The organism is Chryseobacterium sp. HNCC26DJ241 (assembly GCF_057180505.1).
In genome coordinates, this window is sequence record NZ_JBXUGL010000006.1 from 57,672 (window position 1) to 104,116 (window position 46,445).

Genomic DNA, 46,445 nt, shown 5'->3' on the forward strand with positions numbered 1-46,445 from the left:
TGCATTATAAGCAGAAAGTTTTCCAACATCAGTTCCTGAATATTCATTGAATGTACCAAGATAACCAGGATTAGCGGCAGATTTTCCTCCTAATGCTTCTTTGTCTTTACCTTCGGAAAAATATTTCTGAGCAGCTAAATAACTTTTTGTAGCTTCTTCATTTTTAGGATTTACCACATATTGCTGATATGCAAAATATCCTAAAATACCTAATACAAGAACCGCAAAAACGCCTATTAGTGTTTTTGAATGCTTTTCAATAAAACGTTCCGTATTAAGGGCAGACTGATCCAAGTCTTTGAAAACTTCTACCGTTTCTTTTCCTTCTAATTCTTTATTTTGATTTTTTGCCATAGCGTTTAAAATTGAAGTGCAAATTTAATTGTTTCCTAATGATTTACAAAATTCTAAATACCGAAACTTAAGAATATTGCCGAATTATTCTAATATTTCAGAATATTGTACACTTCTGCACCGAATTTCTGAAGCCTTTCTTCACCATCCAGAAACTTCAATCCTATCAGAAAACTGAATTGAGAGACAATTCCGCCTTGCTTTTCAATTAGTTTTGCAGCAGCTTCCGTAGTTCCTCCGGTTGCAAGAAGATCATCGTGGATCAGAACTCTTTGTCCTTCTTTCAATTGTCCTTCTTTCATTTCTATTTCGGAAGTTCCGTATTCAAGATCGTATTTCTGACCAATAAACGGAGGAGGTAATTTTCCTTTTTTCCGTACCAAAATAAAAGGAACTTCCAAAGCAACAGCTATCGCAATTCCAAAAAGAAATCCACGACTTTCAATTCCGCAAACGGCATCTATTTTTCCTCTGCTGAAGTTTGCAAGATCTTCAATCACTTCTTCATACAATTTCGGATATAGAAAAATTGGAGAAATATCTTTGAATTGAATTCCAGCTTGTGGAAAATCCGGAATGTTTTGAATGGTTTCTTCCAGTTTTTTTATAAGTTCGGGTGATGCCATTTTGTGGGTTACTTCTTGGTTATGGATTGTTTAGTTTATTTTGTAACTTGAAATTTTCCACTCTCCATTTACATTTTTCAGTCCGAAATTTACAACAAGAGATGTCGTTTTTCCATTTTTATCAGTTACATCATAAGTTGCCGAAACCGTTGCAGTATTGTCGTTATTATTTTTTGTAGTAATATTTTTAACGTTCAGATTCTTTACAGCTCCAAACCCGGAAGTAGGATTGGAGAAATTTTCGTATGAACCCCAATTCGGATTTGCAGAAGTTTCATAAGCTGCTTTTAAGTTTTGAGCGCTAAGATTATTTAAAAATTTTGATACCGTTGCTTTAGGATCTTTTTTTACTACAGGAGTTGTCGTTTCTGTAGTATTCGGATCTGTAGCCTGATCTTGTGGCTGATTTTCTTCTGTATTTTCTGTTGCAGTCTCTGTTGAGGTATTTTGTTCCTGTTGTACAACTGGAGCAACCATTGCTTTTGGATTTACGACAAATCCTATTTTTGACATTTTATATGTTTTAGCAGTAGTTTTTACCGAAACGGTAATATCAATTTTATTATCAACAACTTTATTTGCAGGAAGTGAAGAGAATTTAAGATTAAATCCTTTGAAATTATTATCCTGCATTAGATTTTTATTGGTAAGTAATTTTACGCCGTTGCTGGATATTTGAAGGGTTGTTTCCAAACCTGCTCCTTCAAAAACAATAGGTTTTCCGGTTCTGTCCAACAAACGAGGAATAATCTGTATGGCTTTTACACCTGAAATACTGTCTACGGAAGTATTTTTCGTGATGATATTTAAAGAATTAGCTTTTACATCATTTGGATCAGCTTCTGTTGCTGTTTCGTCTCCAAAAATATTCATTTCTCCCAGAGATGGCGGTCCATTACTGCTCCAGTCTATGCCATTTTTTTGAGCGACCTGATTGGCCAATGCAAAAATTTCCGGAACTTTTTTCCCATTTAGAAGTTGTCCCAATGCTTTCAATTCATTAGCATCACCCTCTGCTTCTACACCAAATGTCTTGAGGATATATAAGGCTTCGTTAAATTTTATTTGCTTAATAGTCGTCAAGCTCGATGCCATATCGTTAATACTTGACTGAAAGGTTTTGGTATTGGTTGCATCTACTTGATCCTTTTTACAAGAAATGACAAGAAATAATAAAAGGATAAATAAAGAAAGTGTTTTTTTCATTTGTGGAGGTTTTTCACAAAATTAATAAAATCTATTATTTTTTTTGAATATAAATTTAACTAAAAAACCGATTGAAATGCTTCAACCGGTTTATATTGTTTTTCCAAATTATTTTAGAAAGGATATTCATAAATTTTGGATTCGTGTACAAATGGATTTCCTTCAGGAATAAGTTTAAGTTTAGTAAGAGCTGTATTTATAACGAATACAAATAAACCGGCTACAAATAAAACTGATCCAAAGAAAAGAAGGAACAAATCTAAAGATTTCCAGTATGGGCCTACTGTTCCCGGCATTACCATATTGAAGTAATCTAAAATGTGCCCACAAATTACAACTATTGCCATTGTACAAACTACAGTATAATTTCTCTTAATACTTGAGCTTACCATTACCAATAACGGAACTAAGAAATTCACAATTAGCATTGGTAAGAAAGTAGGAGCGTAATATTGGAATCTTCCAAAGAAATAGTTTACTTCTTCCGGAATGTTTGCATACCAATACAACATAAATTGAGCAAACCATGTATACGTCCAAAGCATAGAAGTTGCAAAAAGGAATTTTCCTAAATCATGCAAGTGATTATCATTAAATTGAGGAAGGAATCCATTTTTTTTCAGATAAACACTAAAAAGAATGATTACTGCAATTCCACTTGTCAGACAACTCACCATAGAATACCAAATATACATGGTAGAATACCAGTGAGGATCAATAGACATCAACCAATCCCAAGCCCAAGACGCAGAACAGAATCCGAAAAATACAATATATCCGACAGCCCATCTGTAAAGCATTTGATAATCTCTTGGAGATTTTGTTTCATCTACTTTTTTAGATTGTGATTTTAGTTTCCATGCAAAGAAAGAAGCACCAATAATGTAAATAAATGTTCTAACTAAATAGAAAGGAATATTTAAGAATTTTTTCTTTTCATAAAGAATGACATCAAAATGTGGAGAACCTTCTTTTGTGAGTTCCGGATCCATCCAATGGAAAAGATGTCCGTTATGAGTAGCATTCAGTAAAACAATAATCAGAACAATTGCACCACCTACAGGAATATAAGAAGCAATAGCTTCCATTACTCTTGTTACGATAATAGACCAACCTGCATGAGCAGCATGCTGAATAGAGTAGAAAAATAAAACAACACAACTTACTCCAAAAAAGAATACTGCTACAGAATGAATTGCAGCTAAAGGACGATTATGAACCTGAGTAGTAGCATGCTCCAAATGTGCTGCATGATCTTGAGGTCCCACCAATTCGCTAGAATGTGAAGGAGCAGTGTGTCCATTGGAGTGAGCTGCTTCCATCAAATGTTCAATTTTTGCTGAATCAATACCATGATTGATGAAATATCCTGCAGCAAAAAGCACCAGTCCTAAAACGATGAGTATAATTGAAGTTAATTTTAATTTAGGTGAAAAAGTATACATTTTTTCTTCTTTTAATTATTTAGTAGCTGTTGAATCTGTTTTTGCTGCACCAGCAGTTGTAGCAGCAGGAACGCTTCCTCCTTTAAAGGCACTCATTACATACATGGCAACACGCCATCTATCTCCCGGTTTCAACTGACCTGCATAAGAACCCATTGCATTTCTACCATAGCTTAGTACATAGTGTACAGAACCTACAGTAATTTGTCTATCCTTATAATTTGGAACACCGGAATATGCACCGCTTTTTACAATTGGACCTTGTCCGTCCCCACCAGTTCCATGACAAGCAGAACATGTATGATCGAATAAAATTTTACCCCTTTCAATATCTTTATCCTTATTTTTAGGATCAAGAGGAGAAACAGTTATTGATTTTGAAGTTTCATATCCTGCATTGTACTGATCTGGAGATAATGCTTTATCATAATTTGTTTCAACAACACCATCAGCATTTTGAGAAATAGTTCCCTCTACAGGAGAAAGACCTGTAGCTCCATCGTTTTTAGTAAAAAGAGGAATCTCATTATCGTGATCAGAGTAAGGATCATCAGCTTTCATCAATGGATCGTAAGCAACCGGAAAATACATATCCGGAAAATATACCAAAGGCGGATTATCTTTTGGTCCACATGAATTAAGCAAAATCGTTGTTAAACCTAAGACTGCTGTTATTTTTAATATATTCTTTTTCATGTTAAGCATCTTTTACGGTTATTTCTTCAACACCAGTATCAATCAATATCTGCTTTACAGTTTCCACGTCTTCCGTTACAAACTCCATCATGAATTTATCATCCGTAGTTCTTGGATCCGGATTTTGTGCAGGACAACCAGGATACATTTTGTTTCTCGCCAAAAAAGTAAGAGACATCATGTGTGCAGCACAGAAAACCATAAGCTCAAACATTGGTACTACGAAAGCAGGCATATTGTGTCCCCAATCAAAAGAAGGTTTTCCTCCAATATTTTGTGGCCAGTCATGGTTCATCATATACCACGTTACAGTTGCTCCGATAGTAACTCCATAGCAAGCATAGATAAATGCAGCATCAGAAATTCTGGTTTTTCTAAGTTTTAAAGCTTTATCCAACCCGTGAACAGGAAATGGAGTATACACTTCATTAATTTTAATTCCTTTATCCATAAAGGTTTTTACGCCATGCATCAAATCGTCATCGTCTGCGTAAACTCCGTAAATAATTTTAGTGGTGCTCATCTCCTTCTTTTGCTTTATAAGTTTCACCAGAAATTTTCAAAATCGATTTTAATTCTGCCTGTGCAATTACAGGGAATGTTCTTGCATATAAAAGGAATAATACAGAGAAGAATCCGATAGTTCCTAAATATACTCCCACATCAATAATGGTAGGTTTAAACATTGTCCAAGATCCAGGTAAATAGTCTCTTGAAAGGTTGATAACAATAATGTCAAAACGCTCGAACCACATACCGATATTGATAATTAGGGCAATAATAAATGTTGCCAAAATATTTGTTCTTACTCTCTTGAACCAGAATAAAGCCGGAATTACAAGGTTGCAAATAATCAACGCCCAGAAAGCCCACCAATAAGGTCCTGTTGCTGCTCCCGGAGAAAGATATGTAAAATCTTCAAATCTGGAACCGGAATACCATCCGATAAAATACTCCGTTGCGTATGCTACAGTTACCATTCCTCCTGTTACAATAATTACTATGTTCATAATTTCAATATGATACATCGTAATATATTCTTCAAGATGGCAAACTTTTCTTGCAACTAACAATAGTGTTTGTACCATTGCAAATCCCGAAAAAATTGCTCCTGCAACGAAATAAGGAGGATAGATTGTAGAGTGCCATCCTTTAATTACCGAAGTCGAGAAGTCAAAGGATACGGTTGTATGTACTGAGAATACAAGAGGAGTTGCTAAACCTGCTAATACTAAAGATAATTCTTCAAATCTTTGCCAGTGTTTTGCTTTTCCACCCCATCCGAAAGATAAAAGAGTATAAATTTTTCTCGTCCATGGAGTTTTTGCTCTGTCTCTGATCATTGCAAAGTCAGGAATCAATCCCATAAACCAGAAAACTGTGGATACTGAGAAATATGTTGAGATTGCAAATACGTCCCAAAGTAGAGGTGAATTGAAATTCGGCCAAAGAGATCCGAATTGGTTTGGTAAAGGGAAAACCCAATATCCTACCCAAACTCTACCCATGTGAATTACCGGAAAGATTGCTGCCTGTACTACCGCAAAAATAGTCATCGCTTCCGCAGATCTGTTTACGGACATTCTCCATCTTTGTCTAAATAATAATAATACTGCAGAAATTAGAGTTCCGGCGTGACCAATACCTACCCACCAAACGAAATTGGTAATATCCCAACCCCAGTTGATGGTTCTGTTTAGACCCCAAGATCCAATTCCGGTACCAATTGTATAAGCGATACACCCAAATCCGTAGATAAATAGAGCTAAAGCAGCGTATAAAGAAATCCACCATAATTTTCCCGCTCTTTCTTCAATAGGTCTCGCAATATCTTCTGTGATATCATGATATGTTTTGTGACCAATAATTAAAGGTTCCCTAATCGGGGCTTCGTAATGTGACATTTTATATTACCTTATTATTATTTAAACATTTGATTCTTTTCTATTTCTTACTTTAGTGTGATAGAATACATTTGGTTTTGTACCGATCTCCTCTAGTAGATAATATCTTCTGTTGCTATTGTACAGTTCTCTTACTGTTGAAGTTTTATCATTCATGTCTCCGAATTGCAGCGCTCCTGTAGAACAAGCAGCAGCACAAGCACTTGATTTTTTGAATTCTTCATCAGTAACAGCTCTGTTTTCTTTCTTAGCATTCAGAATTGTTGATTGAGTTTGCTGGATACACATTGAGCATTTTTCCATTACCCCTCTTGTTCTGGTTACAACATCAGGATTCAGAACCATTCTTCCTAAATCATTATTCATATTGTAATCGAACTTGTCATTCAATGCATAATTGAACCAGTTAAATCTTCTTACTTTATATGGACAGTTGTTTGCACAATATCTTGTACCAATACATCTGTTGTAAGCCATTTGGTTTTGACCTTGTTTTCCATGAGAAGTAGCAGCAACCGGACACACAGTTTCACAAGGAGCGTGGTTACAATGCTGACACATTACCGGTTGGAAAATCACATCCGGACTTTCACTTGGTTCAATTAATATATCGTAAAGGTTAGGAACATTTAATCCTCTGTCTACACCTTCTTTTGTTTCAATTTTTTCTTTTGCAGAGTAGTAACGGTCAATTCTTAACCAGTACATGTCTCTCGACATTCTGATTTCGTCTTTTCCTACAACTGCAGTATTATTTTCAGCCTGACAAGCAATTACGCAAGCTCCACAACCAGTACAAGAATTTAAGTCTACTGAAAGATTGAAATGTGGTCCATCAGTATCGTCAAAAGAATCCCAAAGGTCGATTTTTTTGGCAGGCAAAGCTCCACCAATAGTATGATATTCCAAAGGCTTGTTCCAACCATGGTGTTCATCATCGAAAGGAACAGTAAGGAAAGTTTCCAAAGGAACTTCTTTTGCTATTTCGTAACGACCCATCAAAGTATTTTGAAGCTGCATTCCTGCAAATTCATGTACTTCTTCTGTTTTTTCAATTTTTACATTGGAAAGAGAAGTGTTTGATCCATCGAATAAAGGATAAGCATTTACACCTGTTTCAGCTACTTTTCCGGAGTTTTTCTTACCATAACCTAAAGCAAGACCAAGAGATCCTTCTGCTTGTCCAGGTTGAATATAAACAGGAACATCTTTTAGTGTAACATTATTTACAGTAAGATTTACTTTATCACCATCAAGCTGCATTCTTGCATTCAGATTATTTTCAATTCCTAAATCTTTTGCATCTTTTGGTGAAATAGTAAGGTAATTATCCCAAGATAATCTCGTAATTGGATCCGGCATTTCCATTAACCATGGGTTGTTGGATTGAGTTCCGTCTCCGATTGCCGTTTTAGTATACAATTGCAATTCTAATGGTGCAGATTTGAATCCTGCCAATTCTGTAATCGCTTTTGCAGCGTCTCCACCTGAATATGCTAATGTAACTGCATTTCCAATTGCATTGAATCCGTTATACAACGCTTTGTTGAAAGAATTTCCTCCCAATAAAGAGGTTGCATTATTTTTTAAATAATTGTAATAATTATTAGCAGAACTGTTTTTTCCATTAATCCAAACCAATAAAGACTCTTCAATCTGTCTAGGTTTAAATACTTTTTGAATGGTTGGCTGCATCAAAGAATAAACCCCTGATTCCGGAGTAATATCTCCCCAAGATTCCAACCAATGAGCAGAAGGAATTACTACTTTTGCTGCTTTATATATTTCATTCTTCTTATCTGTCGTTGCAATAACGTGAGGAACATTTTTAACTGCCGCTTCAAAGGCTGCTCCTTTATTAGAAGAATAAATTGGGTTTACATTGTTGGTAATCAGAACTTCTACTTGTTTATTGTTCATCCAACCAAGGAATTCCTGATATCTTGCATGATCGTATTCTTTCAAAAGATTTGCTTTTCCTGTGAAAGCTACTGATCCTAATTTTTGATTAATTAAATGTGCTAAAACATAAGCCGCTTTCGAACCTTCTGCAAAGACAACTGCCTTGTTTCCTTTTGCCTGAAGCTCCTTTACAATTGCAGTAGCATTCTTATCCGCAGTTCCACCGTTTAAACCTTTGTATACTTCTACTAAAGTTTTAAAAACAGCGCTCGGCTTCATTTTAATTCTAGTATCTGCATTTGCACCAGTAAGACTCATATTAGATTCTACCTGAATATGTCTCAACATATCTTTTCCAGGTTTTCTGGCAGCAGCATAAGAAACTTCAAGACTTTGAGCATTGTAATCTCCTAAGAAATCGGCATTGAAAGAAACCACCAACTGAGATTCTGTTAAATCATAAACAGGTAACGCTCTTTGCCCGAAAACTTCCAGAGATGCGTCTAACGCAGCAGCATAAGGATAAGCATCATACGTTACGAGTTCAGCAGTTGGATATTTTGCTTTGAAATCTGCAAAAAGCTTTTTGAAAGTAGGGCTTGGAAAAGAATGAGATAATACTACAATTTTTTTCGCACCAGCTCCTGAAAGCGCTTTTAAAACATAGTCGTCTACTTTATCAAAAGTTTCGTCTTTCCCGTCAAGTTTTGGTTGTTTTACTTTATCATTATCGTATAAAGAAAGAACGCTTGCTTGTGCTCTTGCATTGGTTTTTCCTAAATTTCCCGCAGCTGGATTAGCATCAATTCTAATTGGTCTTCCTTCCCGCGTTTTTACTAAAACACTTGCAAAATCAAAACCATCAAAATAAGTGGAAGCGAAGAAATTTGGCAATCCCGGAGTAATACTATGAGGTTTTACTACATAAGGAATTGTTTTGATAACAGGAGCCTCACATGCAGCCAAAGTAACTGCCGCAGTTGAAAATCCTAAAAGTTTCAGAAAGTCTCTTCTTGAAGTGCTTGAAGAGTTCGTTTTCTCATCACCCAAAAAATCTTCAACCGGAATTTCATTTTGAAACTCTTTCTGAGCCAGCTTATTGTTCAAAGCCGGATCTTTAAGTTCATGAATACTTCTGAATTGTATTTTGTTTGAAGCCATTTATACTTCTATTTTTCGTTATTAATTAATAGTGACATTTACCACACTCAAGTCCGCCAATTGCAGCTACTGTAATTTTACCTTCAGAGTTTGGATATTGTTTTTTCAACTTATCATGCAGACTTTTGAAATATTCCTGATTGTATCCGTTCGTCATATCCACTTCTGTAGTTCTGTGACATTCGATACACCATCCCATTGTAAAATTATTTGCCATCTGAACCACATTCATGGTATCAATTTTTCCGTGACAAGCCTTACATACAACATCAATTTGATTTTCAGGATTTTTCTTATTGAAAGAATTGATGATTGCCTTTTCTCCGGCAATTACGTGTTGAGAGTGATTGAAGTAAACAAAATCCGGCATATTGTGAATTCTTGTCCACTCAATTGGCTTTGTTTTTCCAGTATATTGCTGTTTTGCAGGATCCCAGCCAGCCGCAGCATATATTTTTTGAATTTCCCCAGTATAGAATTCTTTGCTCTTACCAGGTTCTATATATTTTCCTTTGTATTCTGAAATCATTCTGTGGCAGTTCATACAAACATTTACAGAAGGAATTTCGGAAACTTTTCCATATTTTGCACTGGAGTGGCAAAGCTGGCAATCAATTTTATTTTCCCCCGCGTGAATTTTGTGTGAGAAATAGATTGGTTGTTCCGGCTTATATCCTTTATAAACACCAATCCACATCATCCAGTTCCAAAGTCCATAAGCAGCAAGAATAGTAAGGATCCCAAGAATTCCTTTTCCTACGACACTGTATTTTTGGTATAATTCTGCGAAGGTAAGAGCTCTTGTAGAATTCAGGTCTGAAAGCTCTTCTGTCTGCTGAAGTTTTACTAATTGTCTTAATTTCAAAAGTAGCCAAACAAGTAATAAAGCAATGGCAATAAGCGCGATAAGAATTGCTTTAGAGTTTGCACTTTGTTGTTGAGCTTTTTGCAGAGCCTCTAAAGAAGCCTGGCTATCTTCCGCTCCAGCTTTGGTATCAGTAGCTGCTGGTTCAGCAGGAGGATTGGAAGTGTAAGCAAGGATATTGTCAATATCAGCGTCTGTGAGATTTGGAAACTGAAGCATTTCAGTTTTGTTGAATTTTTCAAAAACCTCATTGGCATATTTGTCTCCAGAAGCTCTAAAGGCTTTATTGTCTTTGATCCATTTGTAAAACCAGTCTTTTTCAATATTTTGATCTTTTTTCAGACGTTCTACAACTCCACCTAATGCAGGACCAATAACTTGCTTATCCAAAGCGTGACACGCTGTACAGTTTGCCTTAAATAGTTCCTGCCCTTTCGCAGGATCACCTTGTGCATACACTGAAGCGCTGGTTGATAACAATAGACCTATTGCAATCAGCCCTTTCTTGTAATGCTTTCTCCAACTAATCATTTATATAATCTTGGGTTAGTAAAATTTTAGATTTACATTCAATTCGGCAAAAATATAACTTTTAACAGAAATTTAACGCCTAACATTACTGCTAAATATCATTTTTTATAATTTGTAATAATTCTAAATAACTAAGTTTGGAATAATTTTTATTTGTTTTATTTTTGCCAAAATTATTTTAATGAAAAGTTTGATCAAAATTTCTTTCATTTTTTCTTTTGCATTTTTTTTCCAATCAAATGCTCAGGTTGTAGTGAAGAATGATACCATTTCGGGAACTCCATTGGTGATATCGATGGATGAAAGAATTAATAATGCTTTGGAAAGTGCAGAGGATAACTGTACAAGAATTTCAAAGATTGATAATTTTGATAATAATTCTTCATCTTCTTCCGGAGGTTCCAAAACAGTGATAAAGGTTCCTGAAAAAGAAATGTCCAATGCAGAAATTTGCAAAAAAAATCCAAGAATTATGGGTTACAAGATCCAGCTTACGGTGGTGAAAAGCAACGAAGAAGCAAGAGAAGTAGGATTATATTTCAGGAGAAGATTTCCAAATATAAAAGTTGAAATTGACGCTTCTCTACGTCCAAATTATAAAGTAATGGCGGGAAGCTACTTCAGTAAACAAAGTGCGGCTTCAGATCTTAAAAAGATAAAAGAATATTTTAAATCAGCAGTTCCTATCCAGTATCGTGTTTTCTGTGTGGAGGCAAAATAAAATATTTTGATAAAATGAAAATCCCCAATTTGGGGATTTTATTTTTTAATTTTTCACTAATAGACGGAAACCTTCTCCGTGTACATTGATGATTTCCAAACCATCATCATCTTTTAGTAGCTTACGCAATTTTGCAATATATACATCCATGCTTCTTGCCGTAAAATAATTTTCTTTTTTCCAGATTTTTCTAAGTGCCAGATCTCTTGGCATAAAATCATTTCTGTGTAAGCAAAGTAATTTTAAAAGTTCATTTTCTTTTGGAGAAAGTTTATATTCTTTATCTCCGACTCTCAATTGGCGAAGCATAGAATCAAAGAAAATGTTACTGATTTTAAACTGTTCCTGTTCTTCATCTTCCAAAGAAGCGCTTCTTTGCAGGATCGCTTTTATTTTGTAAAGTAGAAGTTCGGTATCGAAAGGTTTTGTAATATAATCATCTGCACCAAGCTGATATCCTTTCAGTATATCTTCGCGCATATTTCTTGCGGTAAGGAAAATAATAGGTTTTGTTTTATCAATTTTCTTTACATCTTCAGCTAAGGAAAAGCCATCTTTTTTTGGCATCATTACATCAAAAATGCAAATGTCAAAATCTTTTTCGGTAAATTCTTTTAAGCCTTGTTCTCCGTCTGTTGCCAGTGTAACGTCGAAGTTATTTATTGTAAGATAATCTTTCAGCACTGCGCCGAAACTTTGATCGTCTTCTACAAGTAAGATTCTGTTGCTCATATCTTTAGAATTAATATTTTAATAATTAGTGATTTTTTATTTAGACCATTGGTAATTTCACAGTGAATGTAGAGCCCTTTCCTTTATGAGATTCTACGGAAATTTGTCCTTTATGCAGCTCTACAATTTTTTTCACATAAGAAAGTCCAAGTCCTTGTCCTTTTACATTGTGGATATTTCCGGTTTCTTCGCGGAAGAATTTTTCAAAAATTTTGGTTTTGTTTTGTATGTCCATTCCCATTCCTTTATCCGAAATTTCGATGACGTACCAGTTTCCTTCATTTCTCGTTTTTATTTTTATTTCGGGAGCTTCGGGAGAATATTTATTGGCATTATCCAGAAGATTGATCAGCATATTGGAAAAATGAAATTCGTCAATTTTAAAATTATATTTATCCGCCTGAAATTCCTGTGTAAATGTCCCGCTTCTCTGTGCAACAATAAGTCCGAAAGATTCTGAAATTTCTTTGATAAGGCCACGAACATTGGCTTCTTTTAAAAATAATTTCACTTCATTTCTTTCCAATTTACTCATATTCAGGACGTTTTCTACCTGCTTTTTCATTCTCAGATTTTCCTGTTTGATGAGGTTGGAATAATATTTCACTTTTTCCGGATTCGTGGCAATTTTGTCATTTGCCAATGAATCGGTTGCTACAGAAATTGTCGCTAAAGGCGTTTTGAATTCGTGAGACATATTATTGATGAAATCCGTTTTTACTTCCGAAATTTTCTTTTGTTTCATCATATAATTGATGGAAATGATATAAATCCCCAAAATGGTAAGCAAAGACATAAAGGTTCCCAAAAGCATGGGAAGATTATTTTTTGCGAGTGAATATTCTTTTCTCGGAAAAACCAGCGATAGAGTATATAAAGTACGATCTTTATTATCCGTAAAAAGAGGATAAGAATAATTGCTCAGATCTTTTTGCTCCTTAAAAATAACATTGGTAACGACAGTTGGTTTATTATTTTTATCAATAACGCTGAATCCGAATTTTGTCGTTATTCCTTTCATTTTCAGTTCTTTATTCAGAACAGAATCTAATGTTTTATTGTCTACTCTTTTATTGATGGGCAAATTAGAAGCATTTAGTTTGGCAAATTCTTTTAATGAATATTCACCATTTTGTATGGATTGGCTGAGATCGGAAGTGAGAAGTTCGGGAGTGTTTGTATCTTTTTTAATATGGACTAATGCTTCATCTGTATACATTTTGGTAAGATTCAGGCTATCTCCTTTTAGGGAAATCGGAATTTGCTGTTTTTCAATAATGTTTTTGGAATAGGTAATGGATCTTCTGCTTGCTGAATCTTCCACCTGTTGAATCGTAGTAAGTGTAGGCTGATTACCACCCGCAATCACACTTTTTCCAAAATTTTTGTATTCACGGTTAAGGTATTTATCTATTTCAATATCAGAAATTTTCTTGGTAGAAGTTTCCAAAGCGGAATATACTTTATTGGAAAAATCTTGTTCCAAAGCAGAATAATAGCCTTTAAGCCAATAAAATTGTAAGGTTACAAAGACGATTAATGAAATCGTCATAAAAACGGATATGATTGGGATAAATCTATTATTCATGGATAAATTTTCAATTCCAAATGTTAAAATTACTGTTTTTAACAAAATAAACGTAATAAATTAATTTTTATTTTATTAAAGTTTTCTTAAAAATTGAATTTTTAACATTTTATTGTGAATATCAAATTATTTGCCATGTTGTAAGTTTTGAGTATAAATACTATCGTAAATTTGTAAAAAAAGAAATAATGAATACAGAGATTGTTTTTAATGTAGATCATGACGAAGCCACTATTTTCGTTATGAAGATTTATGAAAGTAACGTCTCCATTGTTTGGGATTATTTCACAAAACCGGAACTTCTGGATTTGTGGTGGGCTCCAAAACCATGGAAATGCGAGACAAAAAGTCATGATTTCCAAAACGGCGGAAAATGGCATTACGCAATGGTTGGTCCAAGCGGAGAGCGTCATTACGCCAATGCAGAATTTTTGGAAATTACACCAAAGAGAAGCATCTCATGGAGAGATTATTTTTCGGATGAAGAAGGAAATCCGAATAGTGATTTGCCAAGTTCTAATTGGCTAATTGGTTTTACAGGAGTGGAAGAAGGAACGAAATTAACAGTGAATCTTCATTTCGCATCCAAAGAAGCTATGAACGAAATTTTAGAAATGGGCTTTGAAGAAGGTTTTAAAATGGGACTCAATCAATTGGAAGATGTATTGAAATCTGAAAAATAAACATTGAACTTGAACCACAAAAGTCACAAAAGACTAATTATACAAAAGCCTAAAATAGTAGATACTAAATTTAGCTTTTTTAGAATTTTGATAACCTTTAGATCAACAATCTTTTGTGGCTTTTGTGGTTTAAAAAATTAAACCCATCACTAAAAATTATTTTAAACTTTAAAAAGTCCTTCATCCATAAAATATTGGATGATGGCTTTTTTCATCAAAAGTTGTTGTTCGTTGGGTTTCAGCTCCGGAAGTTCTTCTACTTGTTCAAAATGCGGATATCCGTCTTCATCATAATCTGAAAATTTGTAATATCCGAAAGGTTCTAAAAGTCTGCAAACCGCAATATGAATGAGATTTACTTTGTCATCTTTTGTATATTTCTGTTTTCCGCTTCCCAGTTCCTGAACGCCAATTAAAAATAGCATCGTTTCCACAGGAACATTTTTTTCCGTCTGGAAATTTTCTTCAAAAAATTCTTCTACTTTCTTCCAAAGTTCTGCTTCGGTCATAATTGATAATTAATAAATGATAATTGATAACCAATAATTGATTTTTTTTATTTTAAGTTTTTCAACTCGTCTCCTAATTTCTTTTTGTAAGAAGAGGTTACTTTGAGTATTTCTGTTGCTTCGTTTATTATTTCTACTATTTTATCCGAATCAATCAGTTGGAGTTCTTCAATCATTTCAAGCCAAAAAACGGTCTCGTCAGATTCTTCAACAACAATACAAATTTTAGAAAATTTTTCTTTTATCGATCTAGCTCTACACATTGCTCTATAATTACAAGCAGTAGATGAAGATGAACGAATAACCTGCTTCCGAATATTTGATATTTTATCAGAATACGGTAAATCACACAATTCAACAATAATATTTAACGCAAGTTGTTTAGTTCTTTTTGCAAAAATTTGATTATAGTTTTCCGAATCCATCAATAATCAATTATCATTTATCAATCATTAAAAGAAATCCATATTCCAGTGCATCTTCTTTCAGGCTTTCAAATCTTCCGCTTGCACCGCCATGTCCGGAACTCATGTCAGTTTTGAAAATTAAAATATTGTTGTCGGTTTTCAAATCCCTCAATTTAGCCGTCCATTTTGCGGGTTCCCAATATTGAACCTGAGAATCGTGCAAACCAGTGGTTATTAAAATATTAGGATAATTTTTTGCTTCCACATTATCATAAGGAGAATACGATTTCATATAATCGTAGTATTCTTTATCGTTGGGATTTCCCCATTCATCATATTCTCCGGTTGTTAAAGGAATGGTTTCATCCAACATTGTGGTTACAACATCCACAAAAGGGACTTGTGCTACAATTCCATGAAATAATTCTGGTTCATAATTGATGATTGCTCCCATCAAAAGTCCACCTGCGCTTCCACCCATTGCATAAAGATGTCGGGAAGAAGTGTAATTTTCTTTTATTAAAAATTTTGCAGCATCAATAAAATCGAAAAACGTATTTTTCTTTTGCAGCATTTTTCCATCTTCATACCATTCTCTTCCTAAATACTCACCACCACGAATATGAGCAATCGCATAAATAAAACCTCTGTCCAAAATGGAAAGTCTTACATTTGAAAAACTTGCATCTACAGTATGTCCATAACTTCCATATCCATAAAGCAATAAAGGTGTGTTCTCTGATTTTTTAGTGTCTTTATGATACACCAAAGAAATAGGAATCAAAGTTTTACCATCTCTTGAAGGAGCCCAGACTCTTTCCGAAACATAATTTTCCGGGAAAAATTTTCCACCCAAAACTTCCTGTTGTTTCAAAAGTTTTGTGGTTTTTTCTTTCATATTATATTCAAAAGTGGAAGCGGGAACAGTAAGTGAAGTGTAACCGTATCGTAAAACTTCTGTGTCAAATTCCAGATTCAGGCTGATATAAGCAGTATAAGTAGGGTCTGTGAAAGGAAGGTAATGGAAATCTCCGGTTTTGTTTTCAATAATTTTTATTTGTAGAAGCCCTTCGTTTCTTTCTTCCAGAACAAGATAGTCTTTAAAAATTTCAAAACCTTCTAGCAAAACCTTATTTCGATGAGGGATTACATCTTTCCAATTCTCGATTCCGCAGTTTTCTACTTTCGTTTTTACTAATTTAAAATTGGTGGCCTCATCAGCATTGGTGATAATATAGAATTCGTCTTCGAAATGTTCTACGGAATATTCCAGATCCGGAATTCTTGGCTGAACAATTGTCCATTCCGCAAAAACATTATCGGAAGGAATGAAACGCATTTCGTCCGAAATTGTGCTGGAACTTGTGATAAAAATGTATTCTAAGGATTTGGTTTTGAAAAGATTCACATCAAAAGCGTCGTCTTTCTCGTGATAAATCAAAACGTCTTTTGAAGAATCCGTCTCTAATTCATGTCTGAAAACCTGAAAAGCACGGAGATTTTTATCTTTTCGGATGTAAAAAACATGTTGGTTATCATTTGCCCAAACTGCTTTTCCTGTTGTGTTTTCAATTTGATCTTCAAGAATTTCTCCCGTTTTCAAATTTTTAAATTGAATGGTATAAATTCTTCTTCCCACATTATCCGAAGAAAAACTGGCAATTTCGTTATTTGGACTTACGGCAACACTTCCGACTTCGAAGAAACTTTCTCCTTCCGCTAGAATATTTACATCAAGAATTATTTCTTCAGTATTTTCGAGAGTAAGATGCTTCCTGCAAAAAATAGGATATTCTTTTCCTTCTTCAAATCTTACGATATACCAATATTCATAGAAGAAGTAAGGTAAAGATTCATCATCTTTTTTGTATCGGGATTTCATTTCCTCATAAAGTTCTTCCTGAAGATTTTCAGTGTCTTTCATAATGAAATCGCAATAGGCATTTTCTTCTTTCAGATACTCTATTACTTCAGGATTTTCTCTTTCATTCAACCAGAAATAAGGATCAATTCTTGTGTCTCCGTGAATTTCAAGAGATTTATTTATTTTTTTTGCTTTAGGAGCATTCATATTCTTCAAAAATAGGGTTTAAATTTAATAAAAAACCATCTGATCCGGAAAGGAAAAGACGGTTGCATATTTTTTAGTGTTACAAAAATTATTTGTTCACAGTTCTGATATATTTTTCGATAGCCATAGTCATGGATGGCGTTTCTTTGCTTGGAGCCATTACATCAATTCTCAATCCGGCTCCTTCTGCTGCTTGCAGAGTTGTAGTTCCAAAAACAGCAATTTTAGTGTCTTCTTGCTTGAAATTTTTAAAATTTTCCTGTAAAGATTTAATTCCTTGTGGACTGAAAAACACCAACATGTCATAATCTTTGATCTGAATATCAGTAAGATCCGAGCAAACGGTTTTATACATGATAGCTCTTGTCCAGTCTACATTGGATGCTTCCAAAACTTTCGGAATATCCGGACTTAAAACATCGGAAGAAGGCAAAAGATACTTTTCAGTTGGATATTTTTTGAAAAGCGGAGCCAAATCTGAAAAATTCTTCTCGCCGTAGCTGATTTTTCTTTTTCTGTAAACGATGTGTTTCTGTAGATAATTGGCAATTGCTTCCGACTGACAGATGTATCTCATAGAATCCGGAACCTGAAAACGCATTTCTTCCGCAAGTCTGAAATAGTGATCTACCGCATTTTTACTGGTGAAAATGATACCAGTATATTGGGAAAGATCAATTTTTTGGGTTCTTAGTTCTTTCGCATCTACGCCTTCCACATGGATAAATGGGCGAAAATCAATTTTTATTTTTTCCTTCTTTGCAATCTCCAGATAAGGTGAAGATTCATTAGGAACAGGCTGTGAAACTAATATAGACTTAATTTTCATCTTCAAAAGTGTGCTAAAAAAACAATACTTTCCATAAAGCAAATAAAGGCGCGATTTGGAGGCTGCAAATATACAAAATTTTATAATACCACTTTATGGGAAGAATTTGGTTTTTATGAAAAAAATAAAAAAACAGTTTGAAAATAAAAACAAATCCCCCAAAAATTAGATAAAAAAACAATGCTTTTTTTCTGTCAATATCAAAATAATAATGTGAAATGCACAATATCATCAGCAATAATGAAATAGCAAAGTAAAACTTATTTATGGTGAAATAAAAGATTCCCCATTTTCTTGCGTTTCCAATTCCGGAATAAAACAAATAGGTAAAACAAATTTTTAAAAAATAAAAAAGAAGTACACAGATAAATGTAAATCCAAATTTGTTGAGCTCTAATCCGAAAAGATGCAGATCAGAGATTTTTTTCGGAACAATAGGAATGTATTGCGAAATCAAAATGGAAGAAACTGTGCAAAAAACAATGGAAGTAATGGCCCATGAAAGAAAAACATTGCTGGAATCTACATATTCTTCCACAAAAAAATCTTTCAAACGAATGTCTCTTAGCAAAGAAATAAACATAAAAGCATACGCAAAAAGACATAACAATAATGTTATAATCACCCAGTCATTATGTTCAGGAATCCTTATCAAGAAAAAAATTTTTGCAAAAATACTAATTATCCTTTCAAAAAGAATAGAAATATCTTTCCTGAAATTTTAAGGCTTGAATTTTGAAGTGATTTCGCAATGCTTATCTTTGCACATTGATTTTATGAAAAAACTCGTCATCATTCCAACCTATAACGAAAAGGAAAATATCGAAAGTATCATTACTGCTGTTTTTGATATGGATCAGGATTTTCATATTTTGGTGGTTGATGATTCTTCTCCCGACGGAACATCTCAAATTGTTAGAGACTTGCAATTGAAATTTCCACATTTTCTGCATCTTAGTGTGAGAAAATCCAAAGATGGTTTGGGAAAAGCATACATTCATGGATTTAAATGGGCATTACAAAACGGATTCGATTATATTTTTGAAATGGATGCCGATTTTTCTCACAATCCAAACGATCTTCCTCGTCTTTTTGAAGCGTGTAAAAATGCAGATATGTCGGTTGGTTCCCGATATTCTCAAGGTGTTAATGTCGTGAATTGGCCAATGGGAAGAGTATTGCTGTCCTATTTTGCATCCAGATATGTTCGTTTTATTTTAGGAATTCCGGTGCATGATACAACTGCGGGTTTTGTATGTTTTAAAAAAGAAACTTTGTTGGGGATTAATTTGGATAAAATTAAATTAAAAGGCTACGGTTTTCAGGTGGAAATGAAATATAAGGCTTTTAAAAAAGGATTCAAAATTGTAGAAGTTCCTATTATTTTTACCAATCGTGTAAAAGGACAAAGCAAAATGAATGGCGGAATTATTGGTGAAGCTGTTTTCGGAATATTAAAATTGAAATACAAATCCATTATAGGAAGATTATGAGAAGGCTTTTTGTTTTTTTAGTTTTTCTTAGTTTGTTTTCTTGTGGAGAAATTATCGACAAACCCAAAAATCTTTTAGATAAAGATAAAATGGCTGAAGTAATAGCAGAACTTGCCATTAATGACCAATTGGGAATGACAACACCTTCCGGATATAATCCGGATGGACAGACTCAGTTCATTTTTAAAAAATTGAAAGTTAATCCGAAACATTTTATAGAAAGCTATAAATATTATATTGCTAAAGATAAAATGCAAATGATCTATGAAAATGCTCAAGACATTATTAAAGAGAAAGAGCCAAAAGCAAAAGATTATATTGAAAAGAAGCTAATAAAAAAAGATTCTTTGCAGAAGAAAAATGAAGAAAAACTAAAGTAAATACATAATAATAAAGAATGCACCCATTTTTTGAAATAAAAAATACCACTACCGGAAAAGCAAGAGCAGGAATTATGAAAACGGATCATGGTGAGATTCAGACTCCGATTTTTATGCCGGTAGGAACTGTCGCTTCTGTGAAAACCGTTCATCAGCGTGAACTGAAAGAAGACATCAAAGCTCAGATTATTTTGGGGAATACCTACCATCTTTATCTTCGCCCGACAATGGATGTGATGGAAGAAGCAGGAGGTTTGCATAAATTTATGAATTGGGATCTTCCTATTCTTACGGATTCCGGTGGCTTTCAGGTTTTTTCACTTTCAGATTCCAGAAAAATGACGGAAGAAGGCGTGAAATTCAAATCTCATATCGACGGAAGTTTTCATTTTATTTCTCCGGAAAAATCTATGGAAATCCAGAGAAAAATCGGAGCAGATATTTTTATGGCTTTTGATGAATGTACTCCGTTTCCATGCGAATACAATCAGGCAAAAGCATCTATGGAAATGACGCATCGTTGGCTGAAAAGATGCATCGAATGGTGTGAAGAAAATCCGGAATTGTATGGTCATAAGCAAAGACTTTTCCCGATTGTGCAAGGTTCTACTTATTCGGATTTACGAAAAATTTCTGCGGAATTTATTGCTGAACAAAATGCAGAAGGTAACGCAATCGGCGGACTTTCCGTAGGAGAACCGGAAGAAGAAATGTACAGAATTACGAATGAAGTTACGGATATTCTTCCTAAAGAAAAACCAAGATATTTGATGGGAGTCGGAACTCCATGGAATATTATCGAAAGTATAGGTCTCGGAATTGACATGATGGATTGTGTAATGCCCACCAGAAATGCAAGAAACGGAATGATCTTTACTTGGCAAGGTGTTGTAAATCTGAAAAATGAAAAATGGAAAAAAGATTTTTCACCACTTGATGAATTTGGGACAAGTTTCGTGGATAGAGAATATTCTAAAGCGTATGTTCGGCATTTATTTGTTTCCAAAGAATATTTAGGAAAACAGATTGCGTCTATTCACAATCTTGCATTTTATCTTGATTTGGTAAAGGTTGCGAGAGAACATATTGTTGCCGGTGATTTTTATGAATGGAAAAATTCCATTATTCCGGTTCTAAGACAAAGACTTTAATTCAATAAGAAAATGCTGAAAATCGTAGACAAATACATCATCAAAAAGTATCTCGGAACTTTCGGGTTTATGCTGGGATTGCTTTCTATTATTGTATTCGTGATCGATGTTCAGGCAAAAGCACCGAGAATTGAAGCCAATGGTTTTACGGTTTCATATTTCATGGTCAATTTTTATCCGTTTTGGATCATTAATCTTGTGGTTACATTTATGTCCATTCTGGTTTTTATTTCGGTGATTTATTTCACATCCAGAATGGCAAACAATACCGAAATTGTAGCCATTATAAGCAGTGGAGCAAGTTTTCACCGTTTTGCAAGACCATATCTTATCACTTCCAGTTTCATTGCAATTACGGCTTTGTTGCTCAATCATTTTATATTACCCGTTTCCAATATTAAAAAAAATGTGCTGGAACCCTATACTTACAATAAAATGAATAGGGACAAAATTACAGGTACTGCGGAAGTTTCCACACGAGTATCAAAGGATGAATATATTTTTATCAAGAATTACAATAAGAAAGAAAAAAACGGTTCCGGATTTATTTACCAAAAATTTGATAAAAGCAGCAAGCTAATATATCAGTTGAATGTTTCGGATTTTTCATGGAACGAAAAAAAGAAGGTTTTTATAATGAATAATTTTCTTGAAAAGAAAATTCTAAAAAATGATTCTGAAGTTCTAAAAGACGGAATAACAATGGAAAAAACGTTTGGACATCCTCCGGAAGAGCTTTTTCCGGACGAGTTGTTGGGACAAACCAAAACAACTCCCGAACTGATTAAATTCATTAATCGAGAGCGTGAAAAAGGAAACGGAAATCTGAATGCATATAAAAACGAATTGTATCAGCGGACAGCAATGCCTGTTTCCGTTATTATTCTCACGTTTTTAGCACTTTCGCTTTCTTCCCAGAAAAAGAGAGGAGGTTTGGGAATCAATCTTGCGATTGGGATTGCATTGGCTTTTGTTTTTGTATTTTCTTTTGAAGTTTTAAAAATAGTTTCGGAAGCGAAAACGCTCACGCCTTTTGTTGCAATGTGGATACCGAATTTTGTTTTTGGACCACTTGCAGCGTATTTATATTACAAAAGGGCAAATCAATAAAGCATTTCGATTTCTTTGTGGAAAAATTTTTGCAATCCCTCTTTTTCCAGATCTACCCAGAGAAAACCGTCTTCATCCATATTTTTAATTATGCCATTTTGTCTGATTCCATTTTTTTCAAAAACAGCAATTTCATTCTTTTTGAATAAATATTGATTGAATTCATTAAGGATTTCATTAAAATCCTGTTGCGAAGTAAAGTGCTCTTTTAGAAAAAGAAACAATTGAAGTGCAATTTCCTTTGGATCAAATTTTTTTCCGGTTTGGGTTAAAAGAGAGCCGGCTTTATATAGATTTCCAAAGTTTTTCTGAAGAATGTTCAGTCCGATTCCGACAATATAATAAGTTGAGTTTTCAATTTTTTTCTTTTCGATCAAAATTCCGGAAATTTTTTTATTGCTTATAATCAAATCATTAGGCCATTTTATTTTAATTTCGCTTTCCGTCAAATTGGCAAGAAAAACTCTTACTAATACTGCGGTATAAAAATTGATAAAAATATCATGAGGAAAATAGTGGCTCTGTAAAGCTAAAGAAAAAGCAAGGTTTTTATCCTTTGCATTTTCCCAAGAATTTCCATATTGTCCACGCCCTTTTGTTTGATTTAATGTAAAAACTCCCAAAAATTTTGAAAAATTTTGAGGTAAAAAGCGAAGGATTTCGTCATTAGTAGAAGTACATTGTTCTACAAAAATTATATCATCCATTAGAAGAGGTTTGTAACCGGAGTTATAATGAAAACTTAAAATACAGAAAAAAACAATAAATTTGCAAACTATACAAATATTTGAATGAGTAAAAATACACAAAAACAATTTTTAATAGACAAAATAGTAGAGGCAATCCAAGATACAAAAGGTGAGGATATTTTGATTTTTGACCTCTCTCATATTGAAAATTCCGTTGCGGAAACATTTGTTATCTGTAGCGGAAATTCCAATACTCAGGTTTCAGCTATTGCCGGAAATATTGAAAAAAAAGTGAGAAACGAGCTTAGGGAAAGACCTTGGCATGTAGAAGGTACCGACAATGCAATGTGGGTTTTGGTGGATTATGTTTCCGTAGTAGTACATGTTTTCCAAAAGCATATTCGCGAATATTACGATATCGAAGAACTTTGGGGCGATGCCAAAATCACCAAAATTGAAAGCTACTAATACGACAAAAATTTTAATAAAATCGAATGAACAATAAAGGATTTAATTGGTTTTTTCCCATTGCAATTATTGCACTGATACTTTTTTTCATTCCTAATTTTTTAGGGAGTGATGAGTCTAAAAGTATCAGTGAAGATGAATTTTTCGGATTAATGCAAAACGGAAAAGTACAAAGCGTTATTATATACAAAGATGTGGAAAAAGCGGATGTTTTTCTTACTCAGGCTGCTAAAAATGAACTGGTAAAAAAAACGGACAGCAATCCACTTTCAGCATTTGAATTCAAGCCAAAACCAGATTACTCTTTGAGTTATGGAGATATTCAGCTTTTTCTTGAAAAATACGAACAAATTAAAAAAACAAATCCCAAAATAGTAACCGAAAAAAGTTATGAAGTAAGTAAGAGTCCTTTTTCGGAACTTATTTTTTCAGCATTGTTTTGGATAGGGATTATGGCACTTTTTTATTTTGTACTATTCAGAAAAATGTCTGGAGGAAACGGACCTGGCGGACAAATTTTTTCCATCGGAAAATCAAGAGCAAAACTTTTTGACGAAAAAGAAAAAGTGCAGGTAACTTTTAAGGATGTTGCCGGATTGGAAGGAGCAAAAGAAGAAGTACAGGAAGTGGTAGATTTTCTCAAAAATTCTGAAAAATATACCAAACTTGGGGGTAAAATTCCGAAAGGAGTACTTTTGGTTGGGCCTCCCGGAACTGGAAAAACATTATTGGCAAAAGCTGTTGCCGGTGAAGCTAAAGTTCCATTCTTCTCACTTTCCGGATCGGATTTTGTGGAGATGTTTGTAGGAGTTGGCGCTTCCAGAGTTCGTGATCTATTTGCACAAGCAAAGGCAAAATCTCCGGCTATTATTTTTATTGATGAGATTGATGCTATTGGTAGAGCAAGAGGAGGTAAGAATTTCACGGGTGGAAATGATGAACGAGAAAATACTCTTAACCAGCTTCTTACTGAAATGGATGGTTTCGGAACGGATACCAATGTTATCGTAATGGCGGCAACAAACAGAGCGGATATTTTAGATAAAGCATTGTTGAGAGCCGGTCGTTTTGACCGATCTATTTATGTAGATTTACCGGAGCTTCATGAGAGAAAGGAGATTTTTGATGTTCACCTGAAAAAAATCAGATTGGATGATTCTGTGGATCGTGATTTTTTAGCAAAACAAACTCCCGGCTTCAGTGGAGCAGATATAGCTAATGTATGTAATGAAGCCGCATTAATTGCTGCCAGAAATGGACATGATGCTGTAAACAAGCAGGATTTTCTTGACGCTGTTGATAGAATTATCGGTGGATTGGAAAAGAAAAACAAAGCAATAAAACCTTCTGAAAAAAGAAGAGTAGCATATCATGAAGCTGGACATGCAACTATTTCGTGGTTGGTAGAACATGCAGCTCCTCTTTTAAAAGTAACTATTGTTCCAAGAGGAAGATCTTTAGGTGCAGCTTGGTATTTGCCTGAAGAAAGATCACTTACAACTACGGAACAGATGTTGGATGAGATTTGTGCCACACTTGGAGGAAGAGCAGCAGAACAGGTGATTTTCAATAATATCTCTACAGGTGCACTTTCTGATTTGGAAAGGGTAACAAAACAAGCTCAGGCAATGGTTACGATTTATGGACTTAGTGAAAATATCGGAAATATTTCATATTATGATAGTTCGGGACAGGGAGAATACAGTTTTTCAAAACCATATTCTGAAGAAACAGCTACTAAGATTGATGGCGAAATAAAATCCATTATTGAAAATCAATATCAGAGAGCATTGCAAATTCTTGCAACAAATAAAGATAAACTGGATGCATTAGCAAATAAACTTTTGGAAAAAGAAGTGATTTTCCGAGAAGACTTAGAAGAAATTTTTGGAAAAAGAGCTTGGGATCCGGAACTTACAGAACATCCTGTGCAAAATACTTCTGAAGAAGAAAAACCAGAAGTGGTAGCGCCAGAATCTGGATCGCAAATTTAGAATAAATGATTCCTGAAACTTTTTAGTAGTAAAAATAGTTTCAGGAATTTTTTTATTATCGTAGATAGAGGTTTTTTTAAAAAATAATTTTTATTTTTGTTAATCGTAAACACCTGATCGGCTTTGAGCTTATTCAAAAAAATTGTTGGCAAAATAATGAACCAACCTGGAGAGGAGACTAATCAGGACTTGGTGAAATTAGGAGATTCGCTGAAAAATGCTGATCTTGACTATAAATTTGCTCAGCTGTTTACACATTCGGGAGGTTTTTTTAATTATTGTGCTGACGAAGCAGAAGCCTTACAGACTCTTAATCAAATTATAAAAATTGAAAATATCAATTCGGTTTTTTGTTGGGATTCTGATCTTAAAAATTTTTTGAATGTCATCAATGTTCCTTACACGGAAGAGCTCACGCTTACCAATGATGCTGCGTTCATTACCTGCGAATATCTTATTGCTTACGATGGAAGAGTTATGCTTTCTCATAATAATATTCTTCATTACCATTCTTCGCGGCTTCCGGAAAAAATTATCCTTATGGCCAATGTTTCGCAAATTGTGAATAATCTGAATGACGCAATGGGAAAAATTAAAAGAAAAGGCAACATCAAAAATTTAACCTCTATTAGTGGAAATCAATCCAAAATGGATTCTCCAGCACAAAATAGTACCAAACTTTTCTTACTTTTGCTCGAAGATTAATTTTTAACAGGAAAGTTTTGGATAAAAATTTAGTTCAACGTCTTATTTCCGGTGCAGTTTATGGTTTGCTTATCATTTTCTGTGTTACGCCTCTCGGTTCTGATCTTATCAATAAAATTTCCCCGAATCTTGTAAGCCAGTATCATCTTTTTTATGGATTGATTACCCTTTTTCTTTTTGTAGGAGTTTGGGAATGTGTCAAAATAATGAGATTTGCTAATTCTTGGGAAAAATGGGTGGTATTGCCAATTGTAATTTTGGTGTATTACCGCTTTTCCAAAAGATTTTTTCAACACGGATTTTATTTTAATTTTAATCTTTCCGAGATTTTAGCACTTTCACTGATTGTAATTGCAGTCATCACTCTTTTCAAATTTTCAAAAGAACTTTATTTTGAAAATGGGAAACTGATTTTTACAGTGATTTATACGGCACTTCCTTTCGGTTTTGCATTAGGTTTGCCAAAATTTTCATCATTAGATAATACTTTTACATTAGAAGTTTTATTTCTTTTTGTATTGATCTGGAGCAGCGATTCTTTTGCATATTTTGCAGGAAGGCTTTTCGGAAAACATAAAATGGCGCCTAAGATTTCTCCTAAAAAAACATGGGAAGGTTTTGCAGGAGGTGTTATTCTAACATTGATTTTTTCCTTTTTTGTCGAAAAATATTTTCCTGAACTTCGTGGAAATTGGATAATTGTTGGATTTCTAGTAGCCGTTTTTGCTCCAATTGGTGATCTGGTGGAAAGCCAGCTAAAAAGAACTTTTGGAGTGAAAGACAGTGGAAATATTATTCCCGGACATGGAGGAATTTTAGACAGGTTGGATAGCTTTATTATTTGTGCACCTGTTGTATATTTGTATTTTATTTTAGAAAAAATATTGTAATGAAACTGCATCGAGAAAGTAAAGGAACCATAATTGTAGCAACTATTGCCATTGCAGTTTTGAGTATTCTTGCCATTTATTTTTTAAAATTCTGGTCTATTTTTATTATCATTCCTTTATTGATAATGTATGGTTTGGTTTTCTGGTTTTTCCGCGTTCCGAACCGTGAGATTGAAGACCATAAAGAAAATGTGATAGCACCTGTTGATGGAAAAGTCGTAATGATAAAAGAGGTGGAAGAAAATGAATTCTTAAAATCAAAAGCAATTCAGGTTTCTATTTTTATGTCGCCACTCAATGTGCATATTTGCAGGTTTCCGGTTTCAGGAAAAGTAATTTACAAAAAATATCATCCTGGAAGATATTTGGTTGCTTGGCACGAAAAATCTTCGACAGATAATGAAAGAACTACCGTTGCTGTAGAAAGCCTTACTCATCATAAAGTATTGTTTCGCCAAATTGCAGGTTATGTTGCAAGAAGAATTGTATTTTATTGCAACGAAGGTGATGAAGCAAAAGCAGGACATGAATTCGGATTTATAAAATTCGGTTCCAGAATGGATGTCTTTTTACCTTTGGATACAGAAATTGTCTGCAAAATCGGAGATAAAACCAAAGGCGGTATTGATGTAATTGCAAAGATGAAAATGTAAAATAATTTTCCCATGCGTTTTCTTTTGTACTTTTCTTTTTTATTGCTCTTAATTCATTGCGGATCCGATGATCTCAGCAATACAAGAGCTTATGTAGAAGGAAAAGTAATTACGAAAACGCTTGATTTGGAAGATATTGATATTTCCATAAAAAGCGAAAATAAAATAGTGGCACAAACAATACCTACAAATTCCGGCAGTTTTGTGCTTTCCGGACCTCTTTTTTCAGAAGGTTTTGTTATTACTTTTAATGAAAAGATAAAATCTTTCTCCGCTTCCAAATCAGGTTGTACTTTATCAGCAGATTCTTTATCCATCATTGTTCCGGAAAATATTTCTTATATTACTTTCAATGATATTACTTTAGAAAAATGAGAAATATATTCCTATTTGCATTTCTAAGTTTTTCAATTTTTTGTTTTTCGCAGAAGAAGAAAAAACTGGATGTGGTTTCTAATGTGGAAGCCAGAGTCTTGGCGATGAAAGCACTGGGAAACAATTCTTTAGCTAAAGATTTGGGAGTTTTTTATGGCTTTGGTTTTGGTGGACAATTAATGACACCCATGAATTTTGGAATTGGTTTAGATTATAATCTTCTTTTTAGTGATGTAAAACCGGAACACCAAAATGTTTTCGGAAATTTAGGTTCTCAAAGTCTTACAAATATTGGTGTAAGTATTATTCATCGTGATTATCTTTCCGAAGAATTCTTTTTTGAAGAATTGGCAGGATTTAGTTTGTATCGTCTGAAAAGTTTTCTTGTTCCCGGAAAAGAGCAATATACGGAAGGAAACGGAGGATTTCATTTGGGTATTAATGCGGTTTGTATATTAGACAGGGACAATAGGCAGCAATTTGTTTTCGGAGCTAAAGGAAATGCCTACTATTCTAATGCTTACAATGAAAATGCTGACATTAAAAAATATTATTCCCGTTCTTTTTTGGTAGGTTTAACATTTGGCTATCGGTATAACTTTTAGCTTTACTACCATTTTCTACAGGCTTTTTTTACATTTGTATTATGCTAAACTTTCTGAAGAAAAAAATTGCACTAATCTGGGCGAAAAAACACGTCCAAAAATCTCAAAAATTTAAAGAAAATGCTGAACAAGATCAGCATCAGCTTTTGCTTTCATTGGTAAAAACGGCGGAAAAAACACTTTTTGGGAGAACACATCAATTTGAAGAAATAAAAAATGTTGAAGATTTTCAGAAAAACGTGCCGATAGCGGATTATGAAGATTTGAAACCCTATATCGAAAAAGTAAAAAAAGGGCAACGCAATATTCTTTGGACAGAAACACCCGAATATTTTGCCAAAACTTCCGGCACAACTTCCGGAAGCAAATACATTCCCATTTCCAAAGAAGGAATGCCTTTTCAGGTAGCGGCTGCGCAAAGTGCACTTTTTCATTATATTGCTCAAAAGAATAATGCAAATTTTGTAACCGGAAAAGTTATTTTTTTACAAGGAAGTCCGGAGTTGGAAGAAATTAACGGAATAAATACAGGTCGGCTTTCCGGAATTGTTGCTCATCACGTTCCGAAATATTTACAAAAAAATAGACTTCCAAGCTGGAAAACCAATTGCATCGAAGACTGGGAAACCAAAGTAGATGAAATTGTAAAAGAAACCGAGCATGAAAACATGACATTGATTTCAGGAATTCCGCCTTGGTTGATAATGTATTTCGAAAAGTTGATAGAAAGAAATGGAAAAAAAATTAAAGAGCTTTTTCCAAATCTTCAAATCCTTGTAACGGGCGGTGTAAATTATGAACCGTATAAAGAAAAGATGCAGGAACTTTTAGGTGGAACGGTCGATATTATCCAAACGTTCCCTGCTTCGGAAGGTTTTTTTGCTTTTCAGGACGATTATACAAAAGACGGACTTTTGCTTCTCACCAATCATGGAATTTTTTATGAATTTATTCCTTTAGAAGAATTTGGAAAACCGAATGCAAAAAGACTAACCTTAAAAGATATTGAGCTCCATAAAGATTATGCGCTTATTCTGACCACCAATTCCGGACTTTGGGCGTATTCGATTGGAGATGTAGTTCGGTTTATTTCTAAAAATCCGTATAAAATTTTAGTTTCGGGAAGAACCAAACATTTCACGTCTGCTTTTGGAGAACATGTTATTGCTTTTGAAGTGGAAGAAGCGATGAAAGCTACCGTTGATAAATTTCCTACGCAGATTACTGAATTTCATCTTGCTCCACAAGTAAATCCAGAAGAAGGACTTCCGTATCACGAATGGTTTATCGAATTTGAAAAAGAGCCGGAAAATTTAGAAAAATTTAGAAAAAAGCTGGATGAGGAAATGAGGAAGAGGAATTCGTATTATGATGATCTCATTTCCGGAAATATTCTGCAACCATTAATCATTACGAAATTGAAGAAAAATGCCTTTCAGGAATTTGCAAAATCTCAGGGAAAATTAGGCGGGCAAAACAAAATTCCGAGATTAGCGAATGATAGAAAAATTGCCGATGATTTAGAAAAATTGAAAATCTAATGGGAAGAAACGGCTTTCAATCCAACAACGGAAATAATTAATGTGCTTACAAAAAACATTCTCCAGAAAGTAGCCGGTTCATGGAAAAATAAAATTCCCACTACAACTCCACCAACAGCTCCAATTCCTGTCCACACTGCATAAGCGGTTCCTATCGGAATTCCGTTTTCTCCCGAAATTGCTTTATACATCAAAAACATGGAAAGGAAAAGAGAAATAGCAAAACCAATCCACCAAAATATTTTTTCAGAGCCGGAAGTTTCCTGCGCTTTTCCAAGACAGGTTGCAAAACAGGTTTCAAAAAGTCCGGCAATAATGAGTATGATCCAGTTCATTTTTCAAAGATAATTTTTATAAAGGATAAAGAAAAACTCAATAGCTTTTTTGTCTAGGCTATTCAATATAAGGTTTACATTTGCACAATGATTTCGCTTGAACCTCTCAAAATCCTTAAAAATATAGAATTCAGAAATCTTCTTTCAGGAAGGTTTTTTATTGTCATCGCTTTTAGAATGTTGGCTACACTTCTTGGATGGTGGGTTTATAAATTAACGAAAGATCCTTTTTCCATAGGTTTGATAGGGCTTTCGGAAGTAATTCCTGCGGTTTCCTGTGCTTTGTACGCAGGTCACGTTATTGACATGAACGAAAAGAAAAAACTTTTGCTCATTTGCAATTATGCCTATGTTTTTCTCATAAGTTTGCTTCTCATTCCTGCATTTTACGGGCATAAAATGCATTTTTCAGGACATCAGATTACGTATTTTATTTACGGCGTGATTTTCTTTACCGGAATTACGCGAGCTTTTATCGGACCGATTGTTCCATCGATGATCCCAAAAATGGTAAAAAAAGAAAATCTTCCGAATGCAACCACTTTAAGCCAGGCAAATTTCCTGGTTTCATCAGTTTTCGGACACGCAATTGGCGGCTTTCTAATTGCACTTTTCGGGATTGGTTGGACATTAATTGTTATTATTTCTTTGATAATTGTAGCCTCTTTATTTTTTTGGCAGTTGAATAAACAACCTTCAGAATTTGTTCATCAAAAACTGGAAGTTGTTGAAAGCATGAAAGAAGGAATTCTCTATATTTTTAAAACGAAAGAAATATTGGGAGCACTTTGTTTGGATATGTTTGCGGTTTTATTTGGAGGTGCAGTCGCAATGATTCCCGTTTATGCAACGGATATCCTGAAAGTAGGAGCAGAAGGTTTCGGCTTTCTGAATGCCGCTTCAGATATTGGCTCGATGTGCATTATTGTTGCACTTTCTTTTATTCCTCTGAAAAAAAATCAAGGAAAAATTTTATTGGCAGTGGTTGCAGGATTTGGTCTTTGTATTATCGGATTTGGATTATCAAAATGGTATGCTCTTTCTTTTTTATTTTTAGCTTTGAGCGGAATGCTAGACGGAATTTCGGTTGTGATCCGTGGAACGATTGTTCAATTAAAAACTCCGGATCAGATTCGGGGAAGGGTTTTGAGTGTGAATTCTATTTTCATCATGTCAAGCAATGAAATGGGACAGTTTGAAAGCGGTTTGGCAGCAAAACTTCTTGGTGTGGTTCGTTCCGTAGTTTTTGGAGGAATTATGACTCTATTGGTGGCATTAACTGTAGGAATTACAAATCCGAAACTCCGAAAAATGCAGTATTGATTCTTTTTAAAAATTTTGTTCAAAAACTTTGTTCAAAAACTTTTATTTTTTTATCCACAATAGAATTATAATTTCAACCGTTTGAAAATAAAAGACTTGTTTACTTTTTTTCATTTCTTTTAAACATCAACCCTAAAAAAAATTTCAAAAAACTATCTTTGTCTCATGGCACAGAAGGAAACATTATCATCGCTTATACATGGTAATTTTGCAAGGGAACTCTCTATTTCGGATGGCAAAATGCCGCCAAATGCTGTAGATTTTGAAAAACTGGTAATCGGTACATTTCTGATAGATAAAAAAGGTCTGGATTATTCCATTGATCTTCTTACCTCCGAAGTTTTTTATGATCCGAGACATCAGGTCATTTTTTCGGCAATTTTAAAATTGTATGAAGGAAATCATCCTGTGGATTTGATGACGGTAATTCAGGAACTGAAAAAAGAGGAGAAACTAAATCTTGCAGGTGGAGACCATTATATCATTGATCTTACGATGGGCGTAAGTTCCAGTGCTCATATTGAATATCATGTTCGTGTTATTCTTGAAAAATTTATTTTAAGAAGTCTGATTAATGTTTCTGCAAATGTAATTGACAATTCCTACAAAGAATCTACCGATGTTTTTGAATTGCTCGACAAAGCCGAACAATCTTTTTTTGAAATTACAAACGGAACCATCAAAAAAGGATTTGACACTGCAAACTCCCTCGTAAAACAGGCAATTGATACCATTAAATCCTTAAAAGGAAAAGAAGGACTTTCCGGAGTTCCTTCCGGTTTTACAAAATTGGATGAAGAAACAGGAGGCTGGCAAAATTCGGATCTGATTATTATCGCGGCTCGTCCTGCAATGGGAAAAACCGCTTTTCTTCTTTCGATGGCGAGAAATATTGCTGTGGAACATAAAATTCCATTGGCTCTATTTTCTCTGGAAATGGCTTCGGTACAGTTGATTACAAGGATGATTGCTTCCGAAACGGGAATTTCTTCCGAAAAATTAAGAAAAGGAACGTTAAATGATGAAGAATGGAGCCGGCTTTTCTCCAACGTTACAGAATTGGAAAACGCACCACTTTACATTGATGAAACACCATCACTTTCCGTTTTTGATTTCCGTGCAAAATGCAGAAGATTGGTAATGCAACATGGAGTAAAAATAATAATGGTGGATTATCTTCAATTAATGACTGCAAACAGTGGCGGAAAAGGAACTGGAAACAGAGAGCAGGAAATTGCAACCATTTCCCGTTCATTAAAAGCTATTGCAAAAGAATTGAACGTTCCCGTAATTGCACTTTCGCAGCTTTCCAGAACAGTGGAAACAAGACCGGGAAAACGTCCGCAACTTTCAGATTTACGGGAATCCGGAGCAATTGAACAGGATGCGGATATTGTGTCCTTTATTTTCCGTCCGGAATATTATAAGATTACAACTTGGGACAACGATCCGGAAGGAATGGAAACCGGAACGGAAAATCAGGCGGAAATCATTATTGCAAAACACAGAAACGGTGCCACTGCCGATGTACGTCTTTCGTTCCTCAAAAATATTGCAAAATTTGCCGATCTTGATGTTCATGCGAGTGCATTCGGATATCAACCTTCTAATTTTGGGGAGAAAAATGAAACCAGCGGATTCGATAGGATAAAAACTACCATTGATCCGGGTGCAGCTTTTGATTTGCCGGGAAATGTTTCAGGATCATCTATGAACGATTTTGATGACGATGATGAAATGCCTTTTTAATTCTTAAACCACAAAAGTCACAAAAGATTTTTTGAATTTAAATTTTTCAAAAAGAACAAAAAGATGTTTAATTTTGCTTTTTTGTTTTTAGTTTTTAATCCTTTTGTGACTTTTGTGGTTTAAAAAATTCAAGAGCTTAATTTCTTAATGATTTAAAAATAATTTTTTGAAAATAGAAATTTTTACAGACGGGGCTTGTTCCGGAAATCCCGGAAAAGGAGGATATGGGATTCTGATGCGTGTTCCCGAAAAAAAATATCAGAAAACAATTTCCAAAGGGTTCAGAAAAACGACCAATAACAGAATGGAACTTCTGGCTGTAATTGTCGCTTTGGAAAATATAAAATCCGAAGGTCACGAAATTCATATCTATACCGACAGCAAATATGTTTCGGAAGCAGTGAATCAAAACTGGATTTTTGGCTGGGTAAGAAAAGGGTTTGCAAAAGTGAAAAATCCTGATCTTTGGAAACGGTTTTATCCTTTGTTTCAAAAATATAAACCAGAATTTCACTGGATTAAAGGACATAACGGACATCGCGAAAATGAACTCTGCGACAAACTTGCAGTGGAAGCCTCCCAATCGTCTAGCCTTGAAATCGATGAATTTTTTGAAAATCCAACCGAAGGCGGACTGTTTTAACTTCTTGAATCTCATTTCCTGCATTCAACTTTTTCTTATATTTGAATATGAATTATATTGAAGCCTTACAAAAAAGGTATTCCGTAAAAAAATTTGATAAAGAAAAAATAATTCCTGAAGAAATTCTGAGAAATATTCTGGAAGCGGGAAGACTTTCGGTAAGTTCTCTCGGTTTGCAGCCATACAAAATCCTGATTGTAGAAAGTGAAGAAATGAAACAAAAGCTGATTCCCGTTTTTTATAATCCTTCACAGATTTCTACCTGTTCACATCTTATTGTCTTGGTTTCTAAAAAAAGTATTGAAGAGACTTATATTGACAACTATTTCAGCCATATCACGAAAGTGAGAGAAACTCCTCTGGAAAATCTCGCGCCATTTCGAAAAAGTATTGATAAATATCTTGATATTCAGGATGAAAGCTCTATTTTGGAATGGAACGAAAGACAAAGTTATATTGTTTTGGGAAACCTGATATTTGCAGCAGCACTGGAAAATGTAGATACGTGTCCGATGGAAGGATTTATTCAGGAAAAAATAGATGAGGTTTTGGGAATAGATCCGGCTCTGGAAAAAGTTTCGGTAACATTGGCTTTAGGCTACAGATCGGAAGATGATGTTTTTCAGAAAATGAAAAAAGTGAGAAAACCGGACGATAAATTGTTTACATTTATATAAACTATTCTTCTTAGCTTGTTAAATAATTTAATTTTTAAATCATTTTAATCTTTCAAATAAAATAATGATAAAAGCAGATGTTCTTGTAATTGGTTCCGGAATTTCCGGCCTTTCTTATGCCATCAAAATCTCTGAACAGTTGCCCGAAGCAAAAATTATCATCGTCACCAAATCCGACGAAGACGAAAGCAATACAAAATATGCACAAGGCGGACTTGCGGTGGTTACGGATTTTGACAAAGATAATTTTGAAAAACATATCGAGGATACAATGCGAGCCGGAGATGGAGAAAATAAACGCAATGTGGTGGAAATGGTAGTAAAAGAAGGCCCTGAAAGATTTCGGGAATTGGTAGAATGGGGAACACGTTTCGATACCGAAAATGATGGCGATTATAAGTTGGGAAGAGAAGGCGGACATACAGAAAACAGAATTGTTCATCATAAAGATATTACCGGTTTTGAAATTGAACGTGCACTTCTGGAAACTGCCAACAAATCTCCAAATATCGAAATTCTGGATCATCATTATGTGATTGATTTATTGACACAACACCACGTTCCGGGAAAAGAAGAAAACTATGACGACATCAGTTGTTACGGCGCTTATATTCTGGATGAAAAAAATAAAAGCATCAAAAAAATTACAGCAAAAATTACTTTAGTAGCAACAGGTGGAGCCGGACATGTTTATAAAAATACCACCAATCCAAAAATTGCAACAGGTGACGGAATTGCTTTTGTACACCGAGCTCGTGGAAAAGTAACGAATATGCAATATTACCAGTTTCATCCGACAGCTTTATACAGTAAAAGAGACGGAATGTTGTTTCTTATTTCTGAAGCAGTTCGTGGAGATGGTGCAAAACTCCGTACAAAAGACGGAAAACCATTTATGCAAAAATATGATGAGCGTGAGGAGTTGGCTTCCAGAGATATTGTAGCAAGAGCTATTGATAATGAAATGAAAATTTCCGGAGATGAATATGTAGGTTTGGATTGCCGACACATGGATCATCAAAAATTTAAAGAACATTTCCCGAATATTTACCAAAAATGTTTGGATGAAGGGATTGATCCTTTCAAACAGTTAATTCCTGTAGTTCCGGCTTGCCATTATTTGATGGGTGGAATAGAAGTGGATATGGATGGGCAATCTTCTATCAAAAATCTTTTTGCAGTGGGAGAGTGTGCCAATTCCGGACTTCATGGTGCAAATCGCCTTGCTTCCAATTCTTTGTTGGAAGGTTTGGTTTTCGGGCATAATGCTGCCATAAAATCGGTGGAGCTTTTACAGAAAAATGAATTCAATTTTGATGATTTGAAAGCCATTCCGGAATGGAATGAAGAAGGAATGAAAGTAATGGAAGAAAAAGTAATGATTACCTATTTCCGAAAACAATTGCAGGAAATGATGAGTGATCTGGTCGGAATTGTACGCAGCAACGACCGCCTCGAAATTGCCCAGAAAAAACAAAGAGAAATCTATGAAGCCGTAACGCAATTGTACAACTATTCCAAAATTTCCCCTGAACTTTCGGAATTAAGAAATTTGGTGAATGTTTCCTATCTCATTATCAAGCATTCATTAACAATGAAAGAAAATAAAGGGGCATTCTACAATAAAGATCTTGCTATAAAACCATTATTAATTCAATAATATCTAAAACGACCCTTTCAGGTTTTCAAATTCTGAAAGGGTTTTCCTTTAATAAAATAAAATTAAAAAGATGAAAAAACCGTCTTATGTAACAGACAAAGCCCTAAAACAATTCATAAAATCTGCATTGGAAGAAGATATTCAGGATGGAGATCATTCTACGCTTTCCACTATTCCGAAAGATTTAATTCAAAGTGCAAGATGTTTGATAAAAGAAGATTGTATTGTAGCAGGTGTGGAATTGGCAGAATTTATTTTCAAAACATTTGATAAAAATTTGAAAATAGAAGTTTTCATCAAAGACGGACAAACCGCAAAAAATGGCGATGTTGCATTTATAGTCACAGGAAAAGCACGTTCGATTCTCCAAACCGAAAGGCTTGTTTTGAATTCTATGCAAAGAATGAGCGGAATCGCAACGCTTACTCACGATTGGGATTCCAGATTGTTAGGAACGAAAACAAAACTTTTAGACACACGAAAAACAACTCCGAATTTCAGAATTTGTGAAAAATGGGCAGTCGCAATTGGAGGCGGAACCAACCATCGATACGGTTTATATGACATGATTATGCTGAAAGATAACCATATTGATTACAACGGAAGCATTACCAATGCTGTAAAAATGGCGAAAGAATATGTCAAAAAAAATAAATTAAAACTTAAAATAGAAGTAGAAACCCGAAATCTGGATGAAGTGCAGGAAGCTCTAAAAGCACAAGTAGATAGGATCATGCTGGATAATATGGATATTCCTACTATGAAAAAAGCAGTAAAACTTGTAGATGGAAAATGCGAAACCGAAGCATCCGGTGGAATAACGAGGGATGTATTGAAAGATATTGCAAAAACAGGAGTGGATTATATTTCTGCGGGAGCTTTAACACATTCTGCAAAAAATATTGATATTAGTTTAAAAGCAATAAAAGCATCTTGAAAGAAAGTCCTTTGAAAACCTACAAAATACAGCTTATACAAGCAATTTTTGATTTTTCAAGACATTAACAGAATTTTTGTATATTCGAAAATTAACAATCACTTAACAATAGTTAAATAAATATTAACGATTTTTGCAAAAAATTATAATCTAATAAAAAACAGTATGCGTTCAAACTACAGTAAACGGTTGTTGTCAGTACTTTTTGTATTGTTTTCTACAATCATGTTATTTGCACAAGAAACACGATCATCCATCAATGGTCAAATCTTAGATGCATCAAAAAAACCATTAAAGTCAGTCAAAATTACAGCAACACATTTGCCTACCGGTACAGAATATAAGTCTGTTACCAATGCGGATGGATCTTTTAGAATTCCCAACATGAATGTTGGAGGGCCGTATAAAATATCGGTAAATGCGGAAGGCTATGATGAATATTCTGAAAATGATGTTGAATTGAGCTTAGGAAGTGCTTACGATTTTAATGTTACTTTAGACAAAAAAGAGAAGCAAATAGAAGGTGTTGTTATCAAAGGTACAAAATCCAAGGACAAAACAGGTGCTGAAACTGGGGTGAATTCTGGCCAGCTTCGAGCATTGCCGAACGTAGCAGGAACACTCTCCGATTTTGTAAGAGTAACACCACAGGTAAAAACAACAGACAGACAAATTTCTATTGCAGGACAAAATAACAGATACAACGCAATTTATGTAGATGGGGGAGTAAATAATGATGTTTTCGGATTATCTCCTTCCGGAACGGATGGTGGACAAACTGGAGGTAGCCCTTTTGCATTTGAAGAATTGGATCAGCTTTCGGTTTCTATTGCTCCGTTTGATGTGAAACAATCGGGTTTTGCAGGAGGTGCTATTAATGCAACAACAAAAGCGGGTACCAACAAATTACAAGGTTCTACATACGTTTTTTACAGAAATAACAAGCTGGCAGGAAAAACAGCAAATTATTTGGAAAGCAATCGTGTTGCGCTTCCGGATTTTTCTGCGAAAAGAATGGGGGTAAGTTTAGGAGGACCCATCGTTAAAAATAAATTATTCTTCTTCGCTACCTACGAAAAAGAGGATATTAAAACTCCAAAGCCTTTTTCTTACGGAGAATTTTTAGATCAGGCTAATGTTACGAGACAAGATTTGGACAACCTAAGATCAGGAATTTTATCTAAGTACAATTATGATATAGGAAGTTTTGATCAGGCAGAAGATAAATTGGATGCAGATAAATTCGTTACAAGAGTAGACTGGAATGTTTCCGACAAAAACAAAATTACTTTAAAATATAAATACACTCAGTTTGATTATCAAACAGATAACGTTTCATCAAACACGACCATTAATTTTGCTAGTGGTTCGCAAACTATTCTGAACAAGACACATTATGCTACATTGGAATGGAATTCAAAAATCTCTGAAAAATTATCAAACAGCATCATCTTGAGTGGAAAATCCGTAAGTGATGACCGTGATTTTACAGGAACTCCTTTTTCAAGGGTAAGTTTGCAGACTTTAGGAGGAAGAACGGTGGCTTTTGGTTCAGAAGCTTTTTCTACAGCTAATTTATTGACACAGAAAGTATTCTCCTTAAATGACAATTTCGAAATTGATCTTAATAAACATAAAGTATTAATTGGAACTCAACACGATTTCTACAGATTGGATAACTTATTTATTGGAAACAATTTCGGAACCTATACCTTCAACAACCAATCGGTTACTAATAGTGGAACAACAACTATTGTAGCAAGTGGTTTGGAAAGATTCTATCAGTATTATTTGGCTGGAAACACAACAGGAAATATTCCTGGACAAACCTTTGGGTATGATCCTAATTATACTTTTTATAATAGAAGCTATGCATTTAGTAATCCAAAAGGAATTGGAGATGATCTTATCAACGATAAAGCATCTGCAAAATTTGATGTTTACCAAATGGGCTATTATGTGCAAGATACTTGGAAACCTAATAAGAATTTGACCTTAAACTTGGGATTAAGAGTAGATATTCCTTATTATGAGGATACTAATTTGAATTCGGATTATAACAATATCACGGTTCCTCTTTTAGAAAAGGCAAGACCGGGACAAGAAATTCCTAAAACAGGTGCTTTCATAAAACCTATCGTTCATTTTTCACCAAGATTAGGATTTATATATTCTTTCGATCCTAAAGCAGAATTTAAGACAACATTACGAGGAGGAATTGGGGTATTTACTTCCAGAGTTCCTTTAGTTTGGGCAGGTGGAGCATATAACAATACTGGTGCAAATCTTAACAATGTTACACAAAATAATATTGGTTTGAATCCTTTTATAGGAGATCCTAATAATCAATATACGATTAATGGGCAAAAATACGGAGGTGAAGTGAATGTCTTTGTTAGAGATTTTAAATTGCCTCAAAGATTGAAAACGAGTTTAGGTTGGGATCAAAAATTACCACATGGATTTAATTGGACTACCGATTTATCTTACGACAAAGTATTGAACGACGTATATTATGAAAATATTAACCTTGCCCAACCGGCAGGATATATTACAGGATCAGGAGGTGATCATAGACCAAGATGGAATCAAGCATCTTTGGTTGATCCAAGATATACGGCAATTTATTTAGGTTCTAATACAAGTAAAGGATATTCTTACACTATTTCTAATACGCTATCTAAAAAATTCAATTTTGGTTTATTTGCAAGTTTCTCTTATACATATAACGATGCAAAAACAATTTTTGACGGAACTTCTTCCCAAAATTCATCTCAATGGAGAAATTTGGAGTCTGTAAACGGAAAAAATGGGGATTTACCTATCTATAGATCTCAATTTGCTATTGGAAACAGAGTTACAGGATTGCTAAGCTATGAAATAAAATGGGCAAAAGAACACCTAAAGACTACCGTTTCTTTATTCTATGAAGGAATTAACGGAGCTCCATATTCTTATATTTATGGTTCTAATGGAGGTAATTTGCTTCTTAATGACGATAGCAGTGACAATGCATTAATCTATGTTCCAAAAGATAGAAATGATATAAATCTTGCAGCTAATTACAACGGTTTGACCGCCGAATACCAGTGGCAATTATTAGATAGATTTATTGAAAATGATCCTTATCTAAGAACAAGAAGAGGTCAGTATGTAGAAAGAAATTCTAACAGAACTCCTTGGTCTAATGTGATCGACTTGAGAGTTTTACAAGATTTTTCTCTTAACTTCGGAAAATCAAAGCAAAATTTTCAATTGTCATTTGATATCTTCAACCTAACCAATTTATTGAATAAGAAATGGGGGCTTAGATATAACAACCAAAACACCAATACAAGCTTCTTCTCTCATCGTTTGATTGATGTAGTAGGAATGACCAATAATGGTGATGGAACTTATACTCCTACTTTCGGTGTAAATGCGGATAACGTAAGTACCAGAGCTATTGACCAGTACAATAACTCAGGTGTATCTAGTTCTATTTGGCAAATGCAATTAGGGATAAGATATTTCTTTAAATAAAAATCACCATCATGAAATTATATAAAACAAAATCTCAAACTTTCAATTATAGAAACTCTTCAAAAATAAAAACAATGGGTAAGAAAATATTTTCATTAGCAGCATTACTTTCAGGTTTGTTATTTATTACTAATTCTTGTGACAATAATGATGCAAGTAATGAATTGCAAGTATCAAGAGTAAATTATGTACATGCAATACAAAACGTAAAAAGCGGTACTTCTACTACTGCAACTAATAATAACGTTAATCTTTTGGTTGATGATATAAAACTGAATTCTACTGCTTTTGGTCCTAACACGCAAAGAGGATATACCAATGTAGAAAGCGGCGAAAGAAAAATTCAGGTTCAAAATATTGTATCTACCAATTCACCTGCTACTGTACCATCTTTGGTAGATTATATTAATACGAAATACACTTTCGGGGCTTTCAAAAATTATACTGTTTTTGCGGCAGGTAATGCTAATAATAATACTGCACCTATGACAACGGAAGCAGTTGTTGTAGAAGACGATCTTACTACGCCACAAGCAGGAAATTATAGAATACGTTTTGCTAACATGATTTCAGACTCAGATCCTGTTTCTTTAGATATTGCGCCTGTTTATACAGCATATGTTAAAAGTACAAATTTACCGGTAAGTCCTGCTGAAACGTTGGTGGATACTTATACCAATTTGTTCACAAACATAGCTTACAAACAAGTAACAAGTTTCAGTGAAAAAAACTATAATGTAGGTACTGTTCCTGCACATACAGACCCGAATAAATATTACAAAGCAACGGGTACGTTTTCTTTGAAGCAATATTCCGGAGCTACTGTTCTGAAAACAATTACAACAACTTCCCTTGCACCAAGCCGTAATTTTACTTTTATGGGTAGTGGTGTGAAAGCATCTGCAAATGGAACACTATTAACAAACTAAAAATTTGTTTACTTATTTAAAATATAACTGCTTCTTTATAGAAGCAGTTTTTTTATCTTTGTTCTTCAAAAATTAAATTATGGAAATTCACAATATCTTTTTGCATGCACATCGTGGTTTTGCTTATTTGGAACTTTTGCTTGTAGTTATATTTTTAATTGCGCTTTTTTTAGTTTTTTTCAGTAATTCAGGAGTAATTACAAAGCTTTTAAGAAAGTCTACACTTTTTGTAATGATTTTCTTTCATATTCAGTTTTTAATAGGAATTGTAATGCTTTTTCTGACATCAGGTTTTATGGATACAGTCAATGAAATCGGAATGGGTGGTTTAATGAAAAACGCAGCATTACGATTTACCTATATTGAACATCCTTTTTCTATGCTTATTGCTGCTGTTCTTATGACTATTGTAAACAAAAAAGTAAAGAGTAATGAAAAATTGCCAATGAGCGTTGTAGCATTAAGTATAATAGTTTTGGCTTTAGTAGGATATGCATTACCTTGGGCGAAAATTTTCGGTTAAAACTTTAAATCAAGTATCAATAATTAATTATCACTTATAAATGAAAGTAGCAGTTGTGGGAGCAACCGGAATGGTTGGTCAGGTTATGTTAAAAGTTTTGGAAGAAAGAAATTTTCCGGTTACAGAACTTATTCCGGTAGCTTCGGAAAGATCTGTAGGAAAAAAAGTGATGTATAAAGGTAAGGAATTCGAAATCGTTTCTATGCAAACAGCTGTTGATCTGAAACCTGAAATTGCTATTTTTTCGGCAGGCGGAAATACTTCCTTAGAATGGGCACCGAAATTTGCAGAAGTAGGAACTTTCGTAGTAGACAATTCTTCTGCATGGAGAATGGATCCTACAAAAAAATTGGTAGTTCCGGAAATCAATGCTGATGTGCTTACCAAAGAAGATAAAATTATTGCAAATCCGAATTGTTCCACCATTCAGTTGGTAATGATACTCAATCCTTTGAATAAAAAATACGATATCAAAAGAGTAATTGTATCTACATATCAATCGGTTACGGGAACAGGAAAAGATGCAGTGGATCAATTGAATGCCGAAACAGAAGCGTCAGTAAAAGGTGATAGTAAAAAAAATATCAACAAAGTATATCCATACGAAATTTTCAAAAATGCGCTTCCGCAGTGTGATGTTTTCGATCAGGACGATTACACTAAAGAAGAATTGAAACTAATGCGGGAACCGAAAAAAATTATGGGAGATGATTCCTTTAGTTTGACGGCAACAGCAGTGAGAGTTCCGGTTCAGGGAGGTCATTCAGAAAGCGTGAATATTGAATTTGAAAATGAATTTGATCTGGATGAAGTTCGCAAAATCCTCTCCGAAACTCCGGGAGTACTAGTAATGGATGATGTTAAAAATAAAATTTATCCGATGCCTTTATATTCCGAAGGAAAAGATGAGGTTTTTGTAGGAAGAATCAGAAGAGATTTTTCACAACCCAAAACATTGAATTGCTGGATTGTAGCAGACAATCTCCGGAAAGGAGCTGCAACCAATGCAGTGCAGATTGCTGAATATCTCGTAGAAAACAAAATTGTATAAAATTAAATGCTCGCTTTTAGTGAGCATTTTTTAATTATTAGAGTGGTCAAACATTTAAGATTTTAATATCCAAACAAATCATGACAACCAAATCTTCATCAGAAAAAAAGAATTATGCTTTTCAAAGGAATATTGCCATTTTTGGAATCATTCTTTTTTTAGGAAAACTTCTTGCATGGCGATTAACTAATTCAGATGCTGTGTTTTCAGATGCTATGGAAAGTATTGTAAATATCATTGCTGCTTTCATGGGACTATATTCACTATATGTTGCGGCGAAACCAAAAGATGAAGACCATCCTTACGGACATGGAAAAGTAGAATTCATTACTTCAGGAATTGAAGGTGCATTGATTATTTTTGCGGGAAGTGTCATCATTATAGAAGCTATTGATTCCCTGCTTAGCAAAAATATTTTGAAAAAATTAGACTGGGGAATGGCAATTGTAGCCGCAACAGCAGTGATAAATTATGTATTAGGCTATATTTCTTACAAGAAGGGAATTAAGGAAAATTCTCTTGTTTTACAAAGTTCAGGAAAGCATTTGCAAAGTGATACCATTACAACAGCTGGAGTGGTGATTAGTTTGATAATTGTTTATTTTACTAAACTCTATTGGCTGGATGCAGCTGTTGCGATAGTTTTTGGAGGATACATCATGATTGTTGGGTATAAAATTATACGAAAATCGTTGAGCGGAATTATGGATGAAGCAGATATAGAAATGCTGAAAAGACTTTCAAAATTTTTAAATGAAAACCGACAGTTCAAGTGGATTGATATTCATAATATGAGGATACAGCAATTTGGAAGCGGATTACATATTGATGCGCATCTTACGCTTCCTTGGTATTTTGAACTTCGTGATGCTCACAATGCAATGGAGGAATTAATTAAATTAATTGTAAAAAACACGGAAAGAAATGTAGAGTTTAATTTTCACATGGACGATTGCAAACCCATTTCTTGCGAAATTTGTCAGATATTTGAATGCCCGGTTCGTGAAAGAAAATTTGCAGGAAAAGTAGATTGGAATGAGGAGACCATTACGCAACCGAATAAGCATACAGTTGAAAATTTATAAAAACAACGGGGTTAAATCTGTCCAACATTCAGGGAGACTTACACAGTCCCTACACAAAAAAGATATTGACGTGATTAAAAACCTGCTCAGTGCATACATCCTGAAAACAGATCTGCAGGAAAAATTGAAAAAGTAAAAAGCAAATAAATTAGATAATCCTATTTCTCGGATTGCAAAGGGGTATTTAACATAATGGATAGCAGCTCTTTAAAATAAAAAAACCTCGCAAATTGCGAGGGTTTTGTTTTATCTACCGGTACGAGAGAGACGCTAGCGTGAGCTTGGAGAGGATTAATTGATTGTTATTGTTTTGGCACATATATTTTTGCAATCTTCATAAAAAATAGATTTCATACTGCTTCCCCAAATTAATTTTCCATTAATTACAATTGATTCGCTTTCTTCAAGATCAGCTGTACGCTCATCATAATATTTTAATCTTTTAATAAGAGTTAAATTATATTTCTTTCCTAAAATAATAGGATTATTATATAATTTACATGCTCTTTTAGGCTTAACAAAAATTCCCTCTCCCTCTTTATTTCTAAAGTAGTATACATATACTTTTTTCAGTTTTGCTATTTTATAAAACTCAACATTTGTGACAAGAGTATCTTTTTTGCTAATGGTTTGAGCATGACTAAACAATCCTGTAGCAAGTAAAATAAAAGAAAGTAAAATTTTCATCTTTTCTTATTAAAATTAGTAGTAAAATTACCAAGAACAATTTTTTCACCTGTTTTTGTATTTACAAGTGTTTTCATCATTGTTACAGATTCTAATCTATTTCCTGAAAAATTTCTTGATCCTGAAGATTCTATTTTATAACCATCTTTTGCTGTCAAATCTTTATTACGAGGATCAAGTCTGTTTGCTTCTTTATGTGCATAATTATAAGCTTCGCTTTTTCCAACAGCAGGTTCACTGCCAGAATATTTTTGAGCTCCCACATAGACTTCAAGGGCTTCATGTAACATAGCTACCCCATTACCTGTTTTAACAGCTTTATCAAAATTTCCTAATACTTCTGGATTCACAATGTTTGTTGCAATAGTTTTGCCTTCAACTTCTTTACTTCCATGAAAAGCACCTCCGTTGTATGTTGTATTTTCATCTATTAAAAAATCATCATCTGTTTGTAAAACAACCGTTATGCATTCATCTTTTGTGGCTTGGAGAAACCTAGAAGATGCTTCATTTTGTTGTGCGCCTTCTACTTCAGTAGCTGTGATTTTTCCATTGTTATCCATTGATAAATTAAGCTGTCCTTTAACAGAGCTTTGAAGTTGGTTGAGTGTTTCCTGTCTTTGTTCAAAATTACCTCGGATAATAATATCCTTATTTGACATTCCATCCGGATCAATAAAACGCATTGGATTATTGTAAGCGTAAGTGTAAGTACTCCATCTTCGGGAAGTTTCAGCGAGTGGATCAATAGTAAACCAACGTCACAAGTCCGCCATATACATTCTCGCCCCAAAATCATACATTACCGTCTCTTGCAATTCCTTACCATTGTACTTGTAGTTAAAAGCCGTTCCCTTTGCATCATACGCAGAACCATAGTAGCTGTAGAAATTCATCCCGAAAGGATAGTAGTCATTTCTATCCAGAATGTCAATCGTATTGGTGGTTGTATTTTTAGCGTAGCTCTGTCTCACGTTTCCAAGATGGTCTTTGTACTGATAAATATACTGCTTTTTCTTAAAATCATAAAATCCTTCCGC

General features: G+C 34.3%; 46 protein-coding genes (1 of these 46 only partly in view). 25 read left to right on the forward strand and 21 right to left on the reverse strand.

From position 1 onward, the window contains the following. The 9 genes from AC2A1C_RS05445 to AC2A1C_RS05485 form a co-directional block, all read right to left on the reverse strand. Positions 1-354 carry the 5' portion of a YfgM family protein gene (locus AC2A1C_RS05445; protein ID WP_484024143.1) on the reverse strand. 345 nt of this gene lie to the left of the window's left edge, so 354 of the gene's 699 nt are visible here — the first part of the coding sequence; it begins with the start codon at positions 352-354; its stop codon lies beyond the left edge, outside the window. An 89-nt stretch (positions 355-443) separates the two neighbouring features. Further along, on the reverse strand, positions 444-980 hold the full coding sequence (locus AC2A1C_RS05450; protein ID WP_484024145.1) for an adenine phosphoribosyltransferase: 537 nt from the start codon (positions 978-980) through the stop codon (positions 444-446). Between the two features lie 30 nt (positions 981-1,010). Further along, a complete protein-coding gene (locus AC2A1C_RS05455; protein ID WP_484024147.1) occupies positions 1,011-2,186 on the reverse strand; it encodes a hypothetical protein in 1,176 nt (391 codons plus the stop codon). Between the two features lie 113 nt (positions 2,187-2,299). Further along, complete coding sequence (locus tag AC2A1C_RS05460) at positions 2,300-3,631, reverse strand: quinol:cytochrome C oxidoreductase (RefSeq protein ID WP_484024149.1); 1,332 nt, start codon at positions 3,629-3,631, stop codon at positions 2,300-2,302. A gap of 15 nt (positions 3,632-3,646) precedes the next feature. Next, positions 3,647-4,336, reverse strand: a complete 690-nt coding sequence (locus AC2A1C_RS05465; RefSeq protein WP_484024151.1) for a c-type cytochrome — start codon at positions 4,334-4,336, stop codon at positions 3,647-3,649. After that, on the reverse strand, positions 4,329-4,850 hold the full coding sequence (locus AC2A1C_RS05470) for a DUF3341 domain-containing protein (RefSeq protein WP_484024153.1): 522 nt from the start codon (positions 4,848-4,850) through the stop codon (positions 4,329-4,331). Before AC2A1C_RS05470 ends, AC2A1C_RS05465 begins: the two co-directional genes overlap by 8 nt. Beyond that, on the reverse strand, positions 4,837-6,231 hold the full coding sequence (gene nrfD / locus AC2A1C_RS05475) for an NrfD/PsrC family molybdoenzyme membrane anchor subunit (protein WP_484024155.1): 1,395 nt from the start codon (positions 6,229-6,231) through the stop codon (positions 4,837-4,839). Before nrfD ends, AC2A1C_RS05470 begins: the two co-directional genes overlap by 14 nt. A gap of 21 nt (positions 6,232-6,252) precedes the next feature. Further along, positions 6,253-9,294, reverse strand: coding sequence for a TAT-variant-translocated molybdopterin oxidoreductase (locus AC2A1C_RS05480; protein ID WP_484024157.1), 3,042 nt, complete (start codon positions 9,292-9,294; stop codon positions 6,253-6,255). Between the two features lie 25 nt (positions 9,295-9,319). Further along, a complete protein-coding gene (locus AC2A1C_RS05485) occupies positions 9,320-10,690 on the reverse strand; it encodes a c-type cytochrome (RefSeq protein WP_484024158.1) in 1,371 nt (456 codons plus the stop codon). Positions 10,691-10,871: 181 nt separating this feature from the next. Here AC2A1C_RS05485 and AC2A1C_RS05490 point away from each other — a divergent pair, with 181 nt between their 5' ends. Beyond that, positions 10,872-11,411 (forward strand): SPOR domain-containing protein, encoded by a 540-nt coding sequence (locus AC2A1C_RS05490; RefSeq protein ID WP_484024160.1) that lies wholly within the window; start codon positions 10,872-10,874, stop codon positions 11,409-11,411. Positions 11,412-11,456: 45 nt separating this feature from the next. Here AC2A1C_RS05490 and AC2A1C_RS05495 read toward each other — a convergent pair whose 3' ends face one another. Then, positions 11,457-12,143, reverse strand: coding sequence for a response regulator transcription factor (locus AC2A1C_RS05495; RefSeq protein ID WP_484024162.1), 687 nt, complete (start codon positions 12,141-12,143; stop codon positions 11,457-11,459). A gap of 40 nt (positions 12,144-12,183) precedes the next feature. Then, complete coding sequence (locus tag AC2A1C_RS05500) at positions 12,184-13,731, reverse strand: sensor histidine kinase (protein WP_484024163.1); 1,548 nt, start codon at positions 13,729-13,731, stop codon at positions 12,184-12,186. A 188-nt stretch (positions 13,732-13,919) separates the two neighbouring features. Here AC2A1C_RS05500 and AC2A1C_RS05505 point away from each other — a divergent pair, with 188 nt between their 5' ends. After that, the gene (locus AC2A1C_RS05505) at positions 13,920-14,414 is read left to right on the forward strand and encodes an SRPBCC family protein (protein ID WP_484024165.1); all 495 of its coding nucleotides are present in this window, start codon (positions 13,920-13,922) and stop codon (positions 14,412-14,414) included. Positions 14,415-14,575: 161 nt separating this feature from the next. Here the strand turns inward: AC2A1C_RS05505 and AC2A1C_RS05510 are convergent, their stop codons facing one another. The 5 genes from AC2A1C_RS05510 to AC2A1C_RS05530 form a co-directional block, all read right to left on the reverse strand. After that, positions 14,576-14,923 carry a hypothetical protein gene (locus AC2A1C_RS05510; protein WP_484024167.1) on the reverse strand — a complete coding sequence of 116 codons (348 nt, stop codon included), beginning with the start codon at positions 14,921-14,923 and terminating at the stop codon, positions 14,576-14,578. A 47-nt stretch (positions 14,924-14,970) separates the two neighbouring features. Further along, entirely contained in the window at positions 14,971-15,348 is a 378-nt protein-coding gene (locus AC2A1C_RS05515) for a four helix bundle protein (protein ID WP_484024168.1), read from the reverse strand. A 13-nt stretch (positions 15,349-15,361) separates the two neighbouring features. After that, positions 15,362-17,401: a S9 family peptidase gene (locus tag AC2A1C_RS05520; protein WP_484024169.1), complete on the reverse strand. Its 2,040-nt coding sequence runs from the start codon at positions 17,399-17,401 to the stop codon at positions 15,362-15,364. Positions 17,402-17,489: 88 nt separating this feature from the next. Continuing rightward, entirely contained in the window at positions 17,490-18,230 is a 741-nt protein-coding gene (locus AC2A1C_RS05525) for a uroporphyrinogen-III synthase (RefSeq protein ID WP_484024170.1), read from the reverse strand. A gap of 13 nt (positions 18,231-18,243) precedes the next feature. Continuing rightward, entirely contained in the window at positions 18,244-18,885 is a 642-nt protein-coding gene (locus AC2A1C_RS05530; protein WP_484024171.1) for a DUF4271 domain-containing protein, read from the reverse strand. 121 nt (positions 18,886-19,006) lie between these two features. Between AC2A1C_RS05530 and AC2A1C_RS05535 the strand changes: the two genes are divergently transcribed. Genes AC2A1C_RS05535 through AC2A1C_RS05550 form a run of 4 tightly spaced genes read left to right on the forward strand, consistent with a single transcriptional unit; the run spans position 19,007 to position 22,364 of the window. Next, entirely contained in the window at positions 19,007-19,723 is a 717-nt protein-coding gene (locus tag AC2A1C_RS05535; RefSeq protein WP_484024173.1) for a polyprenol monophosphomannose synthase, read from the forward strand. Next, on the forward strand, positions 19,720-20,103 hold the full coding sequence (locus AC2A1C_RS05540; RefSeq protein ID WP_484024175.1) for a DUF4296 domain-containing protein: 384 nt from the start codon (positions 19,720-19,722) through the stop codon (positions 20,101-20,103). The genes AC2A1C_RS05535 and AC2A1C_RS05540 overlap by 4 nt, the downstream gene beginning before the upstream one ends. A gap of 17 nt (positions 20,104-20,120) precedes the next feature. Continuing rightward, positions 20,121-21,254, forward strand: coding sequence for a tRNA guanosine(34) transglycosylase Tgt (tgt, locus tag AC2A1C_RS05545; protein ID WP_484024177.1), 1,134 nt, complete (start codon positions 20,121-20,123; stop codon positions 21,252-21,254). A 15-nt stretch (positions 21,255-21,269) separates the two neighbouring features. Then, positions 21,270-22,364, forward strand: coding sequence for an LptF/LptG family permease (locus tag AC2A1C_RS05550; RefSeq protein WP_484024222.1), 1,095 nt, complete (start codon positions 21,270-21,272; stop codon positions 22,362-22,364). On the opposite strand, the gene AC2A1C_RS05555 is transcribed toward AC2A1C_RS05550, so the two are convergent. After that, a complete protein-coding gene (locus tag AC2A1C_RS05555) occupies positions 22,358-23,071 on the reverse strand; it encodes a biotin--[acetyl-CoA-carboxylase] ligase (protein ID WP_484024179.1) in 714 nt (237 codons plus the stop codon). The two genes, AC2A1C_RS05550 and AC2A1C_RS05555, sit on opposite strands and share 7 nt — an antisense overlap. A gap of 84 nt (positions 23,072-23,155) precedes the next feature. Between AC2A1C_RS05555 and rsfS the strand changes: the two genes are divergently transcribed. The 8 genes from rsfS to AC2A1C_RS05595 all read left to right on the forward strand — a co-directional run bounded on the left by rsfS (position 23,156) and on the right by AC2A1C_RS05595 (position 30,284). Continuing rightward, positions 23,156-23,521: a ribosome silencing factor gene (gene rsfS / locus AC2A1C_RS05560; protein ID WP_484024180.1), complete on the forward strand. Its 366-nt coding sequence runs from the start codon at positions 23,156-23,158 to the stop codon at positions 23,519-23,521. Positions 23,522-23,547: 26 nt separating this feature from the next. After that, on the forward strand, positions 23,548-25,515 hold the full coding sequence (gene ftsH, locus AC2A1C_RS05565; RefSeq protein ID WP_484024182.1) for an ATP-dependent zinc metalloprotease FtsH: 1,968 nt from the start codon (positions 23,548-23,550) through the stop codon (positions 25,513-25,515). A 123-nt stretch (positions 25,516-25,638) separates the two neighbouring features. Next, positions 25,639-26,220 carry an LUD domain-containing protein gene (locus tag AC2A1C_RS05570; protein WP_484024184.1) on the forward strand — a complete coding sequence of 194 codons (582 nt, stop codon included), beginning with the start codon at positions 25,639-25,641 and terminating at the stop codon, positions 26,218-26,220. A gap of 17 nt (positions 26,221-26,237) precedes the next feature. Next, positions 26,238-27,110 carry a phosphatidate cytidylyltransferase gene (locus AC2A1C_RS05575; protein ID WP_484024186.1) on the forward strand — a complete coding sequence of 291 codons (873 nt, stop codon included), beginning with the start codon at positions 26,238-26,240 and terminating at the stop codon, positions 27,108-27,110. Then, complete coding sequence (locus AC2A1C_RS05580) at positions 27,110-27,763, forward strand: phosphatidylserine decarboxylase family protein (RefSeq protein WP_484024188.1); 654 nt, start codon at positions 27,110-27,112, stop codon at positions 27,761-27,763. Before AC2A1C_RS05575 ends, AC2A1C_RS05580 begins: the two co-directional genes overlap by 1 nt. Before the next feature lie 12 nt (positions 27,764-27,775). Then, positions 27,776-28,138 carry a hypothetical protein gene (locus tag AC2A1C_RS05585; protein ID WP_484024190.1) on the forward strand — a complete coding sequence of 121 codons (363 nt, stop codon included), beginning with the start codon at positions 27,776-27,778 and terminating at the stop codon, positions 28,136-28,138. After that, the gene (locus AC2A1C_RS05590; RefSeq protein WP_484024192.1) at positions 28,135-28,743 is read left to right on the forward strand and encodes a hypothetical protein; all 609 of its coding nucleotides are present in this window, start codon (positions 28,135-28,137) and stop codon (positions 28,741-28,743) included. The genes AC2A1C_RS05585 and AC2A1C_RS05590 overlap by 4 nt, the downstream gene beginning before the upstream one ends. Before the next feature lie 41 nt (positions 28,744-28,784). After that, positions 28,785-30,284: a GH3 auxin-responsive promoter family protein gene (locus AC2A1C_RS05595; RefSeq protein WP_484024194.1), complete on the forward strand. Its 1,500-nt coding sequence runs from the start codon at positions 28,785-28,787 to the stop codon at positions 30,282-30,284. Here the strand turns inward: AC2A1C_RS05595 and AC2A1C_RS05600 are convergent. Then, positions 30,281-30,619 (reverse strand): DMT family transporter, encoded by a 339-nt coding sequence (locus AC2A1C_RS05600; protein ID WP_484024196.1) that lies wholly within the window; start codon positions 30,617-30,619, stop codon positions 30,281-30,283. The genes AC2A1C_RS05595 and AC2A1C_RS05600 overlap by 4 nt on opposite strands. An 87-nt stretch (positions 30,620-30,706) precedes the next feature. Here AC2A1C_RS05600 and AC2A1C_RS05605 point away from each other — a divergent pair, with 87 nt between their 5' ends. The 11 genes from AC2A1C_RS05605 (at position 30,707) to AC2A1C_RS05655 (ending at position 44,718) form a co-directional block, all read left to right on the forward strand. Further along, positions 30,707-31,942, forward strand: coding sequence for an MFS transporter (locus AC2A1C_RS05605; RefSeq protein WP_484024198.1), 1,236 nt, complete (start codon positions 30,707-30,709; stop codon positions 31,940-31,942). A gap of 165 nt (positions 31,943-32,107) precedes the next feature. Beyond that, positions 32,108-33,691, forward strand: coding sequence for a replicative DNA helicase (gene dnaB / locus AC2A1C_RS05610; RefSeq protein ID WP_484024200.1), 1,584 nt, complete (start codon positions 32,108-32,110; stop codon positions 33,689-33,691). Positions 33,692-33,857: 166 nt separating this feature from the next. Continuing rightward, complete coding sequence (rnhA, locus tag AC2A1C_RS05615; protein ID WP_484024202.1) at positions 33,858-34,334, forward strand: ribonuclease HI; 477 nt, start codon at positions 33,858-33,860, stop codon at positions 34,332-34,334. Between the two features lie 47 nt (positions 34,335-34,381). Next, positions 34,382-35,011 carry an NAD(P)H-dependent oxidoreductase gene (locus AC2A1C_RS05620; RefSeq protein ID WP_484024204.1) on the forward strand — a complete coding sequence of 210 codons (630 nt, stop codon included), beginning with the start codon at positions 34,382-34,384 and terminating at the stop codon, positions 35,009-35,011. Between the two features lie 64 nt (positions 35,012-35,075). Further along, positions 35,076-36,671 carry an L-aspartate oxidase gene (gene nadB, locus AC2A1C_RS05625; protein ID WP_484024205.1) on the forward strand — a complete coding sequence of 532 codons (1,596 nt, stop codon included), beginning with the start codon at positions 35,076-35,078 and terminating at the stop codon, positions 36,669-36,671. A 70-nt stretch (positions 36,672-36,741) separates the two neighbouring features. Further along, positions 36,742-37,608 (forward strand): carboxylating nicotinate-nucleotide diphosphorylase, encoded by an 867-nt coding sequence (gene nadC / locus AC2A1C_RS05630; RefSeq protein WP_484024207.1) that lies wholly within the window; start codon positions 36,742-36,744, stop codon positions 37,606-37,608. A 165-nt stretch (positions 37,609-37,773) separates the two neighbouring features. Continuing rightward, the gene (locus AC2A1C_RS05635; RefSeq protein ID WP_484024209.1) at positions 37,774-41,130 is read left to right on the forward strand and encodes a TonB-dependent receptor; all 3,357 of its coding nucleotides are present in this window, start codon (positions 37,774-37,776) and stop codon (positions 41,128-41,130) included. 11 nt (positions 41,131-41,141) lie between these two features. Then, positions 41,142-42,059, forward strand: a complete 918-nt coding sequence (locus AC2A1C_RS05640; protein WP_484024210.1) for a DUF4397 domain-containing protein — start codon at positions 41,142-41,144, stop codon at positions 42,057-42,059. An 85-nt stretch (positions 42,060-42,144) separates the two neighbouring features. After that, positions 42,145-42,582, forward strand: a complete 438-nt coding sequence (locus AC2A1C_RS05645) for a hypothetical protein (RefSeq protein ID WP_484024224.1) — start codon at positions 42,145-42,147, stop codon at positions 42,580-42,582. Between the two features lie 40 nt (positions 42,583-42,622). Next, positions 42,623-43,633: an aspartate-semialdehyde dehydrogenase gene (locus tag AC2A1C_RS05650; RefSeq protein WP_484024211.1), complete on the forward strand. Its 1,011-nt coding sequence runs from the start codon at positions 42,623-42,625 to the stop codon at positions 43,631-43,633. Between the two features lie 80 nt (positions 43,634-43,713). Beyond that, positions 43,714-44,718 carry a cation diffusion facilitator family transporter gene (locus AC2A1C_RS05655; protein ID WP_484024212.1) on the forward strand — a complete coding sequence of 335 codons (1,005 nt, stop codon included), beginning with the start codon at positions 43,714-43,716 and terminating at the stop codon, positions 44,716-44,718. A gap of 291 nt (positions 44,719-45,009) precedes the next feature. Here AC2A1C_RS05655 and AC2A1C_RS05660 read toward each other — a convergent pair whose 3' ends face one another. The 3 genes from AC2A1C_RS05660 to AC2A1C_RS05670 all read right to left on the reverse strand — a co-directional run. Continuing rightward, positions 45,010-45,405, reverse strand: a complete 396-nt coding sequence (locus AC2A1C_RS05660; protein ID WP_484024214.1) for a hypothetical protein — start codon at positions 45,403-45,405, stop codon at positions 45,010-45,012. Next, complete coding sequence (locus AC2A1C_RS05665) at positions 45,402-46,091, reverse strand: hypothetical protein (RefSeq protein WP_484024215.1); 690 nt, start codon at positions 46,089-46,091, stop codon at positions 45,402-45,404. Before AC2A1C_RS05665 ends, AC2A1C_RS05660 begins: the two co-directional genes overlap by 4 nt. A gap of 75 nt (positions 46,092-46,166) precedes the next feature. Continuing rightward, positions 46,167-46,445: hypothetical protein (locus AC2A1C_RS05670; protein ID WP_484024217.1), on the reverse strand; the 279-nt coding region annotated here is incomplete at its 5' end.

What these genes read in the sequence shown, in the direction of transcription:
- AC2A1C_RS05450 (WP_484024145.1), bottom strand. Translation starts at nt 980, where the DNA reads ATGGCATCACCCGAACTTATAAAAAAACTGGAAGAAACCATTCAAAAC.
- AC2A1C_RS05455 (WP_484024147.1), bottom strand. Translation starts at nt 2,186, where the DNA reads ATGAAAAAAACACTTTCTTTATTTATCCTTTTATTATTTCTTGTCATT.
- AC2A1C_RS05460 (WP_484024149.1), bottom strand. Translation starts at nt 3,631, where the DNA reads ATGTATACTTTTTCACCTAAATTAAAATTAACTTCAATTATACTCATC.
- AC2A1C_RS05465 (WP_484024151.1), bottom strand. Translation starts at nt 4,336, where the DNA reads ATGCTTAACATGAAAAAGAATATATTAAAAATAACAGCAGTCTTAGGT.
- AC2A1C_RS05470 (WP_484024153.1), bottom strand. Translation starts at nt 4,850, where the DNA reads ATGAGCACCACTAAAATTATTTACGGAGTTTACGCAGACGATGACGAT.
- nrfD (WP_484024155.1), bottom strand. Translation starts at nt 6,231, where the DNA reads ATGTCACATTACGAAGCCCCGATTAGGGAACCTTTAATTATTGGTCAC.
- AC2A1C_RS05480 (WP_484024157.1), bottom strand. Translation starts at nt 9,294, where the DNA reads ATGGCTTCAAACAAAATACAATTCAGAAGTATTCATGAACTTAAAGAT.
- AC2A1C_RS05485 (WP_484024158.1), bottom strand. Translation starts at nt 10,690, where the DNA reads ATGATTAGTTGGAGAAAGCATTACAAGAAAGGGCTGATTGCAATAGGT.
- AC2A1C_RS05490 (WP_484024160.1), top strand. Translation starts at nt 10,872, where the DNA reads ATGAAAAGTTTGATCAAAATTTCTTTCATTTTTTCTTTTGCATTTTTT.
- AC2A1C_RS05495 (WP_484024162.1), bottom strand. Translation starts at nt 12,143, where the DNA reads ATGAGCAACAGAATCTTACTTGTAGAAGACGATCAAAGTTTCGGCGCA.
- AC2A1C_RS05500 (WP_484024163.1), bottom strand. Translation starts at nt 13,731, where the DNA reads ATGAATAATAGATTTATCCCAATCATATCCGTTTTTATGACGATTTCA.
- AC2A1C_RS05505 (WP_484024165.1), top strand. Translation starts at nt 13,920, where the DNA reads ATGAATACAGAGATTGTTTTTAATGTAGATCATGACGAAGCCACTATT.
- AC2A1C_RS05510 (WP_484024167.1), bottom strand. Translation starts at nt 14,923, where the DNA reads ATGACCGAAGCAGAACTTTGGAAGAAAGTAGAAGAATTTTTTGAAGAA.
- AC2A1C_RS05515 (WP_484024168.1), bottom strand. Translation starts at nt 15,348, where the DNA reads ATGGATTCGGAAAACTATAATCAAATTTTTGCAAAAAGAACTAAACAA.
- AC2A1C_RS05520 (WP_484024169.1), bottom strand. Translation starts at nt 17,401, where the DNA reads ATGAATGCTCCTAAAGCAAAAAAAATAAATAAATCTCTTGAAATTCAC.
- AC2A1C_RS05525 (WP_484024170.1), bottom strand. Translation starts at nt 18,230, where the DNA reads ATGAAAATTAAGTCTATATTAGTTTCACAGCCTGTTCCTAATGAATCT.
- AC2A1C_RS05535 (WP_484024173.1), top strand. Translation starts at nt 19,007, where the DNA reads ATGAAAAAACTCGTCATCATTCCAACCTATAACGAAAAGGAAAATATC.
- AC2A1C_RS05540 (WP_484024175.1), top strand. Translation starts at nt 19,720, where the DNA reads ATGAGAAGGCTTTTTGTTTTTTTAGTTTTTCTTAGTTTGTTTTCTTGT.
- tgt (WP_484024177.1), top strand. Translation starts at nt 20,121, where the DNA reads ATGCACCCATTTTTTGAAATAAAAAATACCACTACCGGAAAAGCAAGA.
- AC2A1C_RS05555 (WP_484024179.1), bottom strand. Translation starts at nt 23,071, where the DNA reads ATGGATGATATAATTTTTGTAGAACAATGTACTTCTACTAATGACGAA.
- rsfS (WP_484024180.1), top strand. Translation starts at nt 23,156, where the DNA reads ATGAGTAAAAATACACAAAAACAATTTTTAATAGACAAAATAGTAGAG.
- ftsH (WP_484024182.1), top strand. Translation starts at nt 23,548, where the DNA reads ATGAACAATAAAGGATTTAATTGGTTTTTTCCCATTGCAATTATTGCA.
- AC2A1C_RS05580 (WP_484024188.1), top strand. Translation starts at nt 27,110, where the DNA reads ATGAAACTGCATCGAGAAAGTAAAGGAACCATAATTGTAGCAACTATT.
- AC2A1C_RS05585 (WP_484024190.1), top strand. Translation starts at nt 27,776, where the DNA reads ATGCGTTTTCTTTTGTACTTTTCTTTTTTATTGCTCTTAATTCATTGC.
- AC2A1C_RS05590 (WP_484024192.1), top strand. Translation starts at nt 28,135, where the DNA reads ATGAGAAATATATTCCTATTTGCATTTCTAAGTTTTTCAATTTTTTGT.
- AC2A1C_RS05595 (WP_484024194.1), top strand. Translation starts at nt 28,785, where the DNA reads ATGCTAAACTTTCTGAAGAAAAAAATTGCACTAATCTGGGCGAAAAAA.
- AC2A1C_RS05600 (WP_484024196.1), bottom strand. Translation starts at nt 30,619, where the DNA reads ATGAACTGGATCATACTCATTATTGCCGGACTTTTTGAAACCTGTTTT.
- AC2A1C_RS05605 (WP_484024198.1), top strand. Translation starts at nt 30,707, where the DNA reads ATGATTTCGCTTGAACCTCTCAAAATCCTTAAAAATATAGAATTCAGA.
- dnaB (WP_484024200.1), top strand. Translation starts at nt 32,108, where the DNA reads ATGGCACAGAAGGAAACATTATCATCGCTTATACATGGTAATTTTGCA.
- AC2A1C_RS05620 (WP_484024204.1), top strand. Translation starts at nt 34,382, where the DNA reads ATGAATTATATTGAAGCCTTACAAAAAAGGTATTCCGTAAAAAAATTT.
- nadB (WP_484024205.1), top strand. Translation starts at nt 35,076, where the DNA reads ATGATAAAAGCAGATGTTCTTGTAATTGGTTCCGGAATTTCCGGCCTT.
- nadC (WP_484024207.1), top strand. Translation starts at nt 36,742, where the DNA reads ATGAAAAAACCGTCTTATGTAACAGACAAAGCCCTAAAACAATTCATA.
- AC2A1C_RS05635 (WP_484024209.1), top strand. Translation starts at nt 37,774, where the DNA reads ATGCGTTCAAACTACAGTAAACGGTTGTTGTCAGTACTTTTTGTATTG.
- AC2A1C_RS05640 (WP_484024210.1), top strand. Translation starts at nt 41,142, where the DNA reads ATGAAATTATATAAAACAAAATCTCAAACTTTCAATTATAGAAACTCT.
- AC2A1C_RS05650 (WP_484024211.1), top strand. Translation starts at nt 42,623, where the DNA reads ATGAAAGTAGCAGTTGTGGGAGCAACCGGAATGGTTGGTCAGGTTATG.
- AC2A1C_RS05655 (WP_484024212.1), top strand. Translation starts at nt 43,714, where the DNA reads ATGACAACCAAATCTTCATCAGAAAAAAAGAATTATGCTTTTCAAAGG.
- AC2A1C_RS05660 (WP_484024214.1), bottom strand. Translation starts at nt 45,405, where the DNA reads ATGAAAATTTTACTTTCTTTTATTTTACTTGCTACAGGATTGTTTAGT.
- AC2A1C_RS05665 (WP_484024215.1), bottom strand. Translation starts at nt 46,091, where the DNA reads ATGCGTTTTATTGATCCGGATGGAATGTCAAATAAGGATATTATTATC.